Annotated in this window: 54 protein-coding genes, 2 tRNA genes and 1 pseudogene (1 of these 57 running past the window's edge); 29 read left to right on the top strand and 28 right to left on the bottom strand. The window is 39.9% G+C overall.

Annotated features, from left to right (window positions below; genetic code table 11):
• Positions 1–418, top strand: the 3' portion of a protein-coding gene (locus R0J88_RS12125) for a hypothetical protein (protein WP_006791203.1). The gene continues 38 nt to the left of window position 1, outside the view; the window shows 418 of its 456 coding nt (coding positions 39–456); its start codon lies off the left edge, out of view; the stop codon is at positions 416–418.
• Between the two features lie 70 nt (positions 419–488).
• Here the strand turns inward: R0J88_RS12125 and R0J88_RS12120 are convergent, their stop codons facing one another.
• The 3 genes from R0J88_RS12120 to R0J88_RS12110 form a co-directional block, all read right to left on the bottom strand.
• Positions 489–1976, bottom strand: coding sequence for an exopolyphosphatase (locus R0J88_RS12120; protein WP_410900041.1), 1488 nt, complete (start codon positions 1974–1976; stop codon positions 489–491).
• Positions 1969–4056, bottom strand: coding sequence for a polyphosphate kinase 1 (gene ppk1, locus R0J88_RS12115; protein WP_039037977.1), 2088 nt, complete (start codon positions 4054–4056; stop codon positions 1969–1971). The genes R0J88_RS12120 and ppk1 overlap by 8 nt, the downstream gene beginning before the upstream one ends.
• Before the next feature lie 94 nt (positions 4057–4150).
• Positions 4151–4657, bottom strand: coding sequence for a glycine cleavage system protein R (locus tag R0J88_RS12110; protein ID WP_006791200.1), 507 nt, complete (start codon positions 4655–4657; stop codon positions 4151–4153).
• 365 nt (positions 4658–5022) lie between these two features.
• On the opposite strand from R0J88_RS12110, the gene R0J88_RS12105 reads away from it, so the two are divergent.
• The 7 genes from R0J88_RS12105 to R0J88_RS12075 all read left to right on the top strand — a co-directional run bounded on the left by R0J88_RS12105 (position 5023) and on the right by R0J88_RS12075 (position 13666).
• On the top strand, positions 5023–7257 hold the full coding sequence (locus R0J88_RS12105) for an ABC transporter permease subunit (protein ID WP_006791199.1): 2235 nt from the start codon (positions 5023–5025) through the stop codon (positions 7255–7257).
• A 15-nt stretch (positions 7258–7272) separates the two neighbouring features.
• The gene (gene pstA, locus R0J88_RS12100; protein ID WP_010556662.1) at positions 7273–8922 is read left to right on the top strand and encodes a phosphate ABC transporter permease PstA; all 1650 of its coding nucleotides are present in this window, start codon (positions 7273–7275) and stop codon (positions 8920–8922) included.
• A 27-nt stretch (positions 8923–8949) separates the two neighbouring features.
• Positions 8950–9777 carry a phosphate ABC transporter ATP-binding protein PstB gene (gene pstB / locus R0J88_RS12095; RefSeq protein ID WP_006791197.1) on the top strand — a complete coding sequence of 276 codons (828 nt, stop codon included), beginning with the start codon at positions 8950–8952 and terminating at the stop codon, positions 9775–9777.
• Between the two features lie 46 nt (positions 9778–9823).
• A complete protein-coding gene (gene phoU, locus R0J88_RS12090; RefSeq protein ID WP_006791196.1) occupies positions 9824–10525 on the top strand; it encodes a phosphate signaling complex protein PhoU in 702 nt (233 codons plus the stop codon).
• Between the two features lie 143 nt (positions 10526–10668).
• Positions 10669–11346, top strand: a complete 678-nt coding sequence (locus R0J88_RS12085) for a TIGR00153 family protein (protein ID WP_006791195.1) — start codon at positions 10669–10671, stop codon at positions 11344–11346.
• Between the two features lie 39 nt (positions 11347–11385).
• Positions 11386–12654: an inorganic phosphate transporter gene (locus R0J88_RS12080; protein ID WP_008130472.1), complete on the top strand. Its 1269-nt coding sequence runs from the start codon at positions 11386–11388 to the stop codon at positions 12652–12654.
• 82 nt (positions 12655–12736) lie between these two features.
• Entirely contained in the window at positions 12737–13666 is a 930-nt protein-coding gene (locus R0J88_RS12075) for a hydrogen peroxide-inducible genes activator (RefSeq protein ID WP_203985269.1), read from the top strand.
• A gap of 30 nt (positions 13667–13696) precedes the next feature.
• Here the strand turns inward: R0J88_RS12075 and R0J88_RS12070 are convergent, their stop codons facing one another.
• Positions 13697–13909, bottom strand: a complete 213-nt coding sequence (locus R0J88_RS12070; protein ID WP_008130474.1) for a hypothetical protein — start codon at positions 13907–13909, stop codon at positions 13697–13699.
• A gap of 194 nt (positions 13910–14103) precedes the next feature.
• Entirely contained in the window at positions 14104–16620 is a 2517-nt protein-coding gene (locus tag R0J88_RS12065; protein ID WP_410900040.1) for an EAL domain-containing protein, read from the bottom strand.
• Positions 16621–16813: 193 nt separating this feature from the next.
• Between R0J88_RS12065 and queA the strand changes: the two genes are divergently transcribed.
• The 7 genes from queA (at position 16814) to R0J88_RS12030 (ending at position 25098) form a co-directional block, all read left to right on the top strand.
• Positions 16814–17845, top strand: a complete 1032-nt coding sequence (gene queA, locus R0J88_RS12060) for a tRNA preQ1(34) S-adenosylmethionine ribosyltransferase-isomerase QueA (RefSeq protein WP_410900039.1) — start codon at positions 16814–16816, stop codon at positions 17843–17845.
• A 184-nt stretch (positions 17846–18029) separates the two neighbouring features.
• A complete protein-coding gene (gene tgt / locus R0J88_RS12055) occupies positions 18030–19157 on the top strand; it encodes a tRNA guanosine(34) transglycosylase Tgt (protein ID WP_006791189.1) in 1128 nt (375 codons plus the stop codon).
• 25 nt (positions 19158–19182) lie between these two features.
• A complete protein-coding gene (gene yajC / locus R0J88_RS12050) occupies positions 19183–19518 on the top strand; it encodes a preprotein translocase subunit YajC (protein WP_006791188.1) in 336 nt (111 codons plus the stop codon).
• A gap of 19 nt (positions 19519–19537) precedes the next feature.
• Positions 19538–21397 (top strand): protein translocase subunit SecD, encoded by a 1860-nt coding sequence (secD, locus tag R0J88_RS12045; protein ID WP_006791187.1) that lies wholly within the window; start codon positions 19538–19540, stop codon positions 21395–21397.
• Between the two features lie 9 nt (positions 21398–21406).
• Positions 21407–22360 carry a protein translocase subunit SecF gene (secF, locus tag R0J88_RS12040; RefSeq protein ID WP_006791186.1) on the top strand — a complete coding sequence of 318 codons (954 nt, stop codon included), beginning with the start codon at positions 21407–21409 and terminating at the stop codon, positions 22358–22360.
• 127 nt (positions 22361–22487) lie between these two features.
• Positions 22488–24257 carry a bifunctional diguanylate cyclase/phosphodiesterase gene (locus tag R0J88_RS12035; RefSeq protein WP_410900038.1) on the top strand — a complete coding sequence of 590 codons (1770 nt, stop codon included), beginning with the start codon at positions 22488–22490 and terminating at the stop codon, positions 24255–24257.
• 31 nt (positions 24258–24288) lie between these two features.
• Positions 24289–25098, top strand: coding sequence for a substrate-binding periplasmic protein (locus R0J88_RS12030; RefSeq protein WP_410900037.1), 810 nt, complete (start codon positions 24289–24291; stop codon positions 25096–25098).
• 63 nt (positions 25099–25161) lie between these two features.
• Here the strand turns inward: R0J88_RS12030 and suhB are convergent, their stop codons facing one another.
• Positions 25162–25965, bottom strand: coding sequence for an inositol-1-monophosphatase (gene suhB, locus R0J88_RS12025; protein WP_006791183.1), 804 nt, complete (start codon positions 25963–25965; stop codon positions 25162–25164).
• 248 nt (positions 25966–26213) lie between these two features.
• Here suhB and R0J88_RS12020 point away from each other — a divergent pair, with 248 nt between their 5' ends.
• Positions 26214–26630 (top strand): VOC family protein, encoded by a 417-nt coding sequence (locus R0J88_RS12020; RefSeq protein WP_006791182.1) that lies wholly within the window; start codon positions 26214–26216, stop codon positions 26628–26630.
• 55 nt (positions 26631–26685) lie between these two features.
• On the opposite strand, the gene R0J88_RS12015 is transcribed toward R0J88_RS12020, so the two are convergent.
• Positions 26686–27342 (bottom strand): LiaF domain-containing protein, encoded by a 657-nt coding sequence (locus R0J88_RS12015; RefSeq protein WP_410900036.1) that lies wholly within the window; start codon positions 27340–27342, stop codon positions 26686–26688.
• Between the two features lie 319 nt (positions 27343–27661).
• On the opposite strand from R0J88_RS12015, the gene R0J88_RS12010 reads away from it, so the two are divergent.
• The 3 genes from R0J88_RS12010 (at position 27662) to R0J88_RS12000 (ending at position 28809) form a co-directional block, all read left to right on the top strand.
• On the top strand, positions 27662–28225 hold the full coding sequence (locus tag R0J88_RS12010; RefSeq protein ID WP_006791180.1) for a BON domain-containing protein: 564 nt from the start codon (positions 27662–27664) through the stop codon (positions 28223–28225).
• Between the two features lie 63 nt (positions 28226–28288).
• Positions 28289–28447 carry a YqaE/Pmp3 family membrane protein gene (locus R0J88_RS12005; protein WP_006791179.1) on the top strand — a complete coding sequence of 53 codons (159 nt, stop codon included), beginning with the start codon at positions 28289–28291 and terminating at the stop codon, positions 28445–28447.
• Between the two features lie 285 nt (positions 28448–28732).
• Positions 28733–28809 (top strand) — tRNA-Ile (locus R0J88_RS12000).
• A 362-nt stretch (positions 28810–29171) separates the two neighbouring features.
• Here R0J88_RS12000 and R0J88_RS11995 read toward each other — a convergent pair.
• The 5 genes from R0J88_RS11995 to R0J88_RS11975 form a co-directional block, all read right to left on the bottom strand.
• Positions 29172–29768 (bottom strand): inovirus-type Gp2 protein, encoded by a 597-nt coding sequence (locus tag R0J88_RS11995; RefSeq protein ID WP_024605474.1) that lies wholly within the window; start codon positions 29766–29768, stop codon positions 29172–29174.
• 313 nt (positions 29769–30081) lie between these two features.
• Positions 30082–30369 (bottom strand): helix-turn-helix domain-containing protein, encoded by a 288-nt coding sequence (locus R0J88_RS11990; protein WP_410900035.1) that lies wholly within the window; start codon positions 30367–30369, stop codon positions 30082–30084.
• 2 nt (positions 30370–30371) lie between these two features.
• Positions 30372–30572, bottom strand: coding sequence for a helix-turn-helix transcriptional regulator (locus tag R0J88_RS11985; RefSeq protein ID WP_410900034.1), 201 nt, complete (start codon positions 30570–30572; stop codon positions 30372–30374).
• A gap of 73 nt (positions 30573–30645) precedes the next feature.
• Positions 30646–31224 carry a hypothetical protein gene (locus R0J88_RS11980; protein WP_410900033.1) on the bottom strand — a complete coding sequence of 193 codons (579 nt, stop codon included), beginning with the start codon at positions 31222–31224 and terminating at the stop codon, positions 30646–30648.
• A complete protein-coding gene (locus R0J88_RS11975) occupies positions 31221–32564 on the bottom strand; it encodes a tyrosine-type recombinase/integrase (protein ID WP_410900032.1) in 1344 nt (447 codons plus the stop codon). Before R0J88_RS11975 ends, R0J88_RS11980 begins: the two co-directional genes overlap by 4 nt.
• A gap of 165 nt (positions 32565–32729) precedes the next feature.
• Here R0J88_RS11975 and R0J88_RS11970 point away from each other — a divergent pair.
• Positions 32730–32819, top strand: a tRNA-Ser gene (locus R0J88_RS11970).
• A gap of 186 nt (positions 32820–33005) precedes the next feature.
• Positions 33006–33587 (top strand): porin family protein, encoded by a 582-nt coding sequence (locus R0J88_RS11965; RefSeq protein WP_058429645.1) that lies wholly within the window; start codon positions 33006–33008, stop codon positions 33585–33587.
• 63 nt (positions 33588–33650) lie between these two features.
• Here the strand turns inward: R0J88_RS11965 and R0J88_RS11960 are convergent, their stop codons facing one another.
• The gene (locus R0J88_RS11960) at positions 33651–34466 is read right to left on the bottom strand and encodes a DUF4437 domain-containing protein (protein WP_410900031.1); all 816 of its coding nucleotides are present in this window, start codon (positions 34464–34466) and stop codon (positions 33651–33653) included.
• Positions 34467–34603: 137 nt separating this feature from the next.
• Between R0J88_RS11960 and R0J88_RS11955 the strand changes: the two genes are divergently transcribed.
• On the top strand, positions 34604–35569 hold the full coding sequence (locus tag R0J88_RS11955; protein WP_410900030.1) for a LysR family transcriptional regulator: 966 nt from the start codon (positions 34604–34606) through the stop codon (positions 35567–35569).
• A gap of 6 nt (positions 35570–35575) precedes the next feature.
• On the opposite strand, the gene R0J88_RS11950 is transcribed toward R0J88_RS11955, so the two are convergent.
• Positions 35576–35905, bottom strand: a complete 330-nt coding sequence (locus tag R0J88_RS11950; protein WP_006791175.1) for a 5-carboxymethyl-2-hydroxymuconate Delta-isomerase — start codon at positions 35903–35905, stop codon at positions 35576–35578.
• Positions 35906–36111: 206 nt separating this feature from the next.
• Here R0J88_RS11950 and R0J88_RS11945 point away from each other — a divergent pair, with 206 nt between their 5' ends.
• The 6 genes from R0J88_RS11945 (at position 36112) to R0J88_RS11920 (ending at position 41123) form a co-directional block, all read left to right on the top strand.
• Entirely contained in the window at positions 36112–36594 is a 483-nt protein-coding gene (locus R0J88_RS11945; protein WP_410900029.1) for a CreA family protein, read from the top strand.
• Between the two features lie 18 nt (positions 36595–36612).
• Positions 36613–37386 (top strand): hypothetical protein, encoded by a 774-nt coding sequence (locus tag R0J88_RS11940; RefSeq protein ID WP_410900028.1) that lies wholly within the window; start codon positions 36613–36615, stop codon positions 37384–37386.
• 11 nt (positions 37387–37397) lie between these two features.
• Positions 37398–38024, top strand: a complete 627-nt coding sequence (locus tag R0J88_RS11935) for a LysE family translocator (RefSeq protein ID WP_410900027.1) — start codon at positions 37398–37400, stop codon at positions 38022–38024.
• A 35-nt stretch (positions 38025–38059) separates the two neighbouring features.
• Complete coding sequence (locus tag R0J88_RS11930; protein ID WP_410900026.1) at positions 38060–38551, top strand: gamma-glutamylcyclotransferase family protein; 492 nt, start codon at positions 38060–38062, stop codon at positions 38549–38551.
• Between the two features lie 13 nt (positions 38552–38564).
• Positions 38565–40106: a serine hydrolase gene (locus tag R0J88_RS11925; RefSeq protein WP_410900025.1), complete on the top strand. Its 1542-nt coding sequence runs from the start codon at positions 38565–38567 to the stop codon at positions 40104–40106.
• A 99-nt stretch (positions 40107–40205) separates the two neighbouring features.
• On the top strand, positions 40206–41123 hold the full coding sequence (locus R0J88_RS11920; protein WP_410900024.1) for a histone deacetylase family protein: 918 nt from the start codon (positions 40206–40208) through the stop codon (positions 41121–41123).
• Positions 41124–41138: 15 nt separating this feature from the next.
• On the opposite strand, the gene R0J88_RS11915 is transcribed toward R0J88_RS11920, so the two are convergent.
• From R0J88_RS11915 to rsmD, 14 genes are all read right to left on the bottom strand, one after another.
• Positions 41139–41432, bottom strand: a complete 294-nt coding sequence (locus R0J88_RS11915) for a hypothetical protein (protein WP_375276800.1) — start codon at positions 41430–41432, stop codon at positions 41139–41141.
• Positions 41433–41434: 2 nt separating this feature from the next.
• Entirely contained in the window at positions 41435–42244 is an 810-nt protein-coding gene (locus R0J88_RS11910) for a DUF2797 domain-containing protein (protein ID WP_410900023.1), read from the bottom strand.
• Between the two features lie 23 nt (positions 42245–42267).
• On the bottom strand, positions 42268–44808 hold the full coding sequence (locus R0J88_RS11905) for an EAL domain-containing protein (RefSeq protein ID WP_410900022.1): 2541 nt from the start codon (positions 44806–44808) through the stop codon (positions 42268–42270).
• Between the two features lie 109 nt (positions 44809–44917).
• Positions 44918–46201: a phosphoribosylamine--glycine ligase gene (gene purD, locus R0J88_RS11900; RefSeq protein WP_058429654.1), complete on the bottom strand. Its 1284-nt coding sequence runs from the start codon at positions 46199–46201 to the stop codon at positions 44918–44920.
• A gap of 16 nt (positions 46202–46217) precedes the next feature.
• The gene (locus R0J88_RS11895; protein WP_006791164.1) at positions 46218–47039 is read right to left on the bottom strand and encodes a class I SAM-dependent methyltransferase; all 822 of its coding nucleotides are present in this window, start codon (positions 47037–47039) and stop codon (positions 46218–46220) included.
• Between the two features lie 101 nt (positions 47040–47140).
• The gene (gene purH, locus R0J88_RS11890) at positions 47141–48727 is read right to left on the bottom strand and encodes a bifunctional phosphoribosylaminoimidazolecarboxamide formyltransferase/IMP cyclohydrolase (RefSeq protein ID WP_039037995.1); all 1587 of its coding nucleotides are present in this window, start codon (positions 48725–48727) and stop codon (positions 47141–47143) included.
• A gap of 191 nt (positions 48728–48918) precedes the next feature.
• Positions 48919–49209 (bottom strand): DNA-binding transcriptional regulator Fis, encoded by a 291-nt coding sequence (fis, locus tag R0J88_RS11885; RefSeq protein WP_002957804.1) that lies wholly within the window; start codon positions 49207–49209, stop codon positions 48919–48921.
• A 19-nt stretch (positions 49210–49228) separates the two neighbouring features.
• Positions 49229–50200 (bottom strand): tRNA dihydrouridine synthase DusB, encoded by a 972-nt coding sequence (gene dusB, locus R0J88_RS11880; RefSeq protein WP_010556644.1) that lies wholly within the window; start codon positions 50198–50200, stop codon positions 49229–49231.
• 281 nt (positions 50201–50481) lie between these two features.
• Positions 50482–51363 carry a 50S ribosomal protein L11 methyltransferase gene (gene prmA, locus R0J88_RS11875; protein WP_410900021.1) on the bottom strand — a complete coding sequence of 294 codons (882 nt, stop codon included), beginning with the start codon at positions 51361–51363 and terminating at the stop codon, positions 50482–50484.
• Between the two features lie 66 nt (positions 51364–51429).
• A complete protein-coding gene (rpoD, locus tag R0J88_RS11870; protein WP_276753944.1) occupies positions 51430–53274 on the bottom strand; it encodes an RNA polymerase sigma factor RpoD in 1845 nt (614 codons plus the stop codon).
• A 124-nt stretch (positions 53275–53398) separates the two neighbouring features.
• Positions 53399–55150, bottom strand: a complete 1752-nt coding sequence (gene dnaG / locus R0J88_RS11865; RefSeq protein ID WP_058429657.1) for a DNA primase — start codon at positions 55148–55150, stop codon at positions 53399–53401.
• A gap of 239 nt (positions 55151–55389) precedes the next feature.
• A complete protein-coding gene (locus R0J88_RS11860) occupies positions 55390–55836 on the bottom strand; it encodes a GatB/YqeY domain-containing protein (RefSeq protein ID WP_410900020.1) in 447 nt (148 codons plus the stop codon).
• A 19-nt stretch (positions 55837–55855) separates the two neighbouring features.
• A complete protein-coding gene (rpsU, locus tag R0J88_RS11855; protein WP_002957797.1) occupies positions 55856–56071 on the bottom strand; it encodes a 30S ribosomal protein S21 in 216 nt (71 codons plus the stop codon).
• Between the two features lie 145 nt (positions 56072–56216).
• Entirely contained in the window at positions 56217–56822 is a 606-nt protein-coding gene (rsmD, locus tag R0J88_RS11850) for a 16S rRNA (guanine(966)-N(2))-methyltransferase RsmD (protein ID WP_008128766.1), read from the bottom strand.
• Between the two features lie 116 nt (positions 56823–56938).
• Between rsmD and R0J88_RS11845 the strand changes: the two are divergent.
• Positions 56939–57671: pseudogene (locus R0J88_RS11845) on the top strand (signal recognition particle-docking protein FtsY); the annotation flags it as partial.

Genomic DNA, 57671 nt, shown 5'->3' with positions numbered 1-57671 from the left:
AGTATTATTTCATACGCAAATGGCGGCTAACTTTCATAGCGTTAAACCAATACTTGATGAGCGTAATGCCATGCTGGTGGATTATTACCTTAATTACGAAAAAAAACTCGCTGAAGATTTAGTGGGTTTTAAAGCGATTACCGAAATTAACACGCTCGACACATTTTGTTATGAGTACTTTGCCAGTAACCCCGAACTTATTACGTTTAACGATATCAGCAAAGATAAGCAGTTAGATGAAAAAGCAATTCAAGATTACTTATCGAGTCAGCATCAAAAAGTTATTGCGCTTTACGATTACCTTCTTGAGCGTGCAGAAACGCAAAATGCGCAAGAGAAGCTAGCGCAGCTACTAGAGCTTGAAAAGCAAGGGCTTAAACAAATGATGCAAAGTACAAATCGCCATATGGATATGTAATTAGCTAAAGTATACATAGCTAAAAGTAGGGTGTAATTGCACCCTACTTAATTATTTACTCGTCAAAATATTATGAGCAGTTAAGACTTATTCCTACCTTTTTCAAATAACGTTGTTCTAGTTCTAAATCTGCATTAAGTAACGTGTGAGTTTGTAAATAATTATCGTAAAATTTAATAAAAAGCCCTGTGGCATTAGCGCTAATATTCATATTAGGTTGCTGGCTAATTTGGCGTTTTTGATTAAATAAAATAGCTAAGCGTAAAATAGTAACAAGCTTAATTACATGTTGCTGCGCGATTGTTGTGAACTCTGGTAATTCATCACGTTTAATTTTTTTTCGGTAAAAGCGAATTAGCGAGCTTAAAATGAGTTGTTCTTGCTGAGTAAAACCAGGAAGCTGGCTATTTGCCACAATGTAAGCGCTGTGTTTATTAATACCTGAAGAGTTAATAGACAAGCCAATTTCGTGTAGCTTAGCAGCCCAATTAAGAAGCGCTATGTCGTTATTATCATTTAGTTGCCACGCTTTGCTAAGGCGTTCGTATATCCAAGTAGCTGTATTAGCAACGCGTGAGGCATGGGCTTTATCTACGGTGTATCGTTCACTCAGGTTATTGATTGTATTGCTGCGAATGTCTTTATCGGCGAGTTTTTGCTGCATTTCATGAAGTAGCCCCTCTCTTAAAGAGAAGTCACTATAAGAGAGCTGATTGATTGAGAACTCTTTAAAAACAGCAATAAGAATGGCAAGTCCTCCACATAGACTCTGCTGACGCTCAGGCGTTAATCCTTCTATACTTATATTATCGACGTGTTCAGCGGCAATGCATTGCTGCTTAAGAGCCAGTAAATCGTCAATACTTACAAATGTTTGTTGCGGGTTTTGTGCACACACCATGGTTAAAATTGATTTAATAGTGCCTGATGTACCAATTACATCTTGCCAACCTTCGTTAATGTAGTTGGCAAAAATAACTTCGATTTCTTGTTCCGCTTTTATTTCAGCTCGATTAAAACGCTTAGCCGTAATAGCTCCACCACTAAAAAACTGTTTTGTGTAGCTAACACAGCCCATATTTCGGCTGGTAAGAAGCTTATGTTTGAAGTGCTTACCAATAATTAGTTCGGTACTGCCTCCGCCAATATCGATAATAAGGCGGTTCTCTTCGTTATGTACATAATGAGCCACACCTTGATAAATAAGCCGAGCTTCTTCTTGCCCTGGGATCACATCAATATGAAATGGAAATACCTTACTCGCCTGAGTTAAAAAGGCATGAATATTTTTGGCGCGCCTAAAAGTGTATGTAGCAGCTACTTTTACATTACCAGGAGGAAAGTCTTCAAGGGTGTTTGCAAACTGCTTAAGTACAAGTAGTGCACGGTCTATGGCTGCTTGGTTTAGTCTTAATTTATCGTCTAAGCCATCGGCTAAATAAACACGCTGTTTCTCTTTATGCAGAATTTGTAATGTGCCATCCACTTCGCGCGCAACGACCAAGTGAAAGCTATTCGAACCTAGATCGACGGCCGCTATTGATGGGTGATCATTCATTATTATAATTACCCTCCCATTTTTTTAAGTGATCGTATATTGCTATTTGTGAGCGAATTTTTTTTCTGTTACCGCGCCTAACATAGGTATTTTTTTGCTCGCTATCGATTAGCCGAGCTTTTGTGCGGTCTTTAAATTGTAGCTCTAAAATATCCATAATGAGCTGTTTTAATTTATTATTTAAAATAGGCACTCCCACTTCAACGCGTTGATCAAGATTGCGAGTCATCCAATCAGCGGAAGAAATATACACCTTATCATTGCCATTATTGCCAAATACCATTACGCGAGGATGCTCTAAAAAGCGATCAACAATGCTGATCACTTTTATGTTTTCGCTAAAGTGAGCCACCCCCGGTATTAATGAGCACATACCACGTACAATAATTCGGATTTTTACTCCACGACGACCGGCATAATAAAGTTTATCTACAAGTTGTTTATCAACTAAATTATTTACTTTAATTGTAATTTTTCCTGTGAAACCATCTTCAACATGCTGAATCTCTTTATCAATTAAATCCAATAAAGTGTCGCGAGCATTAATAGGGGAGAGCATTAAATATTCAAAATTAAAGGGCTTGTAGCTGCTTTCTATAAACTTAAATACGCTATCGCATTCTTCACAAATACCGTTATGTTTTGTGAAAAGGCTAAAGTCAGTGTAGATTTTAGCTGTTTTTTCGTGAAAGTTTCCGGTACCGATATGGGCGTATTTAACTATTTTGTTTTTTTCTTTACGGTGAATAACACATAGTTTGCTGTGCACTTTTAAGGCTGGAATACCAAAAATAACTTTTATTCCAGCACTGCTAAGAACTTTAGCCCATTCAATATTGTTCTGTTCATCAAAGCGTGCTTTAAGCTCAACCATTACCGTGACACTTTTGCCATTTTTAGCGGCATTGATGAGTAAAGAAATAAGCCGAGACTTACTCGCCACTCGATAAATATTTACTTTAATCTGCGTCACCATAGGATCAAATGCGGCTTGGCGAACATACTCCAGTAAATGATTAAATGTGTGATATGGGTAGTAGAGCAGTATGTCTTGCTCGCTTATTGCGTCAAATACGCTGCTGTGTTTGTTAAAAGCTGTGCTTTGTATGGCTGGAAGTGGTTTGTTTTCAAGGTACTGGCGACCGACATTAGGAAAAGCAATAAAATCTCTAAAGTTACGGTATCGACCCGCAGGTATCAGCGCATCATGATGACTCACGTTTAAACGTTTTTTCATCACTTTTAACATACTTTCTGGCATGCTCTCGTCGTAAACAAGGCGCACAGGCTCTGCATAAATACGTTGTTTAAGGCCCTTAGACATTTTATCGAGCAGACCTTCTTCTAGCTCATCGTCTAAATTGTATTCTGCATCTCGTGTGAGTTTTATTGCATGACCTTGAATTTTATCAAAGTGAAAAAAGTTACTAAAAACATCATTTAAAAAGTAAGAAATAACGTCATCAAGCATAACAATGGTTTTACGACGACGTGTCTTTTCAGGCGGTAATATAATAAAACGGGGTACTCGGTCTGTGGGGACTTCAAGCATAGCGTAGTGGCTTTTTTCGTCACTCATTTCAATAAACAAGTAAGTCATTGTGTCGTTTATATAGTCTGAGTAATCTTTATTTTCATTAAGTAAAATGGGTGATATATGCTGTAAAACCTTGTCATGAAAATACGCTTTAAGCCAATTAAGATGAAAGTCTGTTAATTTTTCGGGGCGATCTACATGGATATTATGAGTGGTTAAATCGTTTAAAATTTGTTGGTGTATTAGGTTAAATTTTTTGCCTAGCTGCAAAACTTTTTGTTGAATTTGACTTAATAAAGCTTCGTCTTCTTCAAAATTAGCATCGGGAAGTTTGTTTAATAAAATACGGCGTTTAACGTCGGCAACACGCACCCTAAAAAATTCATCAAGGTTATTAGAAAAAATCCCCAAAAACCGCATGCGTTCAATTATTGGATTATTTTTGTCTTTAGCCTCTTGTAGAACGCGCTCGTTGAATGACAGCCAACTAAGCTCTTTAGCAAAGTATTCAACGGTTTGAGTATGTTCTATGTGGGCATTCATATTATATTCCATTATCTAACGCTGAGTTAAATATAGAACAATTTAATGACATTAAAATGACATGCGTGTCACTTGTATGACACGCAATAAAAAATTATGCTTCTTCTGTGTCTACTATTAAGTCGCTGGTTATTGACTCAAGCGCATCAATTACTTCGTCTTTATCCATTCCGTTAGGTAAGGTAACGGTTGCAACAGCGCTAAAAATAGGGACTCCCCAATTAGGTGCGCTTTGTTGTCTAGAATTTAAATGAGTAATACTTGCTCCTTTGTGTCGTATTACGCTCGCGAGCTCTTGGACAATACCAGGGCGATCGTTTCCTGTGATCACTAAATTGATTTGTTCACGTGGTGAAGGTTCAATTTCAGTATTGCCAGCTTCAATACGCACTTCAAGTTTTGGTAAAGCGGTAAGCGCGTTTTGCAGTTCCTGAAAATGCTCTTCAGCAACTTCTAACTGAATAATCCCTGCAAAATGACCTAATAAATGGCTAAGGTTACTACATAACCAGTTGCCGTGATTTTTTAAAACTACCGATGAAATATCTTCTACTAAGCCTGGACGATCCTTTCCTAAAATAGTTATTACCAACTGTTTCATAAATTGTGCCTCTTTTTAAGCCCGAAGAATGTAAATGCGTAGGCATTAAATAAAATATGTTTTGATGCTGACGCGCTTTTATAGGTTAATGATTTTATTATGTTAATAATTAATTTAACGTGAATGAAAGAAAGGTAAGCGCATCCCTTAATTTACCATTTGAGTATTAACCTCGTTAAATGCTTTGTCCAATTATTTTTGTTATTTAGTTCCCTTCTAAATGACTAATCTAACGCTTAATTAATACAATAACTTATGCCACCTTAGATATACCTTTAATTAGAGTGCTTATTATGACCGTTGTAACATTACTGTCATCTTGATGAAATATAATTTATAGAACGTTAAGATTTAAAGGTGTTTTGATGACTTCCAATCCGAATAAACCGTCTTTTAATACGGATCGAAGCCGTCTATTTAAAGACAGGTTTGCCAAATTTGGCATAACCGCCGGTGGAGTAATGGTATTAATAGCGCTGTTGTTAATATTTTTCTACCTTCTTTATGTAGTACAGCCAATTTTTGAGTCGGCTAAAGTTGAAAAGCGTGACAGCTTCACAGTAAGTAACGCAGATCAAATAGTTGGCTTAGGTGTTGAAGAGCAAACCGAAGTTGCTTATTTACTAAGCCAGCAAGGCCAAGTTGATTTTTACAATGTAGAAAAAGCAAGTTTTGGTAAAAAACTCAAGACGCTTAATGTTGCTCTTCCAAGCGAAGTAACAAGCTTTGCAACGAGTGCACCGTTTCAGGGCCAATACGCCTATGGTTTAGAAAACGGCACTGTAATGGTGGTTGTACCTAAATTTTTAGTTACCTTTCCAAATAACGAACGCAAATTAACGCCACGCGTTGATTACCCGCTTGGTGAAATGGCGTTAGAAGTTGATGCTCAAGGCGCTGCTATCAAGCGTTTTGCGTTTACTCACTATGAAGATAAAACGGCGGTTGTTGCATTAACCGCAGATAAGCGCGTTTTGTTTAGCAGCTTTGTTGCTGAAGAAAATATGTTTACAGGTGAAGTAGAGTGGGTTGTTGAGCGAACAGAGCTTGATGTTGAAGGTCGTGTAGATGAGCTTTTAATTTCGCCAGATACAACACGTACGTTTATTCGTTCAGCTAACCAAATTTACGTTTATGATACGCGCTATCCGAGTGAAGTAGAGCAAATCCAGTTATTATCGGCTAATGAAGAAAACGCTAATATAGTGTCTGCTCAGTTACTTGCGGGTGCAAACTCATTAATGCTTGCTAACGATAACGGTGAAGTATCGCAGTGGTTTGAAGTAAACACAGACGCTGGTCGTCAGTTCCAAAAAATTCGTGCGTTTGAAACAACCAAACAAAGCAAATTAAATATTTTTACAGAATTTTATCGTCGTACTTTCTTTACTACCAGCAGCAACGGTGAGCTTGGTGTTTACTACACAACAAGCGAAGCTAAGTTGTGGCAGGGTAAAGTAAGTGAAGGCGAAATTAAACACTTTGCAATTGCTCCACGTTCAAATGCTGCGTTAATTTTAGCGGATGGCAAATTAACGGTATTAGAGGTTCACAACGAACACCCTGAAGTAACATGGTCTGCGTTATGGCAAGAAGTGTGGTACGAAGGTTACCCAGAGCCTGCATACATTTGGCAGTCAACATCTGCAAGTGATGACTTTGAATCTAAATTTTCGCTAGTGCCTATTTCGTTCGGTACAATTAAAGCGGCTTTTTACGCTATGTTATTTGCAGTACCCATTGCGATTTCGTCGGCAATTTACACTGCGTACTTTATGTCGAGTGGATTACGTAAGGTTGTAAAGCCAACCGTTGAAATAATGGAAGCACTTCCTACGGTTATTTTAGGCTTTTTAGCGGGCCTTTGGTTAGCGCCTTTAATTGAAGAGCACTTACCTGCAATTGTTGGCTTACTCATTTTATTACCTATTGGTATTTTAGGTTCAGCACTTGCGTGGACGAAGTTACCAGCAAGTATTCGCCATAAAATACCTGAAGGGTCTCATTCAATTATTTTGATTCCTGTTGTGTTAGTTGTTGGTTGGTTTTCGTTCGCAATGAGCGAAACAGTAGAGCTGTGGATGTTTGACGGTAATGTACGCCAGTATCTAACAAACGAGTTGGGCATGACATTCGACCAACGTAATTCATTGGTAGTGGGTATAGCAATGGGTTTTGCAGTGGTTCCAACTATTTTCTCTATTGCGGAAGACGCCGTATTTAGTGTACCTAAACACTTATCAAATGGTTCATTAGCACTAGGGGCTACTCAATGGCAAACACTCGTACGTGTTGTGCTATTAACTGCAAGCCCAGGTATATTCTCTGCGGTAATGATGGGCCTAGGCCGTGCCGTGGGCGAAACCATGATTGTACTCATGGCAACAGGTAACACACCGATTATGGACTGGAGTATTTTCCAAGGCATGAGAACGCTGGCAGCTAATATTGCGGTAGAAATGCCTGAATCAGAAGTAGGTAGCTCTCATTACAGAATATTGTTTTTAGCCGCCTTTGTACTATTCATATTCACCTTTGTATTTAACACGTTAGCTGAGTTTGTTCGTCAGCAGTTACGTGAAAAATACAGCTCAATGTAAGTGGAGAGACACGACATGGTAAAGCAGTGGTTTAAGTCTGGTTCTCCTTGGATTTGGATGACCGGCGGTGCAGTGAGCATCAGCTTAATTTCGGTTTTAGGTATATTAGCGATGATAGCCTGGAAGGGATTGAGTTTTTTCTGGCCTTCTCAAGTTGTACAGTTTGAGCTTGAAGGCTCGATTGCCAAGCAAACCGTTATTGGTGAGGTTTACGACCGTGAACTCGTACCAAAAGAACGTTTGGCAGCGACTGGTGTTGATGTTTCAGCATTTGATAAAGAAGAATTTGAACGTTTACTTATAAAAACAGGTAACCGTGAATACGTAGCTCTAGATTTTCGTTGGATACTTGAAACCGACATAAAAGCAAAGTCTACACCCGCTACGCTTGCAGTATTTGAACGTAGTAAAAATGGTAATTTTTACGGGTATGTAGAAGGTGTATTTAAAGACGGCAAGCCAGTAGAGGGCGATAAAGTAGAGGCTTTATATGACCTTGTTGAGCGTGCTGTAGATTTAAATGATGAAGCACTGGATTTACAAAATGGCGATATAGGTCATATCAACTATGAACTTGAGCGCTTACGCTTAAAAGAGAAAAGCTACTTACTTGATAACCAGTTAACAGATGAACGTGTTGCAGAGCTTGCAAAAACGCGTGCTGAATTACGTGCCGAGTACGGCGAACTTGAAAAAGAGTTATTTGCACTGCGTAAACAGGCAAAACGTGACCATGTTACGGTAAAAGATATGCGCGGGGAAATAGTTACGATCCCTATGTATCAAGTACTTGATGTGTGGTTTCCGAACGACATGGGCTTTTTTGCAAAGCTAGGCCATTACTTTGGTCAACTAGGCAAGTTTGTATCTGATGATCCTCGCGAAGCAAATACAGAAGGCGGTGTATTCCCTGCTATATTTGGTACTGTATTTATGGTTATGTTGATGGCTGTGATAGTAACGCCGTTTGGTGTTGTTGCTGCTATTTACTTGCACGAATACGCGGCTAAAAATGCGGTCACTAAAATGATTCGTATCGCGGTAATTAACTTAGCGGGTGTACCTTCTATTGTTTATGGTGTATTCGGCTTAGGCTTTTTTGTATATATGCTTGGTGGCAGTATTGACCAATTATTTTACCCAGAGTCTTCACCAACACCAGTATTTGGCACGCCGGGTGTAATGTGGTCTGCACTAACATTGGCAATACTAACGTTACCCGTGGTTATTGTATCTACGGAAGAGGGGTTATCACGTATTCCAAGCACTGTACGTGACGGTTCATTAGCATTGGGTGCAACTAAAGTTGAAACCCTATGGCGTATTGTAATTCCAATGGCAAGCCCTGCAATTATGACGGGGTTAATACTGGCTGTTGCACGTGCAGCAGGCGAAGTTGCGCCCCTGATGTTGGTAGGTGTTGTTAAAATGGCACCGACGTTACCATTAGACGGCAACTTTCCGTATTTTCACTTAGACAGAAAGTTCATGCACTTAGGCTTTCATATTTACGATGTTGGCTTCCAAAGCCCGAATGTTGAAGCGGCACGCCCGCTGGTATATGCAACGGCATTTTTACTTGTGTCGGTTATTATCACACTCAACATAACGGCCATTGGTATACGTAACCATTTACGTGAAAAATTCAGATCGCTTGAACACTAATTAGTAAAGATTTAATAGGTAACAAACATGATTACAGTCGCTCCAAAAGTAAACCAAGCCAATTTGGGCATGAAGTTAGATTTAGACAATTTAACAGACGAGCAAAAAGCGTTAGAGATTAAAGATCTCGATCTTTACTACGGTGATAAACAAGCGCTTAGTAAAGTGAATATGAATATTCCAAAAGGCCAAGTAACGGCGTTTATCGGTCCATCAGGTTGTGGTAAATCAACGCTATTACGCTGTATTAACCGCATGAATGATTTGGTTGATATTTGTCGAATTGAAGGTGAAATACTCCTTCATGGACAAAATATTTACGATAAAAATGTAGATGTTGCGGCGCTTCGCCGTAACGTTGGGATGGTGTTTCAGCGTCCTAATCCATTTCCAAAATCGATTTATGAAAATGTAGTCTATGGTCTACGCTTACAAGGCATTAAAGAAAAGCGTAAGTTAGACGAAGTAGTAGAGCAGTCATTACGTGGCGCTGCTTTATGGGATGAAGTAAAAGATAGACTGCATGATAGTGCGTTTGGTTTATCAGGCGGTCAGCAACAGCGTTTAGTTATTGCTCGTTCTATTGCGATAGAGCCTGAGGTTTTATTACTAGATGAACCAACGTCAGCACTTGATCCAATTTCGACTTTAGTTATTGAAGAACTAATTAACGATTTAAAGAATAAATTTACCGTTGTTATTGTTACGCATAACATGCAACAAGCAGCGCGAGTGTCTGACCAAACAGCCTTTATGTACATGGGTGAGCTGATTGAATACTCAGATACAAATACCTTATTTACAACACCAACAAAGAAAAAGACTGAAGATTATATTACAGGTCGTTACGGCTAAATAATTAACAGTATCGTGTTGTACAAGATTTAGAGAGAAGGTAATTATGGAACATAATATTAATAAGCATATTTCTGGTCGCTTTAATCAAGAGCTTGAAAATGTTCGTAACCATGTACTAAGCATGGGTGGGTTAGTTGAGCAACAACTAAGTAGTGCGCTTGATGCGGTAAGCACAAACGATGCAGAACTTGCAGAAAAAGTGCGTAAAAACGACTACAAAGTTAATGCTATGGAAGTGAGCATTGATGAAGAATGTACTCGTATTATTGCGCGTCGTCAGCCCGCTGCCAGCGATTTACGTTTGGTGATTGCGATTGCAAAAACTATTGCTGATTTAGAGCGTATTGGCGATGAAGCTGAGCGTATTGCAAAAGTGGCTCTCGATTCTTTCACTAAAGATCAACAAGATTTGTTAGTGAATATTGAAAATATGGGTCGTCAGGTTTTAAAAATGTTACACGATGTACTTGATGCGTTTGCACGTATGGATGTGCAACGCGCATTTGAAGTACACAAAGAAGATGCTAAAGTTGATCGTGAATATGAAGCCATAACACGTCAAATTATGACGTACATGATGGAAGATCCACGTTCTATTCCAAAAATCATGGATTTAGTTTGGTCAGTGCGTTCATTAGAGCGGATTGGCGACCGTTGTCAGAATATTGCTGAGTACATTATCTACTTTGTAAATGGTAAAGATATTCGCCATATATCACAGGAAGATATTGAAAAATCGCTTTAAAGTTCATTAGCGCATTTTAACAAAGCGGCTATAAGCCGCTTTGTTTATTTAGCTATAAGTTAAATAATAAAAACCGTTCACAATTGTTGTGAATACTGTAAAATCGCATGCTGCACGCATGTAATTTGATTAAAGGGTCAGTTATGCCTACAAACGCGTTTTTAGGAGTTTTTGCAAAATCTCCTTTCAAACCAATGGAAGATCACATCAAAAAAGTTCATCAAGCTAGTAAAGCTTTGATACCTTTTTTTAATCACGTTTTTAAAGAAGAGTGGACACAGGCAGAAGAGCTTCGTATCACTATTCGTAATTTAGAGCGTGAAGCCGATGACATGAAAAGAGACATACGTTTACAGTTACCACGCGGTTTATTTATGCCGGTAGAACGTACGGACCTGCTCGAGTTAGTAACCCAACAAGACAAAATTGCTAATAAAGCAAAAGACATTGCTGGGCGCGTAATCGGTCGTGAAATGACCATACCAGCAGTAATGCAAGCTGATTTCTTGGCTTACTTAACTCGTTGTGTGGATGCGACAAAACAAGCATCTAAAGCAATAAACGAGTTAGAAGAGCTATTAGAAACAGGCTTTAAAGGTCGCGAAGTGACCTTAGTAGAAAAAATGCTCGTTGAATTGGATGCAATAGAACAAGACACGGATGACATGCAAATTAAAGTACGCCGCCAACTACGTGAAGTAGAAAGTGAACTTAACCCTGTAGATGTAATGTTTTTATACAGCATTATTGAATGGGTTGGTGAGCTTGCAGATATTGCAGAGCGCGTAGGATCACGTCTTGAGCTGATGTTAGCTCGTTAATTTAAAATCAGTTCAAACACGAAAGATTAAGGTTATACAATGGATATCATTGCATCTTACGGCACGGTATTAGTTTTAATTGCCGCAGCTGTTGGTTTTTTCATGGCTTATGGTATTGGCGCGAACGACGTTGCGAACGCCATGGGTACATCTGTAGGTTCAAAAGCATTAACAATCAAACAAGCTATTTTAATAGCTATGATTTTTGAGTTTGCAGGTGCTTATTTGGCAGGTGGTGAAGTTACATCAACTATTCGTAAAGGAATAATTGATGCTGCACCGTTTGCGAATATTCCTGAACTGATGGTTTTAGGTATGATTGCCGCGCTATTTGCCGCGGGTTCATGGCTACTAATCGCTTCATTTTTAGGTTGGCCAGTATCAACAACTCACTCTATTATTGGTGCAATCATTGGTTTTGCGCTAGTTGCTGTGGGTACAGAAGCAATCCAGTGGAATAAAGTAGGCGGCATTGTAGGAAGCTGGATCATTACACCAGCTATATCCGGCTTTATTGCGTATCTAATATTCATGAGCGCGCAAAAGCTTATATTTGATACAGATGCACCATTAAAGAACGCTAAACGCTACGTACCAATCTACATGGGTTTAGCGGGTTTTATCATGGCTTTAGTTACAATCAAAAAGGGTTTAAAGCACGTTGGTATTAACCTAGGTTCTGTTGAAGGCTATGCGCTTTCAATTGGTGTTGCAGTGGTTGTTGCCATCATTGGTAAAATTGCTATTTCTCGCTTAAACATCGATCCTAAAGCTGATAAGCAAATGCAATTTAATAACGTAGAAAAAGTGTTTGCGGTATTAATGGTGTTAACCGCTTGTTGTATGGCATTTGCTCACGGTTCTAACGATGTTGCTAATGCAATTGGTCCACTAGCTGCTGTTGTAAATATTGTTGAAAACAACGGTGAAATTGCTAAGAAAGCAGCAATTGCATGGTGGATTCTTCCACTAGGTGGCTTTGGTATTGTTGCAGGTCTTGCCATTTTAGGTAAAAAAGTAATTAAAACAATTGGTGAAGGCATTACACATTTAACGCCTAGCCGTGGTTTTGCTGCAGAACTTGCCGCTGCTTCTACTGTTGTTATTGCATCAGGAACTGGTATGCCAATCTCTACTACTCAAACCTTAGTGGGTGCGGTACTAGGTGTAGGTATGGCACGTGGTATTGGTGCACTTAACATGAGCGTTATCAGAAACATTGTAGTTTCTTGGGTAATAACGTTGCCAGTTGGTGCTGCCCTTGCTATTGTTATCTTCTACGTACTGAGAACCGCATTTGGGGTTTAACAAAAAAGTACTAAAAGACTTTTAGCTTGAAAAGATCTCAATGCCCTAGGTATTGGGGTCTTTTTATTTGTGGAAAGAAAAAATGACCAATCTTCCAAGTATTAAACAGCTTCAGTATTTACTCGCTGTTCACCAGCATCAGCACTTTGGCCGTGCAGCCAGTGCCTGTTTTATTGGCCAGTCGACACTAAGCAGTGCCATTCAAAATCTTGAAGAAACGCTGGGTTGTCAACTTATTGAGCGTGAAAACCGAAGCCTTATGTTTACAAGCATAGGTGAAGAGGTTGTTGAGCGTTCACGAAAAATAATTAACGACACTATCAGTTTAAAAGAGCTTACAAAAAGCTTTTTAACGCCGCTCAGCGGTAAGTTAACCGTTGGCGTAATCCCTACTATTGCAAGCTTTATTGCAGCGCCTTTGTATCACTTTTGTCAGCAAACTTTTTGTGAATTAGAGTTGGTACTAATAGAGGATACCAGCGACAAATTACTGGATAAGCTAGAGCATGGACACATTGATTTAGCGTTACTGGCATTACCGTATGCAACCGACAAGTTTCATACCCAAATTTTAGCAAAAGATCATTTTAGCTTAGTGCACCATAAAGATTATATGCCTGCAAAGGGCGTAGAAGACTTTAATCTATTACCTGATGCCAGTGTGTTTTTGTTAGAGCGAGAGCACTGTATGACAGGGCACGCGCTGAGTGCGTGCCATTTAAACCGCTCTAGCTGTATTAACCCATTTGAAGCGGCCAGCTTACATACATTACTCAGTATGGTTGAACACCAGCTCGGGGTGACCTTTTTACCACAAATGGCCATTAATGCCGGTATTTTAGAAAATAAACAGATGGTAGCCACACCGTCGCAAAGCGATGCTTACAGAGATATTGGTATTCTCTGGCGAAAAACTACTGGACGTATTCGCGATTTTAAATTGTTTAGCGAGCAGCTTGAGGTGTTTTTACAACGCCAATGTAGTTTAAACTTTAATGAGCCAAGCAATTAAAGTTAACCGCTATTAAAAAATTAAAGCAGCCTACAATGGCTGCTTTTGACGTTGAACATGGCTTTCAAATGGCTCCAGTTCAGGTAAAAAAAGTAAGTAAATCCATACCACTACATTAAAGTAGGGCACGCATCCTAATACGGTAAATACTTTGACGGGGTAACCTTTTAAACTTGAATACCTGTAACATTGGTACGCAATAATAAGGTGAATTATCAGTAATAATATAACTAGTTGCGCCATACCTTCCTCCCTAAAACCCTTGTAGCTTGTAATCAACCATGTATTGATTGGGGGTTGATGTCATGTTTATACAGCGTAATCCTTTAAATTACATGACATCCTCTTTATCTGATAAGGAAAGTATAGGCAAGAAAGAAAATAATGGAAGAAAAAAGTGACGTTAAATTGTTCGAATTTGTTAGTTTTACCCTAGGCTACTGTTGGTAAATACTTTTATTTTGATAAATTTTTTCAAGCTCATCATTTATTTTTTCAACTGGAACGGGGCGAGCAATAAAGTAGCCTTGTCCGTAGTCGACACCAATGTCTCTTAAAGTAGTAAATAATTCTTTATTTTCAACGTATTCCGCAACAGAATATTTATTAAGTGAGCGGCTGATATCGTTAATAGCCTTTACTAAAGCAAGGTCTATTGGGTCATTAAGCATGTCGCGAACAAACGAGCCATCTATTTTCACATGTTGAGCAGGCAGCTGTTTTAGGTAACTAAAGGTACTAAAGCCAGTCCCAAAATCGTCTATTGAGAAGTGACACCCTAAAGAGTTAAGTTTATCAATCATCTTACGTGTAGCTTGTATGTTATTTATGCTTGCGGATTCGGTGATCTCAAAAATAATCCGTGTGGCGGGAACATTGTACTTTTCAAGGTTCGATTCAATGAGTGGTAGCAGCCGTTCATCTAAGAATGATTGTGCAGATAGATTAATAGCAACTTGGCTAAGTTGAGGGTATTTTGCAACACTGGCAATTGCATTTCTAATTACGCACTGATCCATTAAAAAGGTGTCGTTAAGCATTTCTAGAGACGGAATAAACTGATTAGGGTAAATAAGAGTGCCTTCATGCTTTAAGCGCAATAGTGCCTCAAAGTAAGCAACTTTTTCTGCTTTAAAATCCCATATAGGCTGGTAATGCAATTCAATATTATTCTGTTTAAGTGCTTGGCGGATTTCGTGTCCCCACTCAAGACCTGTTTGAAGTGTATTGTTGTGCGCATCTTCTTTTGAATAGCAATGTACTAAGTTACGGCCTAAGTTTTTTGCAATATACAAAGCAATGTCGGCTTGTTTTAAACACTCATTAGGGTCGTTATTGTTTACTGTAATTTGCGTTAAGCCGATAGAGCAGCTTATTGTGTAGCTTTGCTCGTTTGACTTAAAGGTATGCTGCTCTATGGCACTACAGACACCTTCTGCAATAAGGTGCGCATCGAGTAGGTTCATATTTTTTAGAAGGACGGCAAATTCATCGCCACCAATGCGACATACTAAGTGTTCTTTTTCAATGTTGTCTTTAAACAGCTGAGCCACATCTTTTAACACCAAGTCGCCTTGATGATGACCTTGGCTATCATTAATAATTTTAAAATGATCAAGGTCAATGTAAATCAAGGCATGCTCAATATCGCTGTGAGTATGTTTGGGTTTACAAATACGACTTAGCTCTTGGTCAAAGTGGTATCGGTTGTGTAGGCCAGTTAATGGATCATGCAGCGCAAGGTGGCGTAATTGAAGTTCGGCTTGCTTACGCTCGTGAATGTTATCAATAGTGACAGTGATCGTTGCATTATTGCGTCTGTTTTTAATTAGCTGCAACCTACATTCAACCCAAATTTGGCCACCGTTTTTATGTTGGAGTTTTATTTCTATTTGCTGATGATCGTTCCCACCACCGAGTATATCGTCGATGGTTGCTTTGAGCTTTATCTGACATTCACCAGTATAAAATTGCGTTAGGCTTTTTTGCAGGCTTGTTTTAACGCCAAAACCACTTAAGGTTTCCCAGGCTGGATTTATAAAGCGAATTTTTCCTAACTGGTCGAGCTCAAGAACAACAGTATTAAGGTGCAATAATATGCGCTGATGAGCTGAGAATAGTTCTTTATACCTCACTTCGCTTACGCTTAACTGCTCTACTTTTTGAGCAAATTCAGCGTAGCTCACCATAAAGTCTTCTCGACGAGCGGCATGATCACATACTTTATTTAAAAATGAAGGTTCGTAAGGGGCGCGAATAAAATCGGTTACGCCCGATAACAAAAGCTGTTCGGCATAATCTGCATCAGCGCTATCTATAATAGTAACAATGGCTTGCTTTGGGTTATGTTGTAAAATATTTTCGACAAGCAAGCTAGATTCATCGGTTTTTTCTTGAGTGGTATCAAGCAGTACGATTGAGAACTGTTGTTGGTTGTACTGGTTCAGTGCGGCTTTACACGTTGTGACATGTGTAATAGCAAAATTTAGTTTTAGTTCTTCAGTTATAGACTCCGCTTTATTTGTCTGGGGCTCTAACAAAAGTAGGTTTAGTCGACTGCTTTTTTCTAAATGTGTAGATAAAACATTAGCCAGAACTTGCGGTAGCATATCTTGGTTTTCAAAAGGCAAAACAGCATCGATTCCGTAACTACGGGCGGTTGTTTCTGCAATTCGTTCGCAATAAGTCGGGGGCATCAACAAAATAGGGGTGTTTTTAGGGGTTTTTAATAGCCCTGAGCGAATCATACGAGAAAAACGCCAACCGTCTATTTTACCCACATTTAATCCAGTGATAATAATATCAACCGGTTGTTGCTTAAGAGTTTTAAGAGCTTCCTGGCTATCATTTGCTTCAATAAAGCTAAATACGTTAAGCTTTTTTAAAGTATCTTTAATCACCCTGCGCTCAGCACGGCTTGCATTTAAAATCAGCAAATTTAATTGTTCTGCCACGCAGGAGATCCTAAAAATCGTAATTTACTACCATTACTAAGGGTAATAAGTTTTGTTAGTAAGAACAAGTAGATTTGAATAATCCCCCCGAATAGAGGGATGCTCAGGTTTACAGTAGTTGGATTGGCTTCTTGAGCTTAATTGACGATAGATATACACTTGGCGCGATTTTTAATGATGTGGATTACCAACTATGCGCGTAGCTGACTTTAGTTTTGACTTACCCGATGAATTAATTGCTCGCTTTCCAAAAAAAGATCGTACGAGTAGCCGCTTATTAAGCCTCGATGGTCCAACAGGGGAGATAAGCCATAAAGTATTTAGTGATATTCTTGAGCTAGTTAACGAAAACGACTTACTCATCTTTAATAATACGCGAGTAATACCAGCACGTATGTTTGGCCAAAAAGCATCGGGCGGTAAGGTTGAGGTACTTGTAGAACGAGTATTGGATGAACACCGTGTGCTTGCTCATGTTCGTGCAAGTAAATCATTAAAACCAGGCAATGAGGTTATTTTAGAAGGCAAAGCTAAAGCCACTATGATTGCCCGTCACGACACCTTATTTGAGCTGGAATTTGATCACAGCAAAAATGTACTCGATACACTTAACGATATTGGTCACATGCCGTTACCGCCTTATATCGATAGACCAGATGACGAAGCTGACCGCGAACGTTATCAAACAGTATATGGTGAAAAACCAGGGGCTGTGGCAGCACCTACAGCAGGCTTACATTTTGACGAGCCGCTTATGGCTGCGCTTAAAAATAAAGGTGTAAACATGGCCTTTGTCACGTTACACGTAGGCGCAGGTACATTTCAGCCGGTACGTGTAGAGACCATTGACGAACACGTCATGCACTCAGAATACATTGAAGTACCACAAGATGTTGTGGACGCTGTAGCACAGACTAAAGCGAGCGGTGGGCGAGTGATTGCTGTTGGTACTACATCAATGCGTTCGCTCGAATCAGCTGCAAAAATACATGGCGGTCAATTAGATACTTACTTTGGCGATACCGATATTTTTATTTTTCCGGGTTACCAATTTAACGTCGTCGATGCCATGGTCACTAATTTCCATTTACCTGAGTCAACTTTAATTATGTTGGTGAGCGCGTTCAGCGGACAAGACAACATAATGGGTGCCTACAACACAGCAATAGAACAAAAATATCGCTTTTTTAGTTATGGCGATGCTATGTTTTTAACACGTAAATAGCGCTGTTTTATTTATTATCAAATATAACTAACACTCAACCCCAGCATACTTGCTGGGGTTTTTAGTTGCATATGATTATAACGAGCGAATTTACCGCAGCTAATAGTATTAGCAGTGCAAAAAGGGTAGAATCGAGCGGTTAAATTATAGCTTGTTGGACTGTTTTTCCGACATTGAGGATGATATGAAATTTGAATTAGACCGCACCGACGGTAAAGCGCGCCGTGGCCGCTTGATTTTTGACCGTGGTGTAATAGAAACACCTGCATTTATGCCAGTAGGTACTTACGGTACTGTTAAAGGCATGACACCTGATGAAGTTAAAGCAACAGGTGCGCAAATTTGTTTAGGTAATACCTTTCACTTAATGCTTCGCCCTGGTACTGAAATTATTAAGCAGCACGGTGATTTGCACGACTTTATGAATTGGGACTTCCCAATTTTAACTGACTCAGGCGGCTTCCAAGTATTTAGTCTTGGCGCAATGCGTAAAATTACCGAAGAAGGTGTTTTGTTTCAGTCACCTGTAAACGGTGACCAAATAATGATGTCGCCAGAAAAATCAATGGAAGTGCAACGTGATTTAGGGTCAGATATTGTAATGATATTTGACGAATGTACACCATACCCTGCTACTGAAAAAGAAGCTAAAGACTCTATGGAGTTGTCTCTTCGTTGGGCTAAACGCTCAAAAGAAGGTCACGGCGATAACCCTTCTGCGTTATTTGGTATTATTCAAGGTGGTATGTACCCAGAATTACGTGCACAATCACAAGCCGGTTTAGAAGAAATTGGCTTTGACGGCTATGCACTTGGTGGTTTATCAGTTGGTGAACCTAAAAACGAAATGATGAATATTCTTGATCATTGTGCGTACAAAATGCCTGAAAATAAGCCGCGTTACTTAATGGGTGTTGGCAAGCCAGAAGATTTGGTTGAATCGGTACGCCGTGGCATAGATATGTTTGACTGTGTTATGCCAACGCGTAATGCGCGTAATGGTCACTTATTTATTACCACCGGTATTATTAAAATACGTAACGCAGTGCATAAAACAGATACCGGTCCACTCGACCCTGATTGTGATTGCCATACGTGTAAAAATTACTCGCGTGCTTATTTACATCACCTTGATAAATGTAACGAAATTTTAGGTGCACGACTAAACACAATACATAACTTACGTTACTATCAGCGTGTTATGGAAGGCCTGCGCAATGCAATTAGCGAAGGTAAACTAGAAGAATTTGTAAAAGATTTTTACGCTCGCCGCGGCCAAGAAGTGCCAGAGCTTGCAGATATAAAAAATTAAACTTTAAATTTAAAGAGGAAGTATTATGAGTTTATTTATTTCAAACGCACACGCATCAGCTGGCGCACCTGCAGCCGGTGGCGGCATGGAAATGCTAATCATGTTAGCTATTTTCGGTTTAGTTTTTTACTTTTTAATTTACCGCCCACAAGCTAAGCGTGTTAAAGAGCATAAAGGCTTAATGAATGCGATGGCTAAAGGCGATGAAGTGCTAACCCAAGGTGGCTTAGTAGGTAAAATTGTTAAAATTGCAGAAGATAAAGATTTCATCGTTATCTCTTTAAATGAGCAAGCAGAAGTTACAGTTCAAAAAGCGTCTGTATCTGCTGTATTGCCAAAAGGCACAATGAAGTCGCTATAAAAATAATAAGGACGACCCCGTGTTAAACAAGTTTCCAGTGTGGAAGTATTTACTTGTTTTAGCTGTGGTTGCCATTGGCCTTTTATATGCCTCTCCAAACTTGTATGGCCGTGACCCGGCTATACAAGTTTCGGGCGCTAAAGGTGCTGATGTTGATCTCAGTGTAGTAGACAAAGTAAACGCAACCCTTAAAAAACATAACGTAGCAGTTAAATCAACCAAGCTTGAAGGCGGTCAAATACTTGTTCGTTTTAAAAATGTTGAAGAGCAATTAAAAGCACAAGATTTACTGCGTGACTCGCTAAGTGACGATTACATTTCAGCCATTAATATGGCGCCGGCTCAACCTCTTTGGTTAAAATCCCTTGGCGGAAATCCAATGAAGTTAGGTCTAGATTTAAGTGGTGGCGTACATTTCACCATGGAAATCGACATGGCAACAGCGGTTGATAACCAGCTTGAGCAAATGGAGCAAGATTTCCGTAGCGATCTACGCGAAGAAAAACTTCGTTATCGCAGCGTTCGTCGCGTGGCTGGCTCTGACCGTATGCGTGTTGAAATGCGTAATGAAGAAGATAAAAATGCTGCAGAGCGCTTTTTAGAATCTCGTTACCCACTTAACGTATACATTGATGACAGCAGTAACGATAATGCATTTTTTGCCACTATGAGTGAGCAAAAGCTGAAAGAGATTCGTGACTACGCCATCAAGCAAAACGAAACAATCATTCGTAATCGTATCAACCAAATTGGTGTTGCAGAGCCAAACGTACAGCGCCAGGGTGCTGAACGTATTATTGTGCAATTACCCGGTGTGCAAGATACCGCTCGTGCTAAAGAAATTTTAGGTGCGACAGCAACGCTTGAATTTCGTGAAGTAGACGAAAACGCCGATCCAAGCGCTGCCGCTCAAGGCCGTATCCCTGCCGGCACTGAAATGATCATGAGCCGCGACGGTTACCCTGTGGTACTTAAAAAACGCATCATTCTTGAAGGTAGCCATATCACTGGCGCGCAATCTGGCGCAGATGAATACCAACGCCCACAAGTAAGCATTTCACTCGACAGCAAAGGCGGTTCAAAAATGAATGCCTTTACTAAGCGTGCTATTGGCAAGCGTATGGCAACGGTATTTATTGAATACAAACCATCGGGTAAAAAAGACGAAAACGGAAAAGCACTTCCGCCTATTAAGGTAGAAGAGGTTATTAACGTGGCAACGATTCAAGCTCGTTTAGATCGCTCTTTTCGTATTACCGGTATCGATAACCCAGCTGAAGCACATAACTTAAGTTTATTGCTTCGCGCAGGTGCACTTGTTGCGCCAATTCAAATTGTTGAAGAGCGTACAGTGGGGCCAAGCTTAGGCCAAGAAAACATTGAAGCAGGTATGACTGCGGTTGCACTTGGTTTTGCGTTTGTACTTGCCTTTATGCTTATTTATTACAAAGGGTTTGGCTTAGTGGCTAACTTAGCGCTTGCGGCAAACTTGGTGCTTATTGTTGGCATAATGTCACTTATTCCAGGCGCTACGTTAACCTTGCCGGGTATTGCAGGTATTGTACTGACAGTTGGTATGGCGGTTGATGCTAACGTACTTATTTTTGAACGTATCCGTGAAGAGCTGGCCGATGGTCGTAGCCCGCAACAAGCCGTTCATTTTGGTTACGATAGCGCATTCAGTACTATATTTGATGCCAATATCACTACGTTAATTGCGGCAGTTATATTGTTTGCTGTGGGCACGGGCCCAATTGCAGGCTTTGCCGTTACATTAGCTATTGGTATTTTAACTTCAATGTTTACAGCCATTGTTGGTACCCGAGCGGTGATCAACTTATTTATTGGTGGTAAACGCATTGATAAACTTTCTATTTAAGGAGCAGACATGCAAATTTTAAGTTTGGGTAGCAGAACCCTTCGTTTCATGTCTCTTCGAAAAGTGGCAATGGGCTTTTCTACGCTATTAATTGTAGCGTCGATAGTATCAATGTTTACGAAGGGCTTAAATTTTGGTCTTGATTTTACCGGCGGCACCGCGGTAGAAGTGGGGTTTTCTCAACCGGCTGATCTTAAAAAAGTGCGTAATGTACTTGGTGAAAATGGCTTTGCTGATGCATCAGTGCAGCTATTTGGTTCGAGCCAAGATATATTAGTGCGCTTAGCTCCACGTGGAAGCGATGTTAAAGCTGAAGTAATTGGTAACCAAGTAATTGATGCACTGAAAAAAGCGGACGACAGCGTAGTCATGCGTCGTATTGAGTTTGTTGGCCCAAGTGTCGGTGAAGACTTGAAAGAGCAGGGTGGCCTAGCCATGTTAACTGCACTTATTTGTATCTTAATTTACGTTGCATTTCGTTTTGAATGGCGTTTTGCTGTGGGTGCTGTAGGCGCACTATTACACGATGTAATTATCACTTTAGGTTTGTTTTCAGTACTGGGTTTAGAGTTTGATTTAACTATATTAGCGGCAATATTGGCGGTAATCGGTTACTCACTCAACGATACTATTGTTGTATCTGACCGTATTCGTGAAAACTTCCGAAAAGTACGCATCGACGATACCGTTGAAATTATTGATATTTCACTTACGCAAACACTTAACCGTACACTTGTTACATCAATCACCACAATTTTGGTATTGATTGCATTGTTTGTATGGGGTGGACAAACCATTCATGGTTTTGCTACTGCATTATTGTTTGGTGTATTTATTGGTACATATTCTTCTGTATATGTTGCAAGCTCGGTTGCACTTGCAATGGGAGTAAGTAAAGAAGATTTAATACCAGAAGTGATAGAAAAAGAAGGTGCAGATCAAGATCCGATGGCAATGCCATAATCTTAAATGCATTAAAAAACCGCTCTATGAGCGGTTTTTTATTGCCTGTAACATAGGGGCTTGAAATAAAAATGTCATACAGAATTGATATTTTGTTGCTCTATTTAAAATAATAATTGAGCCAGTAGTGACCCTTCAACGACAAGCCTTAGAGGCTATTTTAGATAGTGGGGAAGTAACCACGTTATTTCAGCCTATTTTAGATATATCTGGTCAGCTCATTCTTGGTTACGAGGCGCTTAGTCGTGGTCCACAAAATAGCCCATTAGAAATGCCCAATAAGCTCTTTAAAGCTGCGCATCAAGAGGGCCTTATTTCTGAGCTAGAGCTACTATGCCGCTCAAAGGCAATAGAAAACTTTGTTAAGCTAAATTTGCAAGGTAAGCTTTTTTTAAATGTGAGCCCAAAAACGCTACTAGACCCTTGCCACCCAAAAGGCGAAACACGCCACCTAACCGAGCAGTTTGGTTTAGCGACTAATCGTGTTGTTATAGAAGTAACAGAGCAAGACAAAGTAGATAACGACGACTTATTACTTAAAACCATTGCGCATTACCGAGAGCTCGGTTTTACCATTGCAATTGATGATTTAGGTGCCGGGTACTCTGGCTTAAAGCAGTGGTCTGCACTGCGTCCTGACTATGTAAAAATAGATCGTTATTTTATCGATCATTGCGATCAGAGTGAGGTTAAAAAGGAGTTTTTAAAATCAATTATTGTTTTAGCTAAAGCAACAAACACCTTAGTGATTGCAGAAGGCATTGAGCGCTCTGAGGAACTCGCTCTGGTTGAAAGTTTAGGCATTAATAATGTACAAGGTTTTTTATTTGAACGACCGAACTTGCAACCAAGTCGTGATTTTAGCTCTGCTCAAATACAAGCACTTACATTTAAATTATGTGATCAGTTTGATCAGTCAATGGCGATTGGCGCGCTAAGCCAACCACAAAAGGCCATAGCAAGTGATACCCGATGCAAAGACGCTCATTTACTCTTTGAGCAAGACAAAGCCATTATTAGCATACCTGTAATTAATCAACAGGGTCAGCCAGTGGGCCTACTACATAAAGACCAACTTACCGAGGTATTTGCAGCACCCTATGGTCATGCTCTTTATGATAAGCGCCCTGTTATAGAGTTAATGGATAAACAACCCCTGATTGTTGCTGAGGACCAAAAGCTAGATACGGTGAGTAAGCAAATAACTGAGCAAGACTTCGATATTAGGCGCCATATTGTTATTACTAGAGGCGGCAATTATTTAGGGCTTGCGCCTCTTAGAGACATTTTAAAACATATAACAGAAGAAAAAATTCGCCACGCACAACATGCAAACCCGCTAACAATGTTGCCAGGCAATGTCGCAATAAACGAAGCTATAGAGCATAGGTTACGTAATAAAAATAAATTTCATCTTGCTTATATTGACCTGAATCACTTTAAACAGTTTAACGATCTTTATGGCTACGCGAGTGGTGATAGTGTTATTAAATTATTGGCTGATGTAACAGTGCAAGCCTGTACAAATAGTGCTAACTTTGTAGGACACATTGGTGGTGACGACTTTATGGTTGTTTTTGACCAAAGCGATGCGGTAAGTATTTGTAATCGTATTATTGAACAGTTTGAACATCGTTCTCGTGCTTTTTTTACGCCCGATCACATAGCTAGCAAAGGGTATTGGGCTACAAATCGTGAAGGTGAAAAGCAGTTTGTACCGTTACTCACCTTATCTATCGGATTAGTTGAACCCGATTTACAGCAGTGCAAAAATAGCCATCAGGTTGCAGCATTAGCAACGGATGCAAAGAAAGAAGCCAAACGATTTCGTCATAGCTATCTTTTTACATGCAAGCGAAGGCGCCCAGCGCCTCCAGTAGTAGCGATTAGCAAATAGTAAAAAGGTAATTTACTAATAGGTGATCATGATGTTGCCATTAAAGTGTATCGTATGTGTAGTGAGCTTGTTTATTGGAAGTGTTGTAGCAAGCGAAGTTAATATTGTAAAAATTCCGAAAGATCAACATGCGCATTTTGCCCGTGATGATTACCTCAATGACATGCTAACCAAGGCATTGATAAGAGCCCAGTATCCTGTCGAAATAGAACGTGTTGCTGTACACCCGCATCAGCAACGCAATTTAATGTCACTTGATGATAGCTCGCTTGATTTATACTGGAGTATGAGCAGCCCTGAACGAGAGTCACTGGCAACAGCTATTAAAATTCCATTGTTCAAAGGGTATATAGGCAAAAGAGCGTTAGTTACAAATAAACAGAATTTAGATAAATTTAAAGATATAAAAACGCTTGAGCAATTATCAAAACTGAGCTCGGTACAGGGGCATGATTGGCCTGATACGCGCATATTGGTTAATAACGGTTTAAACGTGAGACCATTATCAAACTTGAAAGCCATGTTTGCGCTTACTAGCCAAGGCCGCATAGATTACTTTCCGCGATCATTTATTGAAGTCAATTCTGAGCTTTTAGAGCGAGATCACAAAAATTTACGTATTGTGCCTAATTTATATATTAGCTACCCAACAGCGCTATATTATTTTGTGTCTAAGGATAAGCCTGAGTTGGCTAAAGCGCTTGAGCAGGGAATTAAAATAATGCAGCAAAACGGCGAGTTTGATGCGTTATTTTATGAATACTTTGCTACAGATTTAAATTCCCTTCCTTATACAAAAGGGGAAACTATAGAGATTAAGCTAATAAACCCATATTTTTAACAACAAAAAAGGAGCCTAGGCTCCTTTTTTAGTTGTACCAATTATATTGGTAAAAGCAATTTATTAGCGAAGTAACGATTCAGTTAACACTGGACGAATTTCACGAATAATAGCTTGAGTCAGTTTTGGCGCGCCACAGATGATATTGCCACTGTGGTTGTAGTTATTACCACCAGCAAAATCGACAACCATACCACCTGCTTCTTTAACCATAAGCTCGCCTGCAGCAGAGTGCCAAGGTTTTAAGCCAATTTCAAAAAAGCCATCAACACGGCCAGCAGCAACATACGCCATGTCTAATGCAGAACAACCTGCGCGACGAATATCTGCAGTGTGAACAAATAACGCTTTAAACGCTTCAGTGTATGCATCTGTATGTTGTTTATGCTTAAAAGGAAAGCCCGTTGCTAAAACTGTACCAGCAAGAACAGTTGTTTTACTCACGCGTAAACGCTTGCTGTTAAGTTGTGCGCCTTGACCTTTAGATGCAGTGAAAAGCTCACCACGAATCGGATCATAGATAACGGCTTGGTCTAAACGACCTTTAACTTTAAGTGCAATAGAGATTGCGTAATGTGGAATACCTTTGATGAAGTTTGTTGTTCCATCGATAGGATCTACAATCCATTGGTAATCATCATCCTTGCCTTTGTGTTCACCTAGTTCTTCGCCCACAACAGAGTGAGTAGGGTAAGACTGTAAAATAGTGTCACGGATTACGGCTTCGGCTTCTTTATCAATATTAGTTACTAAATCGTTAGCGCCTTTTTGTTGCACTTCAACTTTTGATAAATCTTCGCCAGCGCGAAGTAAAATTTTGCCTGCGTTACGCGCAGCGCGAACCGCAATGTTTAACATTGGATGCATGGAGTTACCTTTGGGTTGTAAAAGAACGTTTGTATTTTCAGCCGGCGTATTTTAGCGACTTTTGACATAAAGTAAACAATAAACCCTAAATACTTGTGGGTGTTTTTTGTACAGCCTTGAAAGTGTTGCACATTTAATTAAAACAAAAGTGTATTTTTAATGACCCACTAAAAATTTAAAAAAAGCGCTTTACCTAAAGTTAACTTGAGGTTTTATTGTGTGTTTAAATTAACTCACAAGGAAACAGTATGTATTTAGAACACGTAAATTTAGTTGTTAAAAACATTGATACCATGATTCGCTTTTACCAAGCCATTTTTCCCCACTGGGTAATACGAAGTGAAGGGCGGGGTGAATGGTATGGAAAACCAAGGCGTTGGGTCCACTTTGGTGACGACACGCAATACATAGCAATGAGCGATCATGGTGAGGGTGAAAACAGAGCGCTTTCAGGGCATCAAGTTGGGTTTGCTCACTTTGCTTACGTGACGGCTAATTTAGATAATACGGTGTCTCGTTTAAATAAAGCGGGTTTTTCAGTTCATAAGCAAGGCAATGAAAACCCATTTAGAAAAAATATCTACTTCAGAGACCCTTCGGGCTTTGAAGTTGAGTTTGTAGAGTACTTGTCGGATATACCTGCAGAACGAAATAATGATCTTTAAGCCCACCACTATATGGCTGCCAAAAGCAGCCATATTAAAGCAAATACAGTTGCACTTATTTACTGCTGACTCCAAGCTGTGACTTTAAATCGTTTGCAAAGCTCATGAACTTTTCTTTTATGGTACGTTTTATCTTTACTTCAACCGACCCTAGTATCGCTTTGCCTTCAATATGAATGGTAGGACCTTGACGCTTATTTAACGTTACTGATTTGTTTTCTAGCGTGCTTAAAATACAAAACATTTTGGACACAACATTAACATGCTCGGGTACGTAAATTTCGTCGCTACCAAAAATACAATTAACATGAATTGTCACGTTTTGATGCGTAAAGATAGCGTCGGTGAAATCAAGCACCACAGAGCCCATATAATTATTTAGGTAAATATTTTTAGGAACCACCCATTGTCCGCTTCGCTCGTTTGAACCCAAAATACTGCGCAGTGTGATGTCGTCATCGCTATTTTGTTGAGCACTGTAATTAGGCGTAAACTGCGATTGCTTTTCAGCTATGTATTGCTTGTCGGTATTAAGTGTTAAGTCTTCTACTAACGTAAGCAGCACAGAATTGTCTTTTGCATCCATTGCTTTGTCTAATCGTCTTTCAAATGCCTCAACCGATATAACGCCATGGCTATAGTTATAAATTAACTGATCAATCACTTGTTCGCGTACTTGCTCTATTGGGCGGTCTTCAACTTTTACAGACATGGGGCATTCCTTAATTGTATTTGCTATTAGTTAACTAGTTAGCAAACCGTATACCAAAATTAATTTTGTTTATTATCAACAGCTTAATTTTTAAAGGCTTTTTGTTTAGTTGTTATATTAACGATACATTAACCAAAATAGCAATAATCTAGTAATTTTCACACTTTGAGAAAGTTTTACTCACTTGCCTGTAAATAGGGGAATGCGTTAAATCTATAAGAGTCTATACTTCTCGTTAAGTTTATGATTTTTAACGGTAAATAAAGTTGGCTTGATGTTCGCATTAGTTAAAGTGTCTTTAATCAAAAGGAGAAAGATTATGAAAACATTTAACAAATCTATTATCGCCGCGTTAGTTCTTGGTACAACAGCAATGGGTGCACAAGCAAACAGCTGGGAAAACGAAAGTAAAGATGCTTGGATTGATGGCAAGGCAGAAACTGTGCTTCTTATGAACACAGACCTAAACAACTTTGACATAAACACTGATGTAACAAATGGCAAGGTAGTACTTACAGGTAAAGTTGATAGCGAAGTAGAGAAAGAGCTAGCAGAAGAGCTTGTACTTAGTCTAGATGGCGTCATGGACGTTGAAAACAGCCTAACCGTTGTTAAAAACATGAGCGCTAAACACACAGATTCTAAAATGATGGATGATGATAACGACCTAACGGACGCTAAAATTACCACCGTTATTACAACACGTTTCCTATTTGATTCTGAAGTAGGTGGAACCGATATTGATGTAGATACCGATAATGGTGTTGTTACATTAAACGGCTCAGTTGAATCATCAGCGGAAAAGCAATTAGCAATCGAAATTGCTAAAAATGCTGAAGACGTACGTGATGTGGTAGATAACTTATCTATCGTAGCTGAATAACGTTATACTCAAAGCCCAGCATTGCTGGGCCTTTTGTTTTTAACTGTTTGAAGGAGCTAAATAATGGATATCATTCGCATAATACTGTCTGTTTTGCTACCACCACTAGGTGTTTTTTTACAAGTGGGCTTAGGTATGCATTTTTGGATTAATATTTTATTAACGCTATTGGGTTACTTCCCTGGGTTAATACATGCAATTTATATTATTGCTAAAAAATAATGCGCAGCTGAGCTATGTTTACGCCAGTTGTAAGTAAATATCGCTCAGCGCATTCTATTAATAAATATTATTTTTAATCATTTTTACTTTATTTTCCTAAAACTCCCCAAATTTACCCATTCACACTCTTTAAAAGATTACAATTTAAGCAGTTAGCTTATTGATTGTTAAAATAAAGGTTTTTGGTAGTGACAAGCCCTAAAAAAGTTTTTATACTGCAACCCGCTTTAGTCGCTCTGTGGCTGAACGCTTCAAAAATTAACTGCCTTGCAGTTATATAAAGTTGGCCCCTTAGCTCAGTTGGTTAGAGCACACGACTCATAATCGTTAGGTCCCCAGTTCGAGTCTGGGAGGGGCCACCACTTTTCAAAGCTTTCCAAGTAAATATCTACTAACTTAATTTAAAAAATATCTCTACGGAACGGTAGCGGATCGGTTTTTAGGCTTTTGTTATAATTTAAAACAACTACTACACGCGCGTAATGCTCGCAAAACCTATATGAGCTTTTGGGCTATATAACTTTAGCGTATTGCATGTATTACTCGAAAACCATAATTCAGTAAGTCTCGAATAATGGTATAGCTTTAAAAATGTATAAACAAAATGGCAAAAGGTAAGGTTTTATCAAGTTTTGTAGCGTTGTTAGTATCAAGCAACTCCCTAAAACCATAAGTTATACTAAGTTTTAGCTCGTATATGCTTGCCTTGTTCGGTTAATAGATTTTATATCAGCTTAGTTTTTAGCCTACTTGTACCATAGTCTTTTGTTTGACTGTCTTTATAGCCTTTGCCACGCCCCTTTGCTAAATAGGATAACCAGTGTAAAGCATCTAATCTTGCCTCTGGTGAATTAACATAAATATAGCTTCTACGGTTTTTAGAATAGAACCCTCCCATTTCTTCCCATACTTGCTTAGCAAGCTTACAAACATAGTGTGATGTTTTCACACGGTCACCATCAAGCCATAGTGCAAGGTGATAATGCTGTGCTTTAGACTTCTCTAATTCTCTTACCCAAGCAAACCCAATTTCAAGATCACCATATTGTGCATTAAGCCTTGTCGTTAAGCGCTTTCTGAATTGCGTCATTCGAGTGTTGTTTTCTGTTAGCTCTGATTGATGTAACTCAATCATAATAAATACTAGACGACCCCATTTATCTAAGCCTATATCAAATTGCTCAAATAACACCTTGAGTAAGTATGTATAACAGCCTGAGCCCTTAGCGTTAACTTTCACTAATTCACCACGATGTAAAACAGTATCAGATTTAGAAATATACTTTCTCCCCGTGGTGTTTTTTCGCTTATGTTTTTGCATAAACTAATACACACACTTAAAGGGATAATATAAACGACCGCTTATAATTGCGTTACCCATGAGTACGCAATAGGCCGCCAGCATTGGAGATAAGGCAATAGTCCAGTGACAAAACCGCCAAGACAAAACCGCCAAATAAGAATAAAGACAAAACCGACAAATTATTATGAGATTAAAAACACAGTAGATACTGCAAAAAAAGTGAATATTAAGCATAGATAAGTTACTCTTTATTAGCTGGTGGCTAGGTCGCCAAACTTCCCCACCAGCTGTGGTTATTGGTCTTAGTTCGTATAGTGTTTAGCTATGCGTTCTAGGACTTCCCAAGTAACTTATTTAGCTTTTCTATTTCTCCTTTATTCATAGCCTTATACTTAAACGAGTAGCGCCTTACTCGGTCGTGTTCTATGCCATGAGGGTCAAAGACTTTTTCATCTACCCAGTTAAAAATAATACCTTTGTATTTTAATTCCTTTATTCGGGCAGCTAAATGGCAAACACCTATGGCGTCTGCTTCATAGCGGTTCACAGAACCGTATTTAGTAATGTATTTAGCGATAATAATTTGCTGATTGTTGGCTGATAGGGCGTGTTTATACATGGTTAAACCCCCTTACCAGCTAATAAAGCCTGCACGGCATCAGCAGGCCATAATAAGCGGCCTGAGGGTAGCTTGATTGGTTTAATGCCATAAAAGCTTCCCGTTTTGCATAGGCGAGTTCTTATCGTGCTTGGTTTGCCTTGTAACGCTAAAGCAAACTGTTCTGTGGTTAGATTTTGTGGAGTGAATGTAATTGTGTTCATGCTTATACTCATCTGTTAGTTTGTATAAGCGAATTATGATGATATCTATTTGGTGAATCATTGGAAAAGTGCTTTAAGTACTTTTCCTTTTTTTTCTTTTTTTGGGTTTGACTATTTTATATATGAGATCTTCAGATCTATTTATATGCTTTGCTATAAGGCCACATATGCTCTCACCTTGTTGATTTCCTTGTCTATCTCCTGACTTTATCATAGGTATATCGCGGAATTTTGCCTTTGCTTCAAAAGCTATAATCCTTATTAAAAAATCTCTTGTATAGTTATTCCACTCTTGTAGGTTTGCTGGTTTCTTTTCATTTCCATCAAATAGATCGCGTATAAAATCTGCGAGGTTTTTGGGTATAGGTCTTTGCAACGTGTTTAAATCTTCAAAAATTCGTATTAGCGCTTCCCAATATACAATATGGCGTTTAGCTTCATTAATAATTTTATTTAACTCCTTTTCGTTTGAGCCAATTGTATAAAGCTGATTAAACTCTTTCCCTGCTACTTTGCCCGTGTAGGTGCCTGCTTTTTTGGCTATTTCTAAAACAACTAAAGGCCGACCACTAATACCTAATATATCTTTTTCAAGCTTTTTATATTTCGTTTCAATAAAACGATCGGCTTCTATTAATTTATTATCACTCATAAAGCCCCCTTAATAAGCGTTAAACGCTGCTCATCAACTGTAGGCATTGCAACACCAGCCTGTTCTAATACCCAAGCTTCTAACGTTGTGTGCCACTTCCTTAATAAATCGAGCGGCCTTTGTTTGTAATGCTTTTCAGCGGTGGCACTGGGTTTGTGTCCCATGATTTGAGCAACTACGCCCGTTGGAATTTCTACCCATTCACTAAGGTTTGAAAAGCTACGTCTTAAACCATGCAAGGTTAGCCCCTCAATACCAGCAGCTATTAGTGCGGGTTCAACGCTTTTTCTGGGGTCTGTTAATTTGCCTGATGCGCCTGAGGGGGTCGAGAAAACCCATTCATTTCTGCGGGGTAGGTTAATAAGCAAACTAGCTACATAAGGCGTTAAAGGAATCACTCTATAACCAGAGTCTGAACCGTTGCTGGTGGCCTTATCGCGTATGGTCATACTATTCCATTGTAAATCTAATTCAGTCCATTTAAGGCCCACCAGCTCATTTCTTCGCGCACCCGTTAAAAGTAGAGTTTGCACAAACGCTGAAATAACAGGATTTTGTATTTGTCTTACGTATTTAAAAAAGGCGGGTAGCTGTTCTTTTTGCAAGCTATCGGTTCGAGCGTTTAGTTTAACGACTGTCTTTTTTACGTCTTTTGTCTTTAGCTTTGCTACATCAATTAAGCCTGAATATTTATCTTGCTCACTACACCAGTTTAAACAGGCAAACAATAAGCGGTAGGTTTGAGCGGCAACACCTGCGCGAGTCTCATTTTCTTTTTGTAACCAGCGTTCGATTTTTTTCGATGTTAAATCTTTTAGCTTTGTTTCGATTAGTGGATATAGACAGCCTGCTTTTGTTAAGCGGCCTTTTCCTCGCGCCCATGGCTGGTTAGGTTCTTGAATTGCTTTTAGGTGGTCTTTGTAATGCTTTTCACCCCACCTTTTTTTATTGGCGTCGATATACTCTAGCCAAACTTGTTTTAAGGTCGTTGTTCCGCGCAATTGCTCTTGTTCTTCGGCAAGTTCTTTTGCTGCTTTTGCTTGTTTAACTTTGGCTGGAGTTATGTAGTCTTTCGCTTGAGTTTGAAACTCTCTTGCTTTGGCTCTGGCTTGGTCAATATCAAACGCATCAACTGGGCCAATTACCGCGCGCCTTGTTTTACCATTAATCCATGCCTGAAAAACATAGGTCTTTTTACCCGAGGCAAATGCACGTATTGCTAGGCCTTTACACTCGTCGTCCCATAAAAAAGACTCTTTTTTACCTTCCTCACATTTAAATGTTTTTACACGTCCTGCAGTAAAGTTAACTTTGTTAGTGGTATTATTTGCTTTAGCCACTTGAACCCCCTTATGGTTCTTGATGGTAGCCCTAAAGGTGTTGGCGCACTTTTAGGGCTTTTAAATATCTACGGATCGTTCACGGATCGGTTTTGGATAAATATACATCAATGTAAAGCAATGTTCCATACTTTGATTTTAAGCTTTAGGTCAGTAAATATAAGGGGTTTGAGGTGTGTAGCAATGCAGGTAAATACTTTTTTAGTTCGACTCATAATCGTTAGGTCCCCAGTTCGAGTCTGGGAGGGGCCACCACTTTCCAAGTAGATCCCTATTAATTTTCACGCACTTAAAATCCAAAGCCCTAAATTATTATCCTTTATTGGTTGATATATTGATTTTTAATTAATCTATAAAATTTCTAATTGCAATCAAATATATAGCTGTGTATTTTATTGGGTACAACAATATGTTGTTAAAATATATCTAAAAGGAAGTACCATGAAAATGAATAAAGTCGCACTCTTATTATTAAGCTCAGTTTTTGTCACCCCTGCTGCATTTGCAGAAACACCTAACTTTAATTATGTGTCTGGCGGTTATTTAAATGCAGATCTTGATGGCGATGATTTAAACGGTTGGACGCTTGATGGTAGTAAATTACTAGGCGATAACTTTTTTGTGTCTGGTCAATATAAGACTGTAGGCGACTCAGAAGATGGTTTGGATGTAGATCTAAATTGGTTGAGCGCAGGCGTGGGTTACCGTACTGCAATTAGTGAAAGCACTGACTTTTATGGTTTAGTAACGTACGAAAACATTGAAACTGAAGTATCGTTCAGCGGTACTGATTTGTCGGATGATGAAAATGGCTATGGGTTATCTGTTGGTGTTAGATCAATGCTAACTGATAGCATCGAAATTGATGGCCGTTTAAGTTACATTGATATTGCAGATGACAGTGAAACAGCTATCACTTTAGGTGCTCGTTACTATGTGAATACAAATTTCTCTGTAGGTACTAGCTACACCACAATAGATGATTTAGATTATATTAGCTTAACTGCACGTTACAGCTTTTAATCACAAGCAGTTAAATGAGCGCACTTATTAGTGTGCTTTTTAGTTTTACGTAGCTATAACACGCTAATTTACGTGGTATAAGCCATTGCTGCGAATGTAAATAGTTGCTGGTATATCGCTTGTGTTCTCAAGCGAGTGAATGAATTTACCCCCAGATTCTACAAAGCTACCTGCACTTAAGTTTTGTGAGTTACTTTTTGAGCTGTATTTCACGTTGCCTGCGATTATCACTGCACGAAACTCATCCGCATCTGTGCTAATTTTCCCCTTAAACCCGGCTGGTAGTTTTATCATTGAGCCGTACATTGTCTCGGTGTCTCCCCAAAGGTAGGTTGTTTTTACACCTTTAGCATTAATATTGCTTACGTCGCTTTTGTCTAGCCAAACAAGGTTGTCTTTATGTACGTTTAATGGGCGTTCACCATTATCAAACTGTTTGTTTGTTGGTTTTACTAAATAAGGGCCTGAGTCTATTTCTAGGTAAATTAGATTTGTAGTGCCTTTGGCTGCAGTAGTATGGTTTTCACCGGCAGGTTGTGTCCAAAATGATCCCGCAGGCATCCACATTTTTTCAGCTGTGGGGTCGTCATTGTGCATTTGGCCTTCAATTACGATACCTCGGTAAGTAATGTTATGAATATGCGGCGGGGACTCGAACCCTTTTTTAAAGCGTACTAGCATACCTGTTGCGGTATCTGCGGTACGATCGCCCCATAAATCGGCTGCACCGGGACTTTGATCGCCTCTTAATGGGTTTAAATAGCCCCATTTTACTTTGTTTGCAGGTATTACTTTTGATTCGTACTCGTCTGCAAAAGTAGGTGCAGACATAAGCGAAGTTGTGAGCATTAAAGCTGATAGGACAATTCTACATTTCATAAATATTTTCCTTTGCGTTGGGATAGAGACACAATAGCGAGTATTTTTCATTCCATAAACAGGCTAATGTTTAATACAGTTTCGTTAAAACGTGGATAATTGGCAGCATCAACGAATAGTTTTATAAAGGGGCGGATATGAAAATTGCAGATTTACGCGTATTACTAAAAGTTGCGCAGCTTCAATCAATAACAGCGGCTGCGCATCAGTTGGATATGAGCTCGTCGGCAGCGAGTGTCTCTATTAAACGAATAGAGCAAGCTCTTGGTACACACCTATTTGTTCGTACTACTAGAAAGATAAGACTGACCGCTGAAGGTGAGCGTTACTTACCCTTATGCGAACAGGCGCTTGGGCTACTAATGCAAGGGCAAGCGGCTATTAATGAAAAGCAGGAGTGTATTACAGGCGAAGTGCGAATGGCGGTGTCGTCTGAAATGGGACGTAATTTAATGCGTGTTTTGCTTAATGAGCTTATGGATATTCATAGTTCTATAACTTTGAGATTGCATGCAAGTGATAGCCGTGCTGATTTTTATCGTGATGGAATTGATGTTGCATTAAGAGCGATGAAAAAAGGTGTAGCTGAGGAGCTTAATTTATATGGATTTAAAATTTGTAATATTCCACACGTGGTGTGCGCTTCACCTAGTTACTTAAAACTGAATGGCGAGCCGTTAGTGCCGAACGATTTGAGCGAGCACAACGCATTACTCTACAAACTTTACGAAGTAGTGCACGCTGATTGGGAGTTTTATGATAATACACGGCAATACAAAGTTAAAATGAACAGCGATAGAGCTGTAAACGATGGTGATATTGTTAGACGCTGGTGTGTTGATGGTGCTGGGATTGCAAAAAAGTCAGCCATTGATGTAGCAGATGATTTGCTTAGCGGTAAGCTCAAACGAATAATACCCGATTATAAAATACCCTTAACAGAAATGTGGTTAGTGCTTCCGAGCCGGCAGTTTATTTCGCCTGCAATAAGGCTGATACGTGATGAGTTAAAAAGTAAAATAATGGCTCTTAGGGCATCGCTATTGGCAAAGCATATTTTGACTGAAGACGAGTGGCCTTGTGATGATGAGTACAAGGCCTGAATTGTGTTAATTTTTACGATATATCTCGTGGTCCATGTCGTAAATATTAACGCTTAAACTGTCAGACTCCCTGCAATAGGTTTTTAAACACGCAAGTAGGTGCTCACTCAGAGTTTGCTTTTGCTCTACTGTTCGCCCTGCCATAATGTGTGCTTGCACATGTATAAACCCTTCTTTACCCACACCCAATTGATACTGCTGATATGCAACTGCGCGAGTTTTTATAGTTTCTAAATCAAATAAACCGCTTTCGAATGTGCATTTATGGATTTTTTCTACCAGTACTTGAGGTAATACAGGGAGGTCTTCTGAGTGCTCAATAATAATGTGCGGCATGCGGGTGGTTCCTGTTGGTTACGGCATTAAGCGTGTCGTTAATTGTAACAAATACACGACGGCTCGCTAAACCCCATACGGCTAAAATGTTTGTTTTAAACTAATTTAGTTGTGCTGATTTTTGATGTTAGTATAAAAACACACAGGTGAACCCAAGCTTATTAAAATAAGCGTGTAAAAAAACCTAGCTTATATTAAGGATGAGTATGAAATTTCAGCAAAAAATAAAACATTTAGCCGTGCTAATGGGCGCAGTAATTACGTTAAGTGCCTGCTCTGATGATGTGGCGTCGGTGAGTTTAGGTTTGTTTACTACAAAAGATGTGGTGGTGAACTCACAACAAGATCCGATCATTAAAGGAGTGACGTGTCATATTAGTCATGTTGAGGCCGATTTAGACTTTTCTGACCCGTCAGACATGTCGATTGCGTGTCGTCAAACAGGGCCAATCACCGCGGAGCAATTACACGAAATTGATCGTAGTAAGTCTGGTGAGGTGGTGTTTAAGTCATCAAAGAGCATTTTATTTAAATCGTTAAAGGTGCGCCGAATATACGACGCTAAAACTCGCACATTATTATATTTGTCGTATTCAACAAAAGAGTCGAGCGGCAGTCATCATCATGCATTATCTACTGTGCCTTTATATAACACGAAAGCATGGCAGTGGGCACAAGAGCAAGAATAATTAAATTAAGAGTACACTATGTTAGCGTTATTTAAATCAGCGCCTTTGTTAGAGCAACAAGAGCAGCAATGGCTTATTGATACTTTTATTTGGGCTGTAGAAAATTTTGATGTTGAGTTTTTTACTAAACATACGCAAATAATATTGCCTACAGGGCAATATTTTCCTGATTCGGTATCAAGTATTGAGCAAATGGCCACCAGCGTATTTAAGCGAGTAACTACGTATTCGGGAATGAGTGCATGGCCAATTCAATTAGTTGCGCCTCAGCAATTACAGCCACAAGTGTTTCCTCGTTTTGAGTTTAGTAGTGTAATACGTGGTGAGCGCTGTGAGTTAATTGTGCCGCCGAGCCATGCTATTAATATTTCATTTAACCCTAATCAAATAAATCAGCCCCAAGATTTAGTTGCCAGTTTTGCCGGAACACTGGCTACTATTATGATTCATCATGTGGGTGTATTGCCTCCAGGGGGGAAGGACTTTTTACCCCAAGCTGCTGATGCGCTTGCCTGTTTTTTAGGTTTTGGTGTCATGATGAGCAATACGGTGTATCAGTTTAAAGGCGGGTGCGGCTCATGTTACAACCCGTACGCTAACCGTGAAGCACAATTGAGCGAAACACATACGGTATTTATGCATGCTTTGGTTTGCTACTTCAAAAAAGACAACGTATCTAAAAAACATTTAAAGCCCCATTTACGAAGCCAATTCAAAAAAGCGCAAAAAGAAATTAAAGCGCTGGTGAGTGAATCGGCAAACCCGTTATTACTGGCGTATGCACCTAACTAGCAAGGATAAGTGTGGACTATTTAGATGAATTTTTATTAATTGTTATTGCTCACTTCTTTGCAGTAGCGAGCCCAGGCCCTGACTTTGCTGTTGTGCTAAAGCAAAGTGTGCAACAAGGTAGGCGAAACGCATTGTGGACAAGTGCAGGCGTTGGCGGCGCTATTTTGTTGCACATAGCTTATTGTGTAATGGGTGTGGCGCTTATTTTGTCTCAATCGCCTAGTTTGTTTATGGCACTTAAATATGTAGCAGGCGCTTATTTGGCTTATCTTGGAATACAAGCACTAAGTGCGGCTAAGCCGGGCGTATCATCAACCAATGATATTGATAACCAAACAGCTCCAGAGGAGTCTATTTGGGTTGCTTTTAGACGCGGTTTTTTCACTAACGCACTGAACCCAAAAGCCACGCTCTTTTTTATGTCGTTATTTACCTTGGTAATAAGTCAAACAACGCCAGTGAGTGTGCAAATTGGTTATGGTATTTATATGGCGCTTGCAACATGGGCGTGGTTTTCTGCGCTTTCGTTGGTACTTTCTAAAGCCTGCGTGCGTGATTTTTTTCAGCAACGCGGCTACTGGTTTGACCGAGGTATTGGCGTTATTTTAATTGCATTGGCTGTACGTGTTGTTATTTAACTTGTTCAATTTATGTAATACAAGCAGGAGTAAACATGCCTTTATATAATTTTTCGTTTGGATCTAACATGTCGTCTAATCGTTTGTTGGCACGTTTGCCAAATGCAAAGCGTGTGGGCACAGCAATCCTTAAAGGGTATGAGCTAACCTTTGATATGTTTTTTTCTGATGGCTCGGGTAAATGCAGTATTCAAAAAACTGATGAAGCAGATGCCTTAGTATACGGTGTGGTCTATGAAGTTAACACTGACGAAAAACTCACTTTAGATGCGATAGAAGGCCCAGGTTACGATTGTGTAGATATAACGGTTGAGCTGTTAAATGGGCAAACAATTGATACCCATTGCTATATTGCAAATACACACGACGAGGACGTTTTACCCTACGATTGGTACGTTAAACATGTTCATCGCGGAGCACTTGAAGCGGGCGTACCAAAGGCTTACAGTGATGCAATACTTAATCGCCCACAAAAGAGCGATCCTAATAAAGAACGCGCAGCAATTGAATTTGCAGTGCATCAATAATAAAAGGACTAACATGAAACTGACTAATTTAGCGGCTTTTACACTACTGACCAGTGCTACTTTTAATACTTGGGCACAGGTTGATACCAACAAAATAGAAGAGGTCATTAAAACCTCTATGGCGCGCTTTGATGTGCCAGGTATGGCCGTTGCTATTGTTGAAAATGACGAGGTTGTACTCGCTAAAGGGTTTGGCATCGCAAACCTAAATACAAAGGCTGAAGTAAATAAAGATACGCTATTTGGTATTGCATCAAATACAAAGGCATTTACCAGCGCCGCGTTAGCTAAATTAGTCGATGAGGGGAAATTACGCTGGGATGACCGCGTAATCGACCATTTACCTGAATTTAGATTATACGACTCATATGTAACCCGGGAAATGCGAGTGCGCGATTTACTAAGCCACCGTAGTGGTTTAGGCCTTGGGCAAGGCGACTTAATGATTTGGCCAAGCACAGATAAATCAGTCGCTGATATTCTATCGGGGTTAAAATACTTAAAACCAGCCAGCAGTTTTCGTAGTAAATACGCTTATAACAACCTGATGTTTGTAACAGCAGGTGAAGTTGTAGCGCGTGTATCTGGCATAAGTTGGAACGATTACGTTGAAAAACATATTTTACAGCCGCTAAAAATGACCAATTCACGCGCAGGTTTTTCGCGTATCCCAAAAAGTAATAAAAACTGGGCAATAGGGCATATTCCAATGGAGGGAAGCTTACACCCATTTTTTGTTAATTACCTTGAAGACTTTAGAGGTGCAGGTGCTATTGCATCGAGTGTAGAGGATATGAGCCAATGGCTACGCACTCAATTGACTGGCGGCAAAATGCCTAATGGCGATGAATTGTTTAGTGAAAAACAACAAGCGCAAATGTGGCATCCGCACATTACCTCTATGGCATCTAAAAGTGCCTTTGAGGCATACCATCAACAATTTAGAGGTTATGGTTTAGGTTGGAGTATAGAGGACTACCACGGCTTTAAAAAGCTAGGTCACGGTGGCGGTATTTTAGGTATGGTGTCGCAAGTTACCTTACTACCAGAAAAAAAACTCGGTATTGTTATTTTGTCTAATCAGCAAGCATTTAGTGCTTTAAGTGCAGTTACCCACGAAGTACTTGAGGATGTGCTCAACCTAGAGGATAAAGATTGGGTTGAAGATTTAGCCAAAAAGCATTTTGAAGGTAAGCAAAAAGCGTACGCAAATGCGATACCACCAACCCCTGCGGATTATCAGCCACAGCTACCTAGTATAAATTATACTGGTACATTACACGATGATTGGTATGGCGACGTTATTATTGAAGAGCTTGATGGTAAATTACGAATTGATTTTACACACACAAAACGCTTAAAAGGCACACTTGAGCACTATACAGGCAATACGTTTATTGTTAAGTGGGACGAAAAGCTGCTCGAAGCCGATGCGTTTATTAGTTTTGAAATGAGTACAGCTAACCGTGTTAATAGCGCCAACATGCGTGCAGTTTCAACAGCCGTGACCGACTTTAGTTTTGACTTTAGAAATTTAAATTTAAAAACTAAATGATTAACGCTTAAGTTATATAGCTATACACCAAAGTCGCAAAGCCACCATCGGGTGGCTTTGTTATATTAAGTTTTCACTTATTTGGTTTTTGGAGTTTTTATGCGTACTGCAGTTATCTCACATCCACATTGCCGTAAGCATAAAATGATAGACGACCACCCTGAGTGCCCAGAACGTTTAGATGCGATAACTGACCGCTTGCTTGCAAGTGGCGTAGACGTGGGGTTAAAGCATTTACAAGCACCTAAAGCTCATCGAGAACATTATTTACTAGCGCACGATGAGGCGCTGGTCAATTTGGTTGAGCGATTAATTCCTCAAGAGGGCTTAAATAATCTCGATGGCGATACATGGCTTTGCCCTGACTCTTTTAAAGCAATTGAGCGCGCGGTGGGGGCCGGGGTTTTTGCGGTAGATGAAATACTTGATGATAAACTCGACGCGGCATTTTGCTCTGTGCGTCCGCCAGGGCATCATGCCAATAAGCACTCGTCATCAGGGTTTTGCGTATTTAATAGCTTAGCGATTGCTGTTAAGTATGCACAAAGCAAAGGCATCAAACGTATTGCAATTGCCGATTTTGATGTACACCATGGTAACGGAACCCAAGACATTTTTATTGATGATGAAAGGGTACTGCTTTGCTCGTTATTTCAATACCCGTTTTACCCAAATACAGCGGTTAAAAATAATAGCCATATTGTTAATTCGCCTTTACCTATTGCAAGTAATGGGGACGATTTAAAAGAGGTATTCAATAGCCAATGGTTACCAAAATTAAAGGATTTTAAGCCTGAACTATTATTTATAAGTGCAGGTTTTGACGCACATGTAGAAGATGACATGGCAAGCCTGAATTTTGTAGAAGACGATTACATTTGGCTCACTGAGCAGCTATGCAAAGTAACAAAAGAAAGTGGCTGTAAGGGAATTATATCGTATTTGGAAGGGGGCTATGCGCTATCAGCATTGGGTAGAAGTGCAGTAGCGCATATTAAAGTGCTTAGCGAGCAATAGTTATTAAAAGTATGTTTAAAGCCCAAGTAAATTAAATGCCTGTGAAGTACTTAGCGTTTTAATTTTACCTAGGCAACAATGCCCTTCATTTAATAGGTAAGCAGTAACAAGGTATGCTAGCTGCTCTTCGGTTAAGGCTAAGCAAGGTTGAGCTTGTAGGTTAAGGTATTCACCTTGTTTATTAAGCACTCTCACATTAGTTAGTTCACTTGATGCAACACCGTGTAAGCACTCATTTTGCTCTTGCTGGTTTCGCACTATTTCAAGCTCATTATAAATAACCATTAACTGTGGAAAGCTGTTTAACATGGTTAGCCTATAGTTACTTCGTATGAAGTAAATTTACGTATATTAATAACGCCGTTATCAAATATTAAATATTGGCCTTTAATACCTTGTAAAATACCGCTTACAACGGGATTTTTATCAAAGTTAAACGAGCTAATTTTGGTTGGGTATTCGGTGACTGGAAAGTTTAAATCAACCACGTCTTCATCAAGTTGCTCTATAGCTGTGGCACCAAATAGTTCACTAAGCTCGTTTAGTTTATCGCTAATTTGTGGAATAAGTTCAGCGGCGGCAGCTTTTAAGTCTATAGCTTCGTTTTGACCTTTTAACATATTGCGCCAATTAGTTTTATCGGCAATAAACTCTGCTAATGCAACCTCTACCAATCCCGACTGCAAACGTGTTTGTACTTTAAAAATAGGTAAAGCTTGAGTGGCGCCTTGGTCAATCCAACGTGTAGGTATTTGTGTATGGCGCGTAATACCTACTTTTAATCCCGAGGTGTTAGCTAAGTAAACGTAATGTGGGATCATACAATTAGCTTCGCCCCACTGTGGCTCTCGGCATGTACCTTGATCGTAGTGGCAGGTTTCTGGTTTCATAATACACATGTCGCAGCTAGCGAGCTTACGCATACAAACAAAACAATGGCCTTGAGAATAACTTTTTTTGGTTTTTTTACCGCAGTTAGAACACAAAATAGTGCCGCTAAATGTAAGCGTTAGTTCTTTACCTATAAAAGCATTTAAGTTAACTAGCTCATCGCCAACGGGAAGGTGATATTGAACGGGCTCTGTTAAGCTCGATTTTAATTTACGCAGTGTGCCTTGCATCTTCACATAGCCCCTAAAGATGTTTAAAAAGGAGAGTCTAACATTTTTAAACTGTATTGGCTTTTTAAGAAATTAACATACTCAGGATAAGGCAACGCTTTAGCATATAAATAACCTTGTGCGCGGTCTGCATTCATTTGTTTTAACAGCTGGTGGATTTCTTGAGTTTCAACACCTTCTACAGTAATTGACAAGTTAAGCTGGTGCGCCATATCTATTGATGTTTGAACTATGACTTGGTGAGCGGGGTTATTAACGAGGTCAAAAATAAATGATTTATCTATTTTTAGCTCGCTAAAGTGGTAGTTAACAAGGTAGCTCAATGATGCGTAACCTGTGCCAAAGTCATCGAGTACAACTTTTATTCCTAATGCTGATAATTCATCAACTAATTTAATGAGCACGTCTTGGCTTTCTACAAAGGCAGATTCAGTTAATTCAAACTTAAGTAAGTGAGCGGGTGCTTGATGTTTGATTAATATATTTTCTATTTTTTCAGCTAAGTTATTAATGGCTAAGTTTTTAGCGCTTAAGTTAACGCTAATTGTGTGCTCTTTATGGCCGCTGTTAATTAGCTCTACAAGATCTTTACAAGCTTGTTCAATAACCCACAAGGTCAGCTCATTAATTATTCCGGTATGCTCAGCCAATATTACAAGCTCTTCAATCGAAATGTTTTTATAGGTGGGATCAGGCCAGCGTAGTAGCGCTTCAGCGCCTATTACTTGATTATTGACTAAACTTATTTGCGGTTGATAATACAGCGCAAGCTGGTTTGTTTTAATTGCTTTTTGCAAATGAGCCGCCAAACCAACATCCATTATTAAACTGTTATTAATTGCAGACGACGCAACGCGATCTGCACGTCCTTTTGCATCTTTTAAGGCTAAGTAACCGCGCTTTAACCAATATTCAAAATCATTACTTTGGTTTGCACTACTAATGCCAATTGTGTAATTGAGCTGCAGACTCAAACCTTTAATTTCATATTGCTTGGGGAGGTTACTAATGACTTTTGTGAGTAGTGTTTTGAGTGTGTCTTGGTTTTGGTTTTTGGTTGAGATACAAGCAAATACACCACTGTTTAAATCAGCCAGACGAGGACTGTTATTTAAATCGGTTTCAAGATTTGCAAACTCTCTTTCGTGCATTAATTCATTCTCTAGTCGCTCAGCAATGTGCTTTATGAGGGTGTAACCTTGAGTCGATGTAATGATGGTATTAAGCGAATTAAAATGACGTATTTTTATTAGGCACAAGGTGGTAGAACGGTTTTGGCTTTGCAGGGACATAAATGCTTGTTTGAGCTTAGAGCTATTAAGCAACTTAGTTTGTTGAGTGTGAGTTGCATGGTAAAGCGCGCGCTCTCGTTGATAGCGTACACGATCAGCCAGCGCCATGGCCATTAAAACAATTTCACATAAAATCGCCACCAAAAAGGCGTGACGCGAAGTGAAACTGTAATCAATCACGCCGGTGAGCTCCAGTGGTTGTATTACGGCACCTAAAATAAGGGGAACCCACGAAAAAACGTAAAATTTGGCCCATCTAAAACCACTAAGCAGTTTTTTATAAATTAATATAGTGCATGCAACATATAGCAGCGCTAATACGCAGAAAAAAAGTGGCGCAGCGATGTTTTCAGGAATAAAAAAGCTAGCTATACCCATAACAAACATAAGAGAAAGCAGCGCTTTGCTCATTGTGTATCGCCAGCACTTATCTTTATGGTAGCGCAAAAACATAGTACAAAAGGCGAGAGTAAAAAACGAAACCGCGTAATTACTCACAATGACTTTGTGATGAAAAAATAGTTGCCACTCTAAAGGCCAAAGGTAAAACCCAAACCCAAGCACAATACCCATTAGTATCAGTGCGCTAATTATGTAACCAATATAAACAAGGTAAACCCGGTCTTTTATACCAAAATAGAGTACTAGGTTGTAAAGTGCAGCCATGAGTAATACGCCAGCAAATATTCCCCAAATACCAGTTTGAGAACGCATTAAATCTACAAATTCTTTATCGCGGTATAAATTGATAGGTGTTTTGCTAATGCCCACGGTGTCTATTTTAATAACGAGGCGCTGGGTTGATTTTTGCTCCATCAAAAAGTTGATGTGTGGCACGCTGTACTGAAACAAAGTCAGTTTTTTTTCTCTATCACCCAACTTATAAGTTTTTAATATATGGTTGTTTTTATCTAAACGATAAACTGTGAGGTGATCGGCCATTGGGTTATCAAAGTGAGCAACTACTTTTTGACTTTCTTGGCTTTTGTTTTCTAAATCAAGAAACAACCAATAATTTTGCTGAGTAAAACTCCAAGGAATTTCTGAAAAAGGAGCATGGGTAAGTAAATTAGGTTGCTTGATAATTGCATCGAATGTTTGGTTTTTGGTTTCATCAATGTAGTAGGCGTGATTGAGATACATTGGTGATGTTTTATCAATTGTGTAACGAGTAGGCACTACTAGGTTTGAAGCCAATGTATTGATAATAAAAAATATAAATATCAAAATGGCAACAGCAAGTGAATGATAACGTAAAGTTCTAAGTTCCAATGTATGCTTACTTTTTAAAAACTTTTAATTAGTGTAGCACTAAAAAAGCGCAGGCGAACTGCGCTTTTTTAGTTAAATTAATTGGTCATACCAATCAATTTTTATTAGCTTACTGCTCGCGAGCAATAGCACGATAAGCAATATCAGTTCGATACTCCATACCATCCCAGCTAATTTGTTTAACCAGCTCGTAGGCTCGTTGTTGTGCTTCTGTTACGCTATTACCCAATGCCGTTGCGCACAAAACACGGCCGCCGGCAGTAACAACATCATCGCCGCTTTGTTTAGTACCCGCATGAAATACTTTTTCATCAGCAGGGTAGTTAACCTTAAGGCCTGAAATAGCATCGCCTTTAGGGTAGTCACCCGGGTAGCCTTTAGCTGCAAGTACAACGCCTACCGCTGCGCGTGGGTCAAACTCGATGGTGGTTTTATCTAGTTCTTCACGGTTAGCCGCTTCAATCAGTTCAACTAAATCTGATTGTAAACGTAGCATCATAGGTTGTGTTTCAGGGTCGCCAAAACGACAGTTATACTCGATAACTTTAGGTGTACCTGAGCTATCTATCATTAAACCTGCGTACAAGAAGCCAGTGTACGGGTTGCCTTCGCTTGCCATGCCTTCTACTGTCGGGGTGATCACTTCATCCATAATGCGTTGGTGGATTTCGTTTGTCACCACTGGCGCAGGAGAGTATGCACCCATACCGCCAGTATTTGGGCCGGCATCGCCATTATAAGCACGTTTATGATCTTGGCTTGTCGCAAACGGAAGGACGTTTTTACCATCTACCATTACAATGAAAGAGGCTTCTTCGCCATCCAAAAACTCTTCAATAACAACACGGCTACCAGCATCACCAAAGGCATTACCGGCAAGCATATCGCGAATAGCGTCTTCAGCTTCCTGATGTGTCATTGCAACAATAACGCCTTTACCTGCGGCTAAACCATCGGCTTTAATTACAATTGGCGCACCTTTTTCTTTTAAATAAGCAAGGGCCGGGTCAATTTGCTCAAATGTTTGGTAATCGGCGGTTGGTATAGCATGACGTGCTAAAAAGTCTTTCGTAAACGACTTAGAGCCTTCAAGCTGGGCAGCACCCGCTGTTGGGCCAAATATAGCCATATCATGTTCACGAAATTTATCCACAACACCTAATACGAGCGGTACTTCAGGGCCTACAATGGTGAGCTCTACATTGTTTTGCTGAGCAAATTTTAATAAGCCATCTAAATCTTCAACGTTAATTGCAACGTTTTCGAGTTTAGGCTCAAGTGCAGTACCTGCGTTACCTGGAGCAACAAACACGGTATTTACTTTACTGTTTTGAGCGGCCTTAAACGCAAGTGCGTGTTCGCGGCCGCCGCTGCCAATGACTAATACATTCATGGCGTACTATTCCTATTTAAAGCGGTTTTTTAAATTTCAGCGTCATACGGTCGCTTTCACCAATAGCTTTATATTTTTCAGCGTCTTGTTCGCCAAGTCTTAAGCTAGGTGGTAGCGTCCACACCCCTTTAGGGTGATCGGCTGTATCTTTTGGATTAGCATTTATTTCACTAGTTGCTGCTAGCTCAAATCCTGCTTGCTTTGCAAGGTCAACCACGTAACTCTGTTTCATATAACCTGATGTTTTTTGATCCTCATCAGCACGGTTTTCAGCTAAACGATGCTCAACCACACCCAATGTACCGCCTGGTTTTAGTGCTTTATAAAACGCTTTAAATGCGCTCAATGCACCGTCTGTATCTTTACCCATATACCAGTTATGCACATTGCGGAAGGTAAGTACCATATCGGCAGATTCTGCAGGCGCAATATCTAGGTGGGTTAAAGGAGCAAACTCTGTAATTTTAACATTACTAAAGCGTTCGTCTTCAGCTACTTTTTGTTTAAACGCAGCTAATGAGCGTTGATAGTAACCAACCGATGAGTCGCTAGGGAAATGAGCAGCGTAGTATAAGCCTTGCTCTTTCAATGCTGGCGCTAAAATTTCACTGTACCAACCACCACCTGGCGCAATTTCTACAACGGTCATTGATGGTTTAAAGCCAAAAAATGCCAATGTTTGCTCAGGGTGGCGATATTCATCACGAGCACTATTTTTAGCGCTTCGCTCGCTTGCTTTTATTGCGTGGCTTAGGCTTGATTCATGGTTATGGCTTAATGCCATTGTTGAAGTAAGTGCTAGGCTAGCAACAAGTAGAGACTTTAGTGCAAATTTCATCGTTTGTTCCTTCACATTAAAATTAGGAGTTAGAATAATCAGAATACGTGAATTGCTTGCAAACAAAAAGGGTTAAACGTTGAGCTTAACCCTTTTTGTGATTAGTGGCGGAAGTGACGCATGCCAGTAAACACCATAGCCATGCCCGCTTCATCCGCGGCCGCGATAACTTCTTCATCGCGCATTGAACCACCCGGTTGAATAACCGCTGTTATACCAGCCTCTGCAGCAGCATCTATGCCATCGCGGAATGGGAAAAACGCATCCGATGCCATAACAGAACCCGGCACTTCTAGGTTTTCATCAGCAGCTTTAATACCCGCTATTTTAGCAGAGTAAACGCGGCTCATTTGGCCTGCGCCTACACCAATAGTCATACCGTCGCGGGCATACACAATCGCGTTTGATTTAACAAATTTAGCGACTTTCCAGCAAAACAGTAAATCTTTAAGTTCCTGCTCAGATGGCTGACGCTTAGAGACAACTTTTAAGTCGCCTTGGGTAACCATACCTAGGTCGCGATCTTGTACTAAAACGCCGCCGTTTACGCGTTTAATATCATGGCCAGTTGCTTTGCCACTCCATTGTCCACACGCTAATAAACGTACGTTCTTTTTAGCTTCAACAATTTTTGCAGCTTCACTTGAAATGCTCGGGGCAATAATCACTTCAACAAATTGACGGTCAACAATGGCTTGTGCTGTTGCAGCATCAAGCTCGCGGTTAAAGGCAATAATGCCGCCAAACGCTGATGTTGGGTCTGTTTTAAATGCACGCTCGTAAGCACTAAGAATATCTTCACCAATTGAAACACCACACGGGTTTGCGTGTTTAACAATAACACACGCAGGTACATCAAATTCTTTAACGCACTCAAGGGCTGCATCGGTATCTGCAATGTTATTAAACGACAGTGCTTTACCTTGTAACTGAGTTGCAGTTGCAACTGATGCTTCACTTACATCGTTTTCAACGTAAAAAGCAGCATCTTGATGTGAGTTTTCACCGTAACGCATATCTTGCTTTTTAGTGAATTGCATGTTGATAGTACGTGGGAACTTAGTGTCTTCGACGGCTTCTTCAGTGTAGTCAGGAACCATTTTGCCAAAGTAATTAGCAATCATGCCATCGTATTGAGCTGTGTGCTCATACGCGGCAATAGCTAAATCAAAACGTGTTTTATACGTAGTTGAACCATTGTTATTTTGCATTTCGCTAATAACGCGATCGTAATCGCTCGCGTTTACAACAATCGTTACGTCTTTGTGATTTTTAGCAGCTGCGCGAACCATTGTTGGGCCGCCAATATCAATATTTTCAATGGCATCTTCAAGGCTGCAGTTTTCTTGAGCGACAGTATTCGCAAAGGGGTATAAGTTAACTACAACTATGTCGATTGCAGAAATGTTGTTATCTGCCATTACATCTTCATCTTGTCCGCGACGGGCTAAAATACCGCCGTGAATTTTAGGGTGAAGGGTTTTTACGCGGCCATCCATGATTTCAGGGTGACCGGTGTGATCTGAAACTTCAGTCACTTTTATGCCGTTATCAGCAAGGAGTTTACATGTACCGCCAGTTGATAAAATATCTACACCTTGCGCTTCTAGTGCGCGGGCAAATTCAACAATACCGGTTTTATCAGACACACTTAATAGTGCGCGACGAATGGGACGATGAGTATCCATTGTAGTTTGATTTCCTCAGTTAATGAGCTAGCTTAGAAGCGGGCATTTTAACTGATTACAACTTAAAAAACGACTTATAAAGCGCCAATAAGCGTGAGCATTTTGCAACATCTCTACTAAATTGTACGCATAAAAAAAGCACCCTAAGGTGCTTTTTTAATAAACAGCTGTGATTTATCACAGCCAGCATATTAGTTCATGCCGTATTTTTTAAGCTTTTTGCGTAAAGTACCACGGTTGATACCTAGTAAAATAGCTGCACGAGTTTGGTTACCACGTGTGTATGTCATTACTTCTTCAAGTAATGGCGCTTCTAGCTCTGAAAGAACAAGGTCGTAAACGTCTTGCACATCTTGACCGTTAAGCTGTTTTAAGTAGTGGTGAACAGCTTTTTTTACTGCATCACGCAATGGCTGCGGTTTCTCGTGTGACTGAACATGAGGGTTTGTGATAAATGGAGAAGTCACGTTTTGTTCGAACATTATAAAGTCTCTTTCTTTCTTAGTTAGCTGCTAGTGTTTTAAAGTATTGCTCTAATGCGACGACCTGTGCTTCTGAGTTGTCGAGCGCATTAAATACTCGCCTAAACTGACCATCACTGTCATGGGTTTGCAAATACCAAGATACATGTTTGCGAGCAATTCTCGCGCCCATTGGCTCACCGTAAAACGCATGGAGGTTTGTTAAATGCTCCATTAAAATACTGCGCACCTCTGCAATAGCAGGTGGCTGCATGTGTTCACCAGTTCGCAAATAGTGGTCTATTTCCCTAAATATCCAAGGGCGACCTTGGGCGGCTCGACCAATCATAATGGCATCTGCACCCGTATAGTCTAAAACCTGTTTTGCTTTTTCTGGCGAGGTAATATCACCATTTGCAACAACAGGAATTGACACTGAACGTTTTATATCCCTAATCGTGGCGTATTCTGCTTCACCTTTATACATACATGCGCGTGTTCGCCCATGTACAGCCAGTGATGCAATGCCATAACGTTCAGCTATTCTCGCAATCTCTACACCATTACGGTTATCCGGATCCCACCCTGTACGGATTTTAAGTGTTACAGGTATATCAACAGCATTAACAACTGCATCAATAATCTCTTCCACGAGTTCAGGAAACTGTAATAAAGCAGAGCCTGCGAGTTTCTTGTTCACTTTTTTTGCTGGGCACCCCATATTGATATCTATGATTTGTGCACCGTTAGCAACATTGAATTGTGCGGCCTGCGCCATAAGCTCAGGATCAGCTCCTGCAATCTGCACCGCGCGTATACCCGACTCACCGCTGTGATCCATACGATTCATCGACTTTTCAGTTTTCCAAACCTTTGGGTTTGACGATAACATTTCAGACACAGCAAGCCCGGCGCCTAAGCGACGGCAGAGTTGTCTAAATGGTCTGTCTGTAATGCCGGCCATAGGCGCAACAATTACATTATTCTCAAGTTGGTATTTACCGATACGCACTGTATTCAATAGGCCTCTTTTCAAGGGGCGCTAAGTTTACGGCTTTTTTGACAAAAATCAAAGGCTATAAATTGAACAAAAGTGACTTTTTTTTGCACTTTTCGTATTGACATTTGATAACCGTATGACGAAAGGGTTTATTTGTGTGAAATTTGAACGAATGGTGTTTTTATAATAAATAATGTTTATTTTTTATTTTGTAAAAAAATAGTAAAGCCTGTTAAATACAGGCTTTACATGCGACTTTTGAGTTAATACTCTAAAATTTATAATGTATATGGTTAGCTATTTTTTATACCGCTAACACGAGTCCAATCACCTTCAATGGCAATTTTATCGAGCTCAATAAAAGGGGCGTAAATATCAGCTACTGACTGGGCTTGTTCTTCTAAAATGCCAGACATCGCAATTTTGCCACCTGGCTTTAACAATCCTAAAATCACACTGTGAAGCTCACGCAGAGGTTGCGCTAAAATATTAGCCACTACAATATCTGCAGTAAACTCTGGCTGGTTTTCTGGTAAGTACACTTCTAGCTTATCGGCTACGCCGTTTCTGTTTGCATTATCAAGACTTGCTTCAAGTGCTTGTGGGTCAATATCAATCCCAATCATGCGCTCAGCACCCAGTTTAATAGCAGCGATACCTAAAATGCCTGAGCCACAACCAAAATCCACGACGGTTTTACCGCTAAGGTCTTGGCTTTCTAGCCATTTTAAACACAGAGCTGTTGTTGCGTGTGTGCCTGTGCCAAACGCAAGGCCAGGGTCAAGTAAAACGTTAACAGCATCAGGATCAGGAATATCGCGCCAGCTAGGGCAAATCCATAGCTTTTCACCAAACTGAATAGGGTGGAAGTTATCCATCCATTCACGTTCCCAGTCTTTATCTTCAAGCTGTTCAATTTTGTAAACGAGAGATTCATTTATTTCGTCGTGGCGTTTTAATAGTGCGATCACTTCGTTCATATCGTGATTAGCTTCAAATAAACCAATTACAGTGGTGTCAGCCCAAAATTCAACAGTGCCAATTTTTGGCTCATATATAGGTGTGTCTTTAGCATCCATAAAGGTAACAGACGCACTGCCTGCTTCCATTAATAGGTCACTTACTGCATCTGCGGTTGCTGCATTGGCATTGATACGGATTTGGATCCAAGCCATCTTTATTTCCTTGAAATAGAAAAAAGGCCGCTACAGCGGCCTTTTTAGTTTATACAAAGCGCTAAATTACTTAGCGTCTAAAAAGCTTTTTAGTAAATCTGAGCGAGAAGGGTGGCGTAATTTACGCAGCGCTTTCGCTTCTATTTGACGAATACGCTCACGTGTTACGTCAAATTGTTTACCTACTTCTTCTAAGGTGTGGTCGGTATTCATATCGATACCAAAGCGCATACGAAGTACTTTAGCTTCACGCGCTGTTAAGCCCGCTAGTACGTCGTTAGTTGCGCCACGAAGCGACTCCATTGTTGCCGAATCGATTGGCGAATCAATGGTGGTGTCTTCGATAAAGTCACCTAAGTGCGAATCTTCATCATCACCGATTGGTGTTTCCATCGAAATTGGCTCTTTAGCAATCTTAAGTACCTTACGAATTTTATCCTCAGGCATCATCATGCGTTCAGCTAATTCTTCTGGATTTGGCTCACGACCCATTTCTTGTAACATTTGACGAGAGATACGGTTAAGTTTATTAATCGTTTCGATCATATGTACCGGGATACGGATAGTTCTTGCTTGGTCGGCAATAGAGCGAGTGATAGCTTGACGTATCCACCACGTAGCATAAGTAGAGAACTTATAACCACGACGGTATTCAAACTTATCTACCGCTTTCATCAAACCAATATTACCTTCTTGGATTAAATCCAAGAACTGTAAACCACGGTTTGTGTATTTTTTAGCAATTGAGATTACAAGACGTAAGTTAGCTTCAACCATTTCTTTTTTCGCACGGCGCGCTTTTGCTTCACCAATACTCATACGACGGTTAATGTCTTTAATACGCTCTATGCTTAAACCAGTTGTTTGCTCAATAATAGATAGCTTATTGATACAACGTATTATTTCAGGTTTAACTTCTTCAAGTTTAGCTGAGTATTTTTCGTTGTTTGAAATTTCTAAATCAACCCACGAAGCATCCGTTTCGTTATTAGCAAAGTGCTTAACGAATGCTTTTTTAGGTAGCTTAGCAATTTGTACAGCTTGTTTCATGATTAGACGTTCTTGAACACGAACGCGGTCCATCATTTCGCGCATGTTGTTAACCATGCGATCAAACTGTTTAGGAATTAGCTTGAAGGTTCTGAAAAGCTCACCAATTTCAAAAATGGCGGCTTGTGAATCAGGATGCGAACGACCTTTAGCTTCAAACGTATCACGTGCTTTATTATATAAATCACGTAAGTTTTCAAAATGAATGCGAGCTTCTTCAGGATCTGGGCCTGTATCTACTTCTTCTTCATCTTCATCATCGTCACTTTTGTCATCGTCTTCATCGTCGTCATCAAGTTGTTTTTCACTTAATTCTGAACCGATATTAGTTGCTGAAATTGGCGCTTCATCTTCGTTTGGATCAATGAAACCAACGATGATATCGCTTAAACGCATTTCTTCTGCTTCAAACTTATCCCACTGCTCTAGTAGGTAAGTGATTGCTTCAGGGTATTCAGCAACTGAAATTTGTACTTGGTTGATCCCTTCTTCAATACGCTTAGCGATAACAATTTCGCCTTCACGTGTAAGAAGTTCAACAGTGCCCATTTCGCGCATGTACATGCGAACTGGATCGGTAGTGCGGCCAATTTCTTTTTCTACCGTAGCAAGTGCAGCAGCGGCAGCTTCAGCTGCGTCTTCGTCTGTCGTTGTTTCTTGCATCATTAGTTCATCGGCATCAGGCGCGTTTTCGCTAACCTTAATACCCATGTCATTAATCATGCTTATGATATCTTCTACTTGATCTGAGTCAATTATGTCTTGTGGAAGGTGATCATTTACTTCTGCAAAAGTTAAGTAGCCTTGCTCTTTACCTTTTTGAATCAGAAGTTTTAATTGTGACTGAGGAGTTGGATCCATAGAGATTGTTTCTTCCACTCTGATAAGTTGATACAACAGGCGCCATCACTTGGTTTACATTAATGCCAACCAGAACAATGTGACGCAGTGAATAGCACAGTATAACATCCAAAACTAGATCTGACTAGCTGTTAGTCGCTTTTAACGCTGTCATTAGTAAATGACATTCTAGTCTTTCGTCGCTATTTAAACCTTGTGTCTTGTCTTTTATTAATAAGGTCTCTAGTCGATAATTTAAACACTGATCTTCAATAAATTTAAAAGTATTTTTAAAAACAGTCTCTAAACGCTCTTCATTTATTTCATGTTGCCAAGTAGCGAGCTTAATAAGAGGCTCATAATCGTCAGTATCTCTAAAAAATTCGAGTATCTGAGCCGTAGTGATAGTCTCTTTTTCAAGTGCTTGTTGCTGCAAGCGAAGCAATAAACCAATACCTGCAATGTTCATTTGTGCAAGTTCTGGCAAATAAGGAACACTTTTAGCTAGGTTTGGATGCTGAATTAAAATACCAATAGCCTGTCGCATTGGGGTTATTTTAAATTTTCGCTCAATAGAATGCTGTTGCTTTGGTGTTTTTAATCGATTATTAAGTTGTTCACGCGTGCGCCCAATTAGTCTGCCTAATTGCTCTAAAATATTTTCTTGGTAAAATTCACTCGGAATTTTTTCAATGAGCGGTAGGGCTGCACTGAGTAATTTTGCTTTACCCGAATCGAGTGTTAAATCAATTTCTTGGCTTAATCTGTTAAACATGACTTTAGTAAAGTCATCGGCTTCACTTAGACGCTGTTCGAATGCTTCTTTACCTTCTTTTTGCACTAATGAATCGGGATCTTCTCCATCAGGCAAAAATACAAAGTTCAATGCTTTACCGTCATTTAAGTAGGGGAGCGCATTTTCAAGTGCCCGCCAAGCTGCATCGCGTCCAGCTCGGTCGCCATCGTAACAACAAATGACCTTATCGGTCGTTCTAAATAACGTATGCATGTGTTCGCTTGTTGTGGCGGTTCCCAGTGCTGCAACAGCGTATTCAATCTCTTTTTCTGCAAGTGCAACAACATCCATGTAGCCTTCAACGATAAGAATGTGCTCTAACTTTTTGTGTGCTTGTTTAGCTTCGTAAAGGCCATAAAGCTCAAACCCTTTATGAAAAATTCGAGTCTCTGGAGAGTTTAAATATTTAGGCCCTTGATCAGCTTGCATAACACGACCGCCAAAAGCGACAACTCTGCCGCGTTTATCACGAATAGGAAACATTAAGCGGTCGCGAAAAAAGTCGAACTGCCTGCCGGGTGTTTTTTCTGAGGCGAGCTTTAATTCGACGAGTTGCTCTTTTTGTTCTTTATTACGGCCAAGTTGTAAACATAAGCCATCCCATTCACTAGGGGCGTAGCCAACCATGAACTTTTTAACGGTTTCTCCGCTCAGTCCTCGACCTTTAACATAGTCAATGACTGCGGCCGAGTTAGCGTGGTGCTTTAGTTGGTGCTGATAAAAGCGAGCTGTATGAAGCATCAAATCGTAATCTGAACGCTTTTGCGCAGCGGTACGTTCTGGCGCAGAGCTACCGCCTTGTTCGCGGGGCACGTCCAAGTTGAGCATACTGGCAAGCTCTTCAATGGCATCAACAAACTCTAGTTTGTCGTATTCCATAACAAATGATATTGCGTTGCCATTCGCCCCACAGCCAAAGCAATGATAAAACTGTTTATCTTGCGATACCGTAAACGAGGGAGACTTTTCGTTATGAAAAGGGCAACACGCTTGATAGTCTTTACCGGCTTTTTTAAGCCCAACTTTAGAGTCTATCAGGTCGACAATATCGGTTCTGGCAAGTAAATCATCTATAAAACTTCGTGGGATCTTTCCAGCCATTAGTAAAGTACAGTCCTGAAATATTAAGAAGAATAACGAAAGTGAAACTTAAAATTTATACTCGTAAGGTATAAATAATTGGAGCTTAACTTATCAAAATGACGGCTAAATAAATAGAGTCAGAATGAATAATTTCATTTTTGAATATAGGCATAACGTTTACTTTTTAGCGACGTAAAAACAAAGAAACCGAGCACAAGGCTCGGTTTACTTCAATTATACTTTACGTATAGGGAGTGTTAGGCAGTTAATCTTTGCTTTATTAAACCAGAGATCTTACCCATATCGGCGCGACCTTCAGCTTTGCTTTTGATTATACCCATCACTTTACCCATGTCTTGCATACCTGCTGCGTTAGTATCAGCAATAGCCGCGTCAATGAGAGCAATTATTTCTTCGTCACTCAATTTTTGAGGTAAGAAGGTTTCAAGTGCTGCTATTTCATTGGCTTCAATTTCAGCTAAATCATCACGCCCAGCATCTTTGTACTGAGTGTAAGAGTCGCGACGTTGTTTAACAAGCTTCACTATAACGGAGGTAATACCTGCGTCGTCTAGTGTTATTTGCTCGTCAATCTCACGTTGCTTGATTGCAGCAAGTACCATGCGAATAGGGTTAAGACGTTGTTTGTCTTTAGCTCTCATCGCATCTTTTTGCGCATCTTTTAGCGTTATTAAAAGGCTCATTTATACAAGACCTAATGTATTAGTATAATTTAACGCGACGAGCGTTATCACGAGAAAGTTTTTTCATGTGACGCTTAACTGCTGCAGCTTTCTTACGCTTACGCTCAGCTGTTGGCTTTTCATAGTGCTCGCGACGACGAACTTCTGAAAGGATACCTGCTTTTTCACATGAACGCTTGAAGCGACGAAGTGCTACGTCAAACGGTTCGTTCTCTCTTACTTTAATTACTGGCATTAAAAATTCACCTACCTAAATTATGAGCGTTGCTCAAGTTGATCAAACATTGATCAAGTGGTTCAAAAATGGTGCGGTATTGTAATCCGAAGCAACACCACATGTAAAGGATAATATTAACAGAAACGCATAGTGTAAAACAGTATTAATTTGGTTGGCGTTGGTAGAGTCTACAAAATACTTGGCCTGCTTTTTTTTCTTTAATTAACAGCCAGTTACTAGGTGGTTTGAACGTATTTAGATCGCTCTCTACTTCAACGTAAATTAGTGCTTCTTCGCTAAGCCAATTATTTATTTCTAATAAGTTACAGCTAGTTTGAGCTAAATTTTTGCGAAAAGGCGGGTCAACAAAAACAAGATCAAAAGGCGTATTACTATTTTTTTGTTCTAAAAATGAAAGAGAGTTAGTGTGCCTTACCTGTGCATTTTGTAATTTTAGTGTTGCTATGTTTTGCGCTAGTTGCTTTGCTGCACTTGGGTCAAGCTCTATAAAAAGAGCAGTACTTGCAAAACGCGAAAGAGCTTCGAACCCCAACCCACCAGAACCTGCAAAACAATCTAGAACGTTAGCATCACGCGTGTCTTGCATTAACCAGTTAAATACTGTCTCTTTAATTCGGTCTGTAGTAGGACGTAAACCTTGTACGTCTTTTACTGGAAGCTTTCGGCCGCGAAATTGCCCACTTATCACTCTAATAAAGCCATCAGTAGATTTGGTAATTGCTTTATTTTTAGTTGTTTTATTTCTCATTTAGCTCACTAAAAAATGGTATCTGGGATCTAGCTCAGATAATATTGTAGTAGATTACGTATAGCTTCATTTTTCAACCGCATTAAAAGTGTTACTATTGGACACTTATGTTTTGAATGGTTGTTTGGCTGGCAAAGTGTGTTGGCTCTTCCAAGCTATTTTCAAATTTTAGTTTATCAGATTTTTATAAGTGGTTATTAGCAAGTATGGCAAAAAAAAGTAAATTAATGTCTTGGCTCGGCTTTGGTAAGTCAGATAAAAAACAAGCCGAACAAAAAGCAGAGGCTGATAAACAACAAGCTTTAGCAGAGCAAGAAGCTAAACGCTTAGAAGAAGAACGCGTTGCCGCTGAAAAAGCCGAGCAAGAACGCGTTGCTGCAGAGCAAGCGGAAAAATTAGCAATAGAACGAGCAAATGCCGAGCTGCTAGCAAAAGAACATGCGGAAGCCGAGCAGCAGAGAGTGGAGCTGCAAAATCGCCTTGCAGAGCAAGCAGAAGCGCAGCGTTTAGAACAAGAACGTGCTACAGCAGAGCAAGCAGAGGCCCAGCGTTTAGAGCAAGAACGTGCTGCGGCAGAGCAAGCAAAAGCCCAGCGTTTAGAGCAAGAACGTATTGCAGCACAGCAAGCAGAAGCACAGCGCATAGAGCAAGAACGTATTGCAGCACAGCAAGCAGAAGCGCAGCGCATAGAGCTAGAACGTGCTGCAGCAGAGCACGCAGAAGCACAGCGCATAGAGCAAGAACGTATTGCAGCACAGCAAGCAGAAGCACGGCGCATAGAGCAAGAACGTATTGCAGCACAGCAAGCAGAAGCGCAGCGCATAGAGCTAGAACGTGCTGCAGCAGAGC

This window comes from Pseudoalteromonas sp. SIMBA_162 (genome assembly GCF_046535955.1).
In the GTDB taxonomy this organism is placed as follows: Bacteria; Pseudomonadota; Gammaproteobacteria; order Enterobacterales; family Alteromonadaceae; genus Pseudoalteromonas; species Pseudoalteromonas marina.
Note: the sequence above shows the minus strand (reverse complement) of the source record. Positions and strands in the feature narration are given on the sequence as shown.

Coding starts and splice junctions, on each gene's coding strand:
- R0J88_RS12080 (WP_008130472.1), top strand. CDS start 11,386: ATGGATATCATTGCATCTTACGGCACGGTATTAGTTTTAATTGCCGCA.
- R0J88_RS11960 (WP_410900031.1), bottom strand. CDS start 34,466: ATGAAATGTAGAATTGTCCTATCAGCTTTAATGCTCACAACTTCGCTT.
- R0J88_RS11985 (WP_410900034.1), bottom strand. CDS start 30,572: ATGAACACAATTACATTCACTCCACAAAATCTAACCACAGAACAGTTT.
- R0J88_RS12120 (WP_410900041.1), bottom strand. CDS start 1,976: ATGAATGATCACCCATCAATAGCGGCCGTCGATCTAGGTTCGAATAGC.
- R0J88_RS12085 (WP_006791195.1), top strand. CDS start 10,669: ATGCCTACAAACGCGTTTTTAGGAGTTTTTGCAAAATCTCCTTTCAAA.
- R0J88_RS12075 (WP_203985269.1), top strand. CDS start 12,737: ATGACCAATCTTCCAAGTATTAAACAGCTTCAGTATTTACTCGCTGTT.
- R0J88_RS12010 (WP_006791180.1), top strand. CDS start 27,662: ATGAAAACATTTAACAAATCTATTATCGCCGCGTTAGTTCTTGGTACA.
- queA (WP_410900039.1), top strand. CDS start 16,814: ATGCGCGTAGCTGACTTTAGTTTTGACTTACCCGATGAATTAATTGCT.
- R0J88_RS11995 (WP_024605474.1), bottom strand. CDS start 29,768: ATGCAAAAACATAAGCGAAAAAACACCACGGGGAGAAAGTATATTTCT.
- R0J88_RS11925 (WP_410900025.1), top strand. CDS start 38,565: ATGAAACTGACTAATTTAGCGGCTTTTACACTACTGACCAGTGCTACT.
- R0J88_RS11950 (WP_006791175.1), bottom strand. CDS start 35,905: ATGCCGCACATTATTATTGAGCACTCAGAAGACCTCCCTGTATTACCT.
- R0J88_RS11945 (WP_410900029.1), top strand. CDS start 36,112: ATGAAATTTCAGCAAAAAATAAAACATTTAGCCGTGCTAATGGGCGCA.
- secF (WP_006791186.1), top strand. CDS start 21,407: ATGCAAATTTTAAGTTTGGGTAGCAGAACCCTTCGTTTCATGTCTCTT.
- dnaG (WP_058429657.1), bottom strand. CDS start 55,150: ATGGCTGGAAAGATCCCACGAAGTTTTATAGATGATTTACTTGCCAGA.
- fis (WP_002957804.1), bottom strand. CDS start 49,209: ATGTTCGAACAAAACGTGACTTCTCCATTTATCACAAACCCTCATGTT.
- pstA (WP_010556662.1), top strand. CDS start 7,273: ATGGTAAAGCAGTGGTTTAAGTCTGGTTCTCCTTGGATTTGGATGACC.
- tgt (WP_006791189.1), top strand. CDS start 18,030: ATGAAATTTGAATTAGACCGCACCGACGGTAAAGCGCGCCGTGGCCGC.
- rpsU (WP_002957797.1), bottom strand. CDS start 56,071: ATGCCAGTAATTAAAGTAAGAGAGAACGAACCGTTTGACGTAGCACTT.
- suhB (WP_006791183.1), bottom strand. CDS start 25,965: ATGCATCCAATGTTAAACATTGCGGTTCGCGCTGCGCGTAACGCAGGC.
- R0J88_RS11930 (WP_410900026.1), top strand. CDS start 38,060: ATGCCTTTATATAATTTTTCGTTTGGATCTAACATGTCGTCTAATCGT.
- R0J88_RS11895 (WP_006791164.1), bottom strand. CDS start 47,039: ATGAAATTTGCACTAAAGTCTCTACTTGTTGCTAGCCTAGCACTTACT.
- purH (WP_039037995.1), bottom strand. CDS start 48,727: ATGGATACTCATCGTCCCATTCGTCGCGCACTATTAAGTGTGTCTGAT.
- R0J88_RS11915 (WP_375276800.1), bottom strand. CDS start 41,432: ATGTTAAACAGCTTTCCACAGTTAATGGTTATTTATAATGAGCTTGAA.
- yajC (WP_006791188.1), top strand. CDS start 19,183: ATGAGTTTATTTATTTCAAACGCACACGCATCAGCTGGCGCACCTGCA.
- pstB (WP_006791197.1), top strand. CDS start 8,950: ATGATTACAGTCGCTCCAAAAGTAAACCAAGCCAATTTGGGCATGAAG.
- R0J88_RS11955 (WP_410900030.1), top strand. CDS start 34,604: ATGAAAATTGCAGATTTACGCGTATTACTAAAAGTTGCGCAGCTTCAA.
- R0J88_RS12070 (WP_008130474.1), bottom strand. CDS start 13,909: ATGGCGCAACTAGTTATATTATTACTGATAATTCACCTTATTATTGCG.
- R0J88_RS11910 (WP_410900023.1), bottom strand. CDS start 42,244: ATGCAAGGCACACTGCGTAAATTAAAATCGAGCTTAACAGAGCCCGTT.
- R0J88_RS11940 (WP_410900028.1), top strand. CDS start 36,613: ATGTTAGCGTTATTTAAATCAGCGCCTTTGTTAGAGCAACAAGAGCAG.
- R0J88_RS12030 (WP_410900037.1), top strand. CDS start 24,289: ATGTTGCCATTAAAGTGTATCGTATGTGTAGTGAGCTTGTTTATTGGA.
- R0J88_RS11965 (WP_058429645.1), top strand. CDS start 33,006: ATGAAAATGAATAAAGTCGCACTCTTATTATTAAGCTCAGTTTTTGTC.
- R0J88_RS11860 (WP_410900020.1), bottom strand. CDS start 55,836: ATGAGCCTTTTAATAACGCTAAAAGATGCGCAAAAAGATGCGATGAGA.
- purD (WP_058429654.1), bottom strand. CDS start 46,201: ATGAATGTATTAGTCATTGGCAGCGGCGGCCGCGAACACGCACTTGCG.
- R0J88_RS12020 (WP_006791182.1), top strand. CDS start 26,214: ATGTATTTAGAACACGTAAATTTAGTTGTTAAAAACATTGATACCATG.
- R0J88_RS11980 (WP_410900033.1), bottom strand. CDS start 31,224: ATGAGTGATAATAAATTAATAGAAGCCGATCGTTTTATTGAAACGAAA.
- phoU (WP_006791196.1), top strand. CDS start 9,824: ATGGAACATAATATTAATAAGCATATTTCTGGTCGCTTTAATCAAGAG.
- R0J88_RS12110 (WP_006791200.1), bottom strand. CDS start 4,657: ATGAAACAGTTGGTAATAACTATTTTAGGAAAGGATCGTCCAGGCTTA.
- rpoD (WP_276753944.1), bottom strand. CDS start 53,274: ATGGATCCAACTCCTCAGTCACAATTAAAACTTCTGATTCAAAAAGGT.
- R0J88_RS12005 (WP_006791179.1), top strand. CDS start 28,289: ATGGATATCATTCGCATAATACTGTCTGTTTTGCTACCACCACTAGGT.
- ppk1 (WP_039037977.1), bottom strand. CDS start 4,056: ATGAATGCCCACATAGAACATACTCAAACCGTTGAATACTTTGCTAAA.
- rsmD (WP_008128766.1), bottom strand. CDS start 56,822: ATGAGAAATAAAACAACTAAAAATAAAGCAATTACCAAATCTACTGAT.
- R0J88_RS12015 (WP_410900036.1), bottom strand. CDS start 27,342: ATGTCTGTAAAAGTTGAAGACCGCCCAATAGAGCAAGTACGCGAACAA.
- R0J88_RS11990 (WP_410900035.1), bottom strand. CDS start 30,369: ATGTATAAACACGCCCTATCAGCCAACAATCAGCAAATTATTATCGCT.
- R0J88_RS12105 (WP_006791199.1), top strand. CDS start 5,023: ATGACTTCCAATCCGAATAAACCGTCTTTTAATACGGATCGAAGCCGT.
- R0J88_RS11920 (WP_410900024.1), top strand. CDS start 40,206: ATGCGTACTGCAGTTATCTCACATCCACATTGCCGTAAGCATAAAATG.
- prmA (WP_410900021.1), bottom strand. CDS start 51,363: ATGGCTTGGATCCAAATCCGTATCAATGCCAATGCAGCAACCGCAGAT.